The sequence below is a fragment of the Rosettibacter primus genome (assembly GCF_036860675.1).
Lineage (GTDB): Bacteria > Bacteroidota > Ignavibacteria > Ignavibacteriales > Melioribacteraceae > Rosettibacter > Rosettibacter primus.
On record NZ_JAYKGK010000011.1, the window covers coordinates 57,672 to 107,671 of the forward strand.

Below are 50,000 nucleotides of genomic sequence, written 5' to 3' on the forward strand. Positions count from 1 at the left end.
TTCCCATTTAATAATTCATTTTCAATTTCTTTAGTAAACAAACCTTTATCACCAATTTTAGACAAAGCCACATCGAGAATTTTATCACCTTTTGTTTTAATGATTTTTATTTCTACGGATAAATTTTTGTTTTTTCTTTCGAGTTCTTTTTTAACAAAATTTGCCTGCCAGAGAGCAAGTTCGCTGCCGCGGCTGCCAATTATTAATTTTTCTTTTTTCAAGTTTTATCCTTGTCTTTGTTTTCACTTCCATTAGAACGATTTTTATCAAGTGCAAATAATTCTTTAACTAAAATTGTATTTGCCATCATTTCATCGATATTTATTCCTGATTCAGCCATCTCGCGCAACTTAACAGTCGGATTGTGAAGCAATCTTCCAATCAACCTTCTTGTCATATCTTCTATTTTTAAATAATCTTCTGAAGTAACTTTGTTTTTTATTTTCTCAAGTTCATCATTTCGAATTTGTTCAAAAAAGTCACGCAAAGATTTTATAACAGGAACAACTTCAAGAGTATTATACCAGCTAAAAAATTCTATCATCTCTTCCATAATTATTTTTTCAACTTTTGGAATCTCGCTTTTTCTTCTTGCAATGTTCTGGTCGACAATAACCTTCAAAGAATCCATGTCGTGATAAAAAACATTTTCAATATTTTTTACTTCTGGGTCAATATCACGCGGAACAGCTATATCCATTAATACAATTGGAACACCTTTTCTTTTTTTTATTGCATCCTGAATATCATCTTTAGTTAAAATAAAACCTGGTGAACTTGTTGCACTGATTATTACATCATAATTAAAAATATTTTCTTTTAATGATTCAAATGGCAATATATTTCCATCTATCTTTTTAGCTAAAGATTCTGCTCGTTCATATGTTCGATTGCTTATTGTAATTTTTCCTATGCCTTTATCTTTTAAGTGAATTGCTGCCAATTCACCAGTTTCACCTGCACCAATTATTAGAGCAGATTTTTTATCGAGTCCTGCAAATATTTTTTCCAGAACTTGAACCGCAGCGTAACTTACAGTAACTGCACCTTCACCAATTGTTGTTTCTTTGATTGCACGTTTACCAACTTTTAATGCAGCATTTAATATTCTTTTAATAATTGTTCCGGCAAAACCAAGGTCTTCTGATAATTCAAAAGATTCTTTAACCTGACCAAGTATCTGGCTATCACCAATAACTAATGAATCAATGCCCGAAGCAACAGAAAAAATATGTTTGATTGCACCACAAGAAAAATATTTTGTAAAATTTTCTTCTTTAACATTTTGAACAGGTTTAAACTCGAGCAATTTTTTCAGAATTAAATCAGAATTTAATTTTTGATTTTTTGATATGCAGAAAATTTCTGTTCTATTACAGGTTGAAATCACAACTCCTTCACTGAAATCATCTTTAAGTCGGGGAATAAAATTAATTATTTCATCTTTTGCTAAATGAAGAGATTCTAAAATATCAATTGGTGCAGTTCTATGATTTATCGAAATTCCTATTAAATTCATTTTCAATCATGCATTTGTTAAAAATTAAGTATCTTCATCAATCTCAAGTTATAATTTCATCAATCAATAAAATGAATGAAATGTGTTTGAATATGTACTTGTAATAATTAAAGAAATTATTGTTAGAATAAATCCGCAAAGAGAAAAAATAATAACTTTCTTTCCATACCAGTTTGCTAAATATTTGCTTATGATGCCTGTGCCATAAGCAATCCAGATAAAAGCAGTGCCAACAAGTTTTGGGTCATAAAATCTAAAATTCGGGAATGCACTTGGCAGCCATATTGTTCCAATAATTATTGCAATTGTTAAAAGAATAAATCCTATAACCAGAGAATAAAAACTCAGCTTCTCAAGAATTTCAAGACTTGGCAAACGATTAAATATTAATCCGAACTTATTATTTCTTAAATTTTTGTAAAGAATCAAAAACAATAATCCATAGACTGCAGAAATTGTAAATCCCGAATATCCAAGAATAGCACTTACGACATGAAGTCCAAGCATACGATTTCTTAAAACTTCTGGAACAACATAATTATGCTCAATTGATAATGAAGATATTATCTGAAATACCAAAGAAAATAAAATTATAAATGAACCTGTTCTGTGAATATCAGTTAATAATTCAAGAATGAAATATGAAAATGAAACTGAAAAAGCTAACAAAGAAAATATTTCAAACTTTGTAGTAATTGGGGGATGATTGAATTCAACTGAACGAACCATTAAATAAAAAGCATGAACAAAAAGAGTGATAAAAAGAAAAATTCGTTTTGAATTACTGAACAAATTTTTCTCGGCAAAAAAATCATAAGTGTAAATTGAAAAAACAATTAAATATGAAAAAGGAAGCAAAGCATTTAAGCTGCTAATAGTGGAAATCATCTGTTTTTACTCTTCTAATTCTTAATTATAAACCAAAAATAGATTACAATAATTCAAAAAGAAATACAAAAAAAGCCGTCCCTTTTTATTTACGAGACGGCTCGAAGCTAAAATTACACAATTAAAATAAATCAACCTTTCCATTAATGTGTTTTGTTTTATCAATAATCTTTCCATACTTATCAACAATACCTACGTGACAAACTCCGCAAGAATTTTTATCAACTTCTATGTGTCCTTTAGGTGGCAATCCATGACATGTGCCACATGCAGCTTGTGTTCCATCTACTTTATTCCACACTGGCTGAAAATTATTGCCAGTAATTTTATCCTCAATATAAGCAAATTGGTATTGAGCATTTTCTTTTTTGAATTCAAAATTACCATGGCAATAAGTATTGCTGCACTTATTATCGTTGAAATTATATGATGGAATTCCTGCACCAGAAAAACTATGAGCTGCAAATATAACTTCTGCTTCTGGTGTATTGTCAATGTGTCCGGGTGAATTAAATTTTTCTGGTATTATATGGCATTCATTACATTTAATTGCTTTAGCAATTTCAGAATCTGATAAATGTTTTTCATGAGCGCCGACACCTGGGTCTGATGTTTCTTTAGCTCCATTTAATGCTTTTGGCGGTGATATTTTTGCAGAATTGGAAAAGTCACCATGACAGGTATTGCAAGCCTCTGGTCCGCCAGATTGTTTATGACATGAATTGCAAGTTGGACTTACAATGCCCCCAGCATAATTAACTCCATGGCATTGCGAGCACTTTGATAAGTCCCAATTTAATCCTGCAATAAATTTTCCATGAAATTTTTCTGATACTGGATTATTAATTTCTGCGGTATGAACATTAATTGCAGCATGGCAATTTAAACAACTCACTTTAGCTGTACCGCCAGAAAAGTTCGATGCATGACATAATTTGCAGCTTTCCATTTTGCCATCTACTAATTGTCTTCCATGAAAATTAGAAGATGATTTTGTCATTACTTCTTTGCCATGAACACTCAATTTTTCAGGCGGTGTTATTTCATCTTGAATATCACTGCACGAAATTATTGTTAAACTTAGTGCTGCAATTAAAATGAAATAAAATTTTATGTATTTCATATTCTACCTAAAAGATTTTTGTTAATTATGACAATAACCGCAAAAGCCTACACCTTTCATTCCATTTGGTCTTGCATTTGCATCACGATGACATGAATAACAAACTGAATTTGCATCACTATGCCAATCACCATTTTCATCTCTCATGAATTTATTTATATGAGTTTTAGGATTAGTTCCTTTTATACCATCGTTATCAACATGACACAAAATGCAGCTTGGGTCGGCTCCCTGAACATCATGACATGCCGTGCAGGATTCAATATCACGTTTAGCCATTTCAGCATGTCTCCCTCCTCCACTGCCGACTCCAATTGTAACAAAATTTGGTTTTTTATGCGAAGCCGGCATTGCACCTTCTAATGCAAAATCCCCGCCATTTGAATTATGACATTCTGCACAAAATGTTTCTACCTGATGACATGTCTGGCATTCACTCGATTTATTATTTGCATCAATTCCATGAGTAAATCTGTAATTCAAATCATGAACCCTGCTGAGCTGCTGCTGTTTTGCATTATCTGTAAATTTATGTGGTGAATAAGGTGTATAAAAATCTCTTGCACTGTTTGATTCTGTTATCATTGTTGTAGATGCATGGCATGTCTCACAGAAACTATTATCATGACACATTTCACATTCTGCATTGACAGCATTAACTTTGAACTTATGACTTTTTATAAACCCGACTTCCTGATGGTCTTCAGGAATTAAATTAGCAGTTGATATGTGACAAATTTCACAATCATTTGTTGCAACTGTTTGATTATTATGACATTTATAACAGCTACTCATTGATGGAATCGATGCTGCAGATTGAAATGCATAATCAACTTCATCCAATCCTTTATGGCAGGCAATACATTCCATTTTCTGTTCAATCACATGCTTTTTGTGATTAAATATTAAATCTGATTCTCTCTGAATTAATTTCTCATTAACATTTTCATAATGACATGTATTGCATTTATCCGTATCTTCAACATCATGGCAAGTTGCACATGATTCTTTTTCTGGCAGCAATCTGTCTTTTAATGACGTGCTCTCAGCAACTTTTGTATGGCATGTTGTACATTCAGCAATTTCTTTATGTAAAGAGTGAGAGAATTTAATTATATCCTTATTTGTTTTTTGAGGTTCTACTCTTTCGTTAACAGCTGCAATACTGAGAAAAATTATTATCGAAAGAGTTAAGAACGCATATAAAATTTTTATTTTCATATTCTTCTATAAATTTGTATTGAACAAATAATTTATTTTGAACAGGATTCGAAAATCATTTTTGTAAATCTTATTATTAAAATATTGTGCTTGAACATCAAAGGATAAAATTCTCCATGGGCGTAAATTAAATCCACCTAAAAAAGCAGTAATTGTATTAACATGGTCATCTTTAGATAATTTATAATTTGTGTATGTGATTCCAAATGATGGTGTAATTAGACCATCATAGAATGAACGAGCAGCATAAACAGAAATTGCATCCAGCTCACCTGCATCACCAAAAGTTTTTCTGTAACTTAAACTCCCAAATTTTGTATTTGCCCCCATAGTAATTCGAGAAGAATGTTCGCTGCCGAACTTAACATCACCATACTTAAATATAAATGTGTAAAGATTCGACACATTGTAATCAATTCCGCCTTCTATTTCCTGTGAATTGCCATAATCAAAAACAGAAAAGATAGAATTGTATCTTATCTTTGGTTCACGTTGATTGTAATAAAGATTAATTCCCATTTCTTTTGTTGCTTTTACTCGTCCATCAAATTCAATTTTTGATGTTTCTTTATAGTTCATATCATATTCATACCGTGCATTTAAATCGAAAATATTATTGTCATTGTAAGAAACATCACCTGATAAAAATCTATACTGATTTGATTTCGATTGAATGAGAATAGTAACAAGGTCTAAATTTTCATTCAATCTTTCAGTGTAGTAATCAACTGGTTTAAAGTTTTTATCGATATAAGAAATTCCGAATCTGAAATTTTTCAAAGCATAAGTTTCGAATCTGCCACCAAGGATATAATTATTCCCAATGTCGTCCGTTAATTCTAATTTTTGATATGCTGGAACATTACCGCCATAAAATCCCATTAAAGAAAATCCTGCATATTTAATTTTCATATTAATACCATCAAATAGACCACCGGCTACGGGCATAATAACAGGCTGTCTCCCAATCTTTAATGTAACGAGATTTAATAAATCCCTGGCTTCGAAGTATAGATTATAAAATCTCATTCGTGGATCTTTATCGAGCACATTCCCAATATTGCTTTCAAAATTAAATCTTGTACGCAAAGAAAATTTGTTGTAATTAAGATTGAGATTTAATGTTTGATATGTTCTGAAAAATTTTTCGGAATTATTAACATCATTAAATCTTTCAAAAGAATAAATAGAAGAAGTAAATCTGCCGTTAATATTTTGAGCATTTAATATCAACGGCAGAAAGATTAATAATGAAATTATTCTTTTCATTTTTTAGCCTGCTAAGATTTTAATTTTTTGGTACTTTATGAGCAATCTTGGGCCACATTTCTTCAAAATTAAATTCTTTATAAGTTGGACTTTCTGGATTGTGACATGTTTTACAATATTTTTCAATTTCTTCATTGTCTTTCCAAACAACTAATCCATTCTTAACAGCTTCATTTCTATCTTTCATTATTTTTAGAGTTTTGTAAGCTGAACCTGGACCATGGCAGGTTTCACATTGAACACCATCTTCAATTTTAAATTTTGGTCCAAGCAATTTTTTATCTGCAACATCATAACCGCTTGCGTGACACTTCAAACATTTTGGATTTTCAACTGCTTTTACATCGCCAGATAGTTTATTTGCTTCGTCCGTTAAAAGTGTTTTGTATGCGTTAGCATGCTTGCTTTCCTGCCAGATTTTTAGCTGTTGTCCTTGTTTTTCTGTTTTATGGCAAGTACCGCAAACCTGAGTTCCTTCGTAACCGTATGGTTGCGAAAATATCTGTGTGGGAACTATTAAATAAGATACAATTGAAAATAGCACGAAGGTTATTAACTTCTTCAGCATTGTAAATTCCTCCTGAAATTAAATGAACATTTTATTTATTTGGAAAATAAGTCAATCTAAATTCATAGGCAATTAATTCTTTTTATTATCATTACTTTCTTCTTTTTTATTTTCTTCTGTTTTTGGATTTAGCTTTTCTTCAAGCCAAGATTTTAATTCTGGGTCATTATCAAGTTCGGAATCTATTATCACATCAGGGTTCAATCCATTCTTTTTTAATGTTGATGTAAAAAGAATAGTTGAGTTACTCAACTTTTTATAATCTCTTTTTCCCAATTGATATTCTTTCCATTCAAGCACAACTTTTCTAAAATGTTTTTCATGATGATGACGATAATTATGCAAAGTCATTTTTCCATCTATCCATGTTAAACTCATTGGATATTCATGCGGATGAAATATTACAAAGAACCAGTGCCAGACAAGAATTGCAAGTGTTGCTAAAATTGCTTCATAAAAATGAATTAATTCACTTACTTTAATTAACCACACTGGAGCCCAATTACCAACTACCGTAGGGAACCACAATATAAATCCGGTTAAGCCCATCACTACAGTTCCCCAAATCAATGCCCAATATTCTGCTTTTTCTGTGTAGTCATATTTATCATAAATTGGTTTCTGCTTTTTAATTCTGAGATAATAAAGAATAGTATCTCTTGCATCAATAATGTCATTGTATGTAGGAATTAAATTTTTAAGAACCTCTCTTCCTCTGGGAGTTGATATCAAATAAATAATATGATACAATCCAGTTCCAACTAAAATTATTGCGGCACCTCGATGAATATATTGTCGTGCTGTTTCTGTCATTCCAAATGTTCTTAAAAGTTCTGCCCACCAGCTTTGATTATATTTAAGAGCAAAACCAGTAATTGCAAGAGCAATAAAGGAAATTAATAACAGAAAATGCTGAACAACCTCGCTCTTTGTAAATCTTGGTATTGTAATCTCTCCTTCGATTCTTTTTTTCTTTTTTCTGATTTCATATATAAAAATCAGAAGATTATGTAATACCATTCCCCCTATAACTGAAATAATTAACCAGAAATAAATATTAGCTACAATATTTTCAATCTTTGCTGCTGTTTCATTTTCAGTTTTATGTGAATAACTCTGTGAAAAAACAGGGGTTGCATTCGTATGACACTTACTGCATGTATTTGTTACATTGGAAATATTAACTTTTGATTCCGGATGTTCTTTTGGCAATATCTTATGAACACCATGGCAATCTATACACATTGCTGCATCTTTATCGCCGCGCATTACTGCAAGACCATGATAACTATCCTGATATGATTTTGCCTGTCCTCCATTAATACCAAACCTCTCTGCAATCATTGGATTTTCATGACAAATCATACATGTCTTTTCTTGAATCTTTCTTGCTTCTTCTCTTTTATCCACAGTTGATAACGATTGAATACTATGCTCGCTATGACAATCATTGCAAACAGGTGATTCTCTAAATCCTTTCTTTGCTCTTATCCAGTGAATTGACTGTTGATAATCTTTTGTTTCTTCTGGATGACAACGACCGCATGTTTGAGGAATATTAAAAGCAGAAATTTTTGAACTTGGTTGTACTTTATTTTTTATATCATGTACACCATGACACATTGTACAGGTTGCTGCATCCATTCTCCCTTTTTGAACAAGAAATCCATGCACTGAATTTTTATAAGTTTTACCTGGTGAAGTAATTCCAATATCATATTTTTTTACAAGCTCGGGATTATCGTGACATTTAGCACATGTTGTAGCAAGATTTGTAGGATATACAGAACTTGATGGATGATTAACTTTCTTAATATCATGTGAGCCATGACAATCCCAACATTTTGCTGCATCATCAATACCTTCACTTAAAGCAATTCCATGGATGCTTTCACTGTGTTCTTTTGCAATTTCACTGTGACAAATATAACAGTCTGCTTTTTTTGTGGATTTAAGATTCTTAGGATGATCTTTCAAATTATTTGCAATAAAACTATGACAATCAGAACAATCTAAATTTTTATGTACAGATACTGGAAGCGTAAGTTTAACATCTACTTTTTTGTGACACCCTAAACAATTGCTTTTATCAGCTGAAATTGAATGATAAGCTATGGCAATTGGTTTGGCTTCGTGACATTTGGTGCAATATAACTTTGACTTAAGTGAATTTTCTTTAGGTGGTTTTTGAACTTCATGATTACCATGACATGTAACACAATTAGGTGCATTCTTTACTTTTAACCTATGATGAATATCCGAATTAACCGACTGAACTTTATCATCATGGCAATTTGCACAGTTTACTTTTTTTGCACCCTTCTCAATATGGTCTTCATTAACTACATCTTCATGGCAACCCTGACAATCAATTGCATCTTTATGAACTGATTTTGCAATTGAAACTTCATGACAATCTGAACAATTGAAATCCTGTGCATTATTTTTATTTAATCCAATAAATAAAATTGCAATAATTAGATAAATTAAATTTTCCCGAAAAAGAACCACTTAAATCTCCATATTTTCTTTATAAGAAAGCTTTTTAGTACAGCAAAAATTATGCGCAAACTAAATTTGTCAAAATACAATTAACTGATAATATTTTGACCTCACATTTTTATTTTTAAGAAAATATTACCAATAATAAGATAATGGACTTAGATATCCTTTCTAAATTTATTTAAATTCGTTCATTTTATCAAATTAATCTTTATTTCCTGAAAAATTCTCCAGTTATTATATACCAGTCCTTTTCTTCCAGATTTTCAAGTTGTCCCCAGTACATTTCTTCTTCCATTGGTGCTTCTTTCTTAACAATTTCTTTCATTTTGTTAATATATTTTTCAATTTCTTCCTGATAGAAAGTAACTGCGCTTTTCCCAATTTTTAACTGCTGAAGTTCCAAATCAAGTTTGTCTGCATCAATTATGCAAATCCAGTTTTTGCCATATGGTGTAAATTCAAGAGCTTCAAGATTTTCAGAAAGTTCATGATTAATTGATTTAACCAATCCACTAACAGGAGACAAAAATTGAATTGTTCTTTTGTTTTGCCTGATACTAAAAAGTGGTTGGCCCTTAGTTATAGTCATACCAAGATTTGGAAATTCAATGCTGTCAACTTTACCAATTAGTTTTTTTGCAAAGTCATCAATTCCTACTTTAACAGTTCCATCCTGACTTACCGAAGCCCAGCAGTGCCCTTCCGAAATAAATACTCCCCCAGGAATTGCAAATTCTCCTCGTCCAACTTTTTCTATTTCGGGAATATGAGCTATGTGAACTCTTGGTTTTAATTGTTTTTGAATTCTATCCTGTCGTTTGATTAAACATTTTTTAGTAAACTCAAGTAATTCATCTTCTGTAAATGGTTTTTGAACATAATCCATTGCACCAAGCTTCATACATTCAACTGCTGTTTCTACAGTTGCATATCCAGTAATTATAATTACATCAATATCGGGACGCAAATATTTTACAGATTTAGTTACTTCAACCCCATCCATTTCTGGCATTTTCAAATCTGTAAATACAAAATCATAATGATGAGATTTTATAAGATTAAGTGCTTCGGCACCTGAATTTACAGTATCAACAGAATATCCATCGAGAACAAGAATTTTTCTGAAGCTGTCGAGAATTACATCTTCGTCATCAACACAAAGAATTCTTGCTTTTGGATTTGGCACTTCTGCGCGTTTGAGAGATTTAACTTCTTTGCTAAAATCAATTTTAACAACTTCTTTAAGAATTGCTTCTCTTTCTTTGCGAATCTTCTTTTCATTTGCTTTTCTAATTGCATATCTGATTATTACATCTGCAATTATTACTATTATTAATAATAAAATGAAGAGCAGCATAAATTTTCTCCTTAATTAAAATTATCTATCTGAACTACATGGAATTAAAAATTTCATTTCATATTCATATTCAGTTGGAATTATTCTATAAATCCAACCTTCGAAATATGGGTCTTTTTCGAGTATTGAAATATTTGATAAAAGTTTTTCATTCTTTTCAATTATTCTTCCACTCAAAGCTGAATACAATTGATGCACAAATCCTTCGTTGTCTATAAATTTTGCAAGTTGTCCTGCTTGATTAATCTTTTCGTTCAAATCTAATAATTCTATTTCTTTTATGTTATCAATTGTTTTCAAAAATAAATTTGTAGCTCCCAGAAGAACAGTTCCATTAAAATCTTCTTTTACCCAGCATGAATAACCTAATCTAAAATATTTTGATGGACATGATACATAAACAACTTCAGAATTAGATTTATCATTTTTTCTATTTATCAACTCACTGTATTTAATTCCTCTTTTGATTGTGCCAGTCATTTCATCAAAAGTAAAAGGTTTTGGGATAAAATCAATTGCACCTTTATAAAGTGATTGAACTGCATTTTCTATTGTTGAGTATCCTGTGGTCATAATTACAGGTGTATTAATTCCTGATTTCTGGAGTTCATCAAGAAATTGGAACCCGCTCATTTCAGGCAGCATGATATCACAAATTATTAATTTATAATCATTCTCTTTAATTTTTTTTATTGCATTAGCTGCATTATCTGTTGAATCAACTTTATAATTATTTAGAATTCCAATTTTTACTACTGAATCAATAACTACCTGTTCGTCATCAATTATCATTATGTCAAATTTATTTTTCATCTTACTCTTCCGGAAGTTTAATTGAAAATGTTGTCCCTTTCCCAATTTCACTTTGCACAGTAATAGTTCCATTATGATTGTCAATAATACCCCATACAACCGAAAGACCAAGACCAGTTCCTTTCTGACCCTTTGTAGTAAAGAAAGGTTCAAAAATTTTGTTTATATGTTCTTGAGGAATACCACAACCTGTATCTGAAACCTGAATTTCTACAAACTTTTTATTCCCCTTTTCATCAATAAAATTCCATCTTTGCCATTCATCTTTGAACGATGCACAACCTTCGAGAAAACCTTGAGATGGAACTTCAATTTTGTAAACTGGTCCGCCGCACAAAGGGCATTTTTCAAATTTATCAATTAAAGATAAATCACATACAGGACAGGTAAGTTTAATTATATCATTTTTTTCTACCGGAATTCCAAAATAATGTTTTGCTCTTCCATAAACAGGGTCAAGGAATAAGAAACCTTCATTTCCATTTGTTTTCATTTTAACTTTGATTGAAGGCAAGCCACCAATTTTATGGTCATTATCAATTAAATTATGATTTTTGGGACACAAAGCTGCCTTAACATGTACTACTCCTTTTGGCGACAAAGTTGTTTGAGATGTTTTAATTGTTATGGTCCCACCATTAGGACCAATAGCATCAATTGCATTTAAAAGCAAGTTCAAAATTACCTGCTGAATTTGATTTGCATCCGCAGTAATTCTAGGAAGTTTTTCATCAAATTCTTTGATTAGTTTAATTTTATTTATGTTCAATTGATTATGAACTACTAAATCAGCTTTATTGATTACCTCATTAATATCAATTAAACTTTTCTTTGGGGTTGACTGCCTTGAAAAATCAAGAAGGCTTTTTACAATTTCACGACTTCGTAAAGTCTCTCTTACAATTACATTTAAGTCTTCCTGCAATTCTGGATTATCTTTTGTTCGCTTTAATAAATAACTGCTATAAGTAAGAACACCAGTCAAAGGATTATTAATTTCATGAGCAACTCCAGCGGCTAACTTGCCAAGCAAAGCCATTTTATCGGATTGAAGTAGTTGTTGCTGAGTTTCATATAATTTTTTTGTCATATTATTAAATGATTTTGCTAGATAACCAAGTTCATCGTTCCCCAAATCTTTAATTTCATAATGAAGATTACCGGCAGCTATTTGATTTGTTGCTTTTACTAATTCTTTTACAGGTTTATCAACCCACTTTCTGACAAATATTCCAATAATAAAACCAATTGCAGTAACAGAAATTATTGCGAACAGCAACTCCTGAATTTCATTCTTTTTTATTTGTGAATCTACTTCTGTAAGTGTAATTGTAACATCAAGAACACCAAGCACTGTAGAACTTTGAGGATGAGCATGGCAATCGGCTTTCCAGCATGATTCTTCATTATAAATTGGATTAACTATTCCCATCACTCTCGGAGAATTTTCACTCAATCTAAATATTCTTGTTCTTTCTTTATTCGATAATTTTTCAAGTGGCTTATTTTCAGTATGACATGCATAACAGCTTTCGGCTTTTTTATCGAGCATCTTCCCAACATCTTCAGGATTTGTGGAATAAATTATCTCTCCTTCTTTATTATAAATTCTGATATTATCAATTGCCGGGTCTTTTCCGATAGTTTTAATTATTTCATCAACATATTCTCTTTGGTTAAGAAGCATTCCATATCTTGTACTATTTTTTACAGTTTCACTAAGTTGATTGGCATGACGTTCAACTTCTGCCAAAAGCACATCACTTTGAGATTTTATTTTAATGTATGAATTTATTCCAATGATTATAACAACTGTTAAACTAACTACTAAAATTAGTTTTAATCCAATTTTTCTAAAGAATCCTATTTCACTTAAACCATTCATAATTTTCTCAATCTTCCCGGTTTATCTTTTGGATATGATTTATCATCATGACAATCTTCGCAAGTTGGCTTTGAATAAGTTGGTTCTTTATGACAATTACTGCATTCTAATTCACTATGAGTTTCATCTAGTATTAAACCTGTAACATTATGCTTGAAATTATCCCAGCTCCAAGTTCCATGACAAGAACTGCATTCATTTTTAAGTCCAGTAAATTTACCTTTTGCAGTATGACATCTGTTGCAGGTTAACTTTGAATGATATTTTGAAATATCAAATCCTGTTACAGCAAAATGATTAAATGGACCTTTTTCTTTATCTGAGTGACATGATGAACATTTTGATTTCGAATCTGTATCATGACAATTAGAACACTTTTTATGAACTTCTTTTAATGATTTCTTAACTGCAGTTACAACTTTATTTTTGTTATGACACTTCACACAATTATCATTTTTATGGCAGTCGCCACATTCATAATTAAATAAATTAATATGTTCATCGTGATAAAAGGTGACCAATTTACCTGAAGTACTTGCCGTTGTAAAATTAATTTTAGATGGTGCTTTTACTTCAGGATGTATTCTCTTTGCAGTTAATTTTTTTACATCACTTTTTAACGCAGGTTCTTTTCCTTTTAATTGATGACAAACAACACAATCTATACTTCCGCTCCATGCACGATGACAATTCATACATTGACGATGAAATGCCCCTTTCAAATCAGGTTTGCTTACATCAATTCTTTTTCTTTGTGTTTCATGACATTCTGAGCATGCAATAACATTGCCTGGCGGATTATAATGATGGCATGTCCTGCATCCCCCTGATATATCTGCCATTTCAGCATGAGCTAAATGAGAAAAAACAACAGGATCATAAACATCAGTTTCTTTTATTTTATTAATTATAAGAACTTTTGGACCTTCTTCTGGTTTCTGGTCAATTCGAATCATACTTTCACGGGGACAAGCTTTAAGACAGGGATTTTCTTTAGTCGGAATATCACATGAATGACATGTCGAGCAATTCAAAGATTGCTGTGAATGGCTTTTGCTAATTTTTGTCTGTGCATTGATTGATATTGAACCAATCAATAAAATTATTAATAACCTTTTCATTATGCACCTCTAACAGAAAATTTAGTTTGAGGTGAAACATACTGGGGAGTGCTTACAATTGGGAAAATCATAACAAAAGCTCTGAACAATAACACTTCGAGTGCAATGAACCCGAGTGTTACAGCAATTTCGCCAATTGATGGGAAATATGATTGAAATTGATATGGAGGAGTATAAGCCACAATAAAATTATTTATTCGATTTAGTAAAACACCAAAGATGACCAATAAAGAACCAATAAATAATCCAAGTGGAGTTTTAGTCAACTTAGGTGATAAGAAAATACGCAATGGCACAATTATTCCGATAACGACTTCAATAGCAAAAAGTACACTTACTGTATTTATTTCGTTCAAGTAAACAAATGTTTTTCTTATAACCATATCACCAATCTTAAATGAAAGATAAATTCCGAGCATTGGAGCAATCATACTTCCAAGATTAGAAAGAATTTTCATTTCAGGTTTTAAGCCAAAGGCTTTAGATGTTATCAATGATTCAAAAATTACCATTGGAAATCCAACAGAAATTGCGGAAAGTAAAAACAGTAATGGAAGGATTGGTGTTTGCCATAATGGATGCATTTTAGGACCAGCAATTACCATTAATGTTCCTAATGATGATTGATGTAAACAGGAAAGAACTACGCCGGCAATTATAAAAATAAACATTACTTTGTTTAATGTTCTATCAAGCAATCTTAATAATTTATCTAATGGTTTATTAAGAGCACTTAAAAACCCCGGCAAATTTACTCTGCCAATAAATCTTTCTGTTACAATTGGATGAAATTCAATATAAAGAACAAATAAGTAAATCATAACACACATACCTACTTCAAAAAGAACAGAATTACCATTCCACATAATTAAAGGATGCCAGATGTAATAATATCTTCCAAGGTCAAGAGCTACACTAAGAGCCACAAAAGTATATCCTAGCATTGCAGTTAAAAGAGCCGGTCTGACTACCACATGATATTCTTCTCGATGCATGATATGACCCAATGCAGCTGTGGTAAAACCCCCAGCGGCTAATGCAACACCAGCAGCCACATCAATTCCAATCCATATCCCCCAGGGATATTGATTACTTAAATTGGTTACTGCTCCTAATCCTAAAATTAATCTTATAAAAACTACTATCAATCCTATAGCAGCAATAATTGTCAACCCTATAACAGTGGGAGTAAAAAATTTTCTTCCTAATGGTGTCGGTTTCAGAAAATTTTCCATTATTCTTCCTCCGATTCTTTCTTTCTATTTTTATTAATCCACATTACTGCTCCAAGCAAAGCATAAAGAGCAACTGGTGGAACAAAGTAAGCAAAAATTCCATGTTGAATAGCTTCGGTTACCCCAGGGGCAGGATTCCTACCTAATTTAGGAAATTGGAGTTCATAAAAATCTTTGCTTGCTAAATAAAGCCAGCTTGTTCCACCGACTTCATATTCACCATAAACATGATTAACATATCTATCCGGGTATAAATTAATTTTTTCGTGGGCAATTTTTACTAATTCTTCTCTTTTACCATAAGTCAAAGCTTCCATTGGACAAATTTCCACACATGCAGGAAGTTTTCCTTCCTTTGTTCGATTGAAACAGAAATCACATTTACGAATCTCAGGCTGTATTGCTTTACCAAATTCGAAAGCAGGAATTTGAAATGGACATGCAACCATACAATATCTACATCCAATGCATTTTTTCGTATCCCAGATTACAGAACCATTTTCTTCTTTTGAAAAAGCACCAACAATACATGCTGAAACACATGCTGGGTGGTCACAATGCATACATTGAACTTTTACATTAATTGGAAATCCATCTGAACTTGAAGGAGGATATTCATTAACCACAGTTAAAGCTCTATCATCGGGTCTTCTCATTTTCTTAAATACACTTCTATCATCATAAGCTTCGAGTGGTGGTGTAGGAAGATTATGCGCTACTTTACATGCCCATTCACATTTTCTGCAACCAATACATACTGTAGTATCAACCAGAACTCCCATTCTATTTTCATCAAGAATATTTTTGGGTGCAGCTTTTAATTTGCTTGTACTTAATCCAGTAATTCCAGCTCCAACTATTGTTGTGGTTTTTAAGAATTCCCGACGGGTTTGTTTTGCCATATTTTTAACCTCCAGTATCGGTGTGTCAATAAATTAGATTATAAGACTATTTCCTAAATGGACTTATTTATCCATTTCTAAATTAGTTGATTGAATTTATTATGTCAACCAATTTTAAAATTATTGTGAGATTTCCACTGGAATTCTTATGTAATATGTCAAATGGTCTTTTTTTAAGTTAATAATTTTTATAGATTCGCAATTAAATTAAAAATAAAAGTAAAATTTAAGATGGCAAAGAAAAATGTAAAGAATCTCGAATCATTAAGAGAGAAAATAAACGATATTGATGAAAAGATTATTAAACTTCTTTCTGAAAGACGCGCGTTAAGTAAAGAAGTCGCATTAGCAAAAGAAAAAAGTAACTCTCCAATAAGAGACCAGATAAGAGAAGAAGAATTATTAAGAAGATTAATTAAATTAGGAAAAAAATTTAATCTTGATTCGAATTTTCTTTCTAAGGTTTATTATGAAATTATAGAAGACTCTATAAGACTTCAACAAAATTATGTTCAATCTATATTAAATAAAAAAGATGAAAGAAAGAAAGTCATAACAATTGCTATTCAAGGAATAGAAGGTTCTTACAGTTATTTGGCAAGTCAAAAATTTTTTGCTCACTCAGGTTTCAAACTTAATTTTTTATTTAAGAGAAGATTTGACGAGGTTGTCAACGCAGTAGAAAAGGGTGAGGCAGATTTTGCAGTTCTTCCAATTGAAAATACAACTTCTGGAGGAATAAACGAAGTTTATGATTTACTGCTTCATACAACATTATCCATAATTGGTGAAGAAAAATTTCAAGTCAAACATTGTTTTGTTGCTCTTGATGAAGTTCCATTTCAAAAAATCAAAAAAGTTTATGCTCACTATCAAGCGGCAGCACAATGCAGCAAATTTTTAGAATCACTCCCTCATGTTGCAATTGAATATTTTGATGATACTGCTATGTCTGTTCAAAAAATTAAAGAAGAAGGGAATATTGCACATGCTGCAATTGCCAGCGAAGAAGCTGCTAAATTATTCCATGTCAAAATTTTGAAAAAAAATATAGCTAATCAGCCTGAAAATTATACAAGATTTTTAATTGCATCGAGAAAGCCACAAACTATTGATGAAAGAATACCATGCAAAACATCAATTGTAATGGCTACTTCTCATACACCCGGTTCTCTTGTAGAAGCTTTGAATGTTTTTAGAAAATACAATGTGAATTTAACCAAACTTGAATCACGACCAATTATTGGGAATCCATGGGAAGAAATGTTCTATCTCGATTTTGAAGGAAATATTGCAAGTGAAACCATCCAAAAAGTTCTTGATGAATTAGGACAATACACAAGATTCATGAAAGTCTTAGGAAGTTATCCTTCACAGGAACTCGAAAGAACCAAATTAGAATTTTCAAGGCTTTTAATTGGAGAAGAAATTAAAAAAGAAACAAAATCAAAGCCGGAGGCTCCTGCAATTATTAAATCCAAATCTAAGAGTTATAGACTTGCAAGTCGAGAATACAAAAGTGAAGATACTATAATAAAAGTAAAAGATGTGTTAATTGGTGGTAATAATTTTGTTGTAATTGCTGGTCCATGTTCAGTCGAAAATGAAGAAATGATAATGAAATGTGCACTCGAAGCAAAAGAAAATGGAGCTCAAATTCTCCGTGGGGGATGCTTTAAGCCCAGAACTTCGCCTTATAGTTTTCAAGGACTTGGATATGAAGGACTTAAATTACTTGCCGATGCAGGCAAATATTACGATTTGCCTATTATCACTGAAGTAATGGATACAGACCAGGTTGAAGAAGTAGCTAAAAGTGCAGACATACTTCAGATTGGTGCAAGAAACATGCAAAACTTTGCCCTGCTAAAAGAAGTTGGTAAAACACATCGACCTGTTATGCTTAAAAGAGGTTTAAGTGCTTCGATTGATGAGTGGTTGAATGCAGCAGAGTATATTTTATCTCAAGGTAATCGTCAGGTAATTTTGTGTGAACGAGGAATCAGAACATTTGAAACTGCCACACGAAACACATTAGATTTAAGTGCAATACCTGTTCTGAAAGAATTAACTCACTTGCCTGTTATAGTAGATCCTTCCCATGCTATTGGTGAAAGAAACAAAGTAATACCACTAGCAAAAGCAGCAAAAGTTGTAGGTGCTCATGGAATAATGGTTGAATTTCATCCCGACCCTCCTAATGCATTAAGCGACCCTGAGCAAGCACTTTATTTCAGTCAATTTGAGGAATTAATGAAGGAGTTGTATAGATTATAAATACCATAATTTTAGATATATAATCTCTTAAAAATATTTTTCAAGAAAAAGTGGTTTCCAAAATTTTAATCTAATCGCACTATGATAATTCATAAAATGATTTGAGCTTGAATATAGATAATGTAATAACTTGCATTTGTTTTTGTTATTCCCATGCCGTAATCAATGCCCAGTCCTAAACTCATCTTAGAAAATTTTATACCTGAAGTAAAATTAAAGCTAATGCCTGGCTGCCAGTTATTTGTATCACTCAAAGTTCTATCATTCAAATAAATTATGCCAAGTCCTTCTTCAATGAAGAAGTAATTATATATACTTTGTTGTATTTGTGATTTTAACAAAAATGATTTAATAAATGGGTAATATCTGCCCTCTCTACTTTCTGGAATAAAATATTCTACTTTTCTTGCATAAAAAAAACCTGTTCTAAAATTTACTTCATCCGAGAACCATAACTTAAAATCAAAAAATAAAGTACCGCCAAAACTTGTTACTGACGTTGTATTCCCTTTTATTTCTCCCAATCCAAAATTAAATCCAGCATTAAAATTTTTAATTTGTGCATTCAGGCCAACTGTATTGAAAAACAGTATTATGGCAATAAGATATTTCTTTTTCATCATAATCAACATTGAAAGAATTTGCAAAGAAAATTACAAAATAATTTTTGAATCTTTTTGAAAATCATTTCATCTAACCGAATAAAAATAAGGTTAATTATGGCAGTAACTTCTCAACCAAAGGTAATAATTTTTTCTACTCCAACATGCAGTTTTTGTAATGCAGCAAAAAGATATTTCAGAGAAAAAAATATTCGATTTACTGATGTTGATGTTTCTAAAGACGAAGCAGCAGCAAGAGATATGATGCGAAGAACAGGTCAAACCGGTGTTCCTGTAATTTTAATAAATAATAGACCAATAATTGGATTTGATAAACAGAAAATTAATCAGATGTTAAACATAAAAGATTAGGAGACCACTATGAAAATTAAACCACTTGACGACAGGGTTCTCGTTGAACCAATTGAAGAAGAATCAAAAACTACTTCGGGAATTATTATTCCTGATACAGCAAAAGAAAAACCAAGAATGGGAAAAGTTATTGCTGTAGGAACTGATGAAGACTTGCGTGAAAAAATTAAAGAAGGCGACCGAATTTTATTTGCAAAATATGGCGGTGAAGAAGTAAGTGCTAATGGCAAGGAATTAAAAATTATCTCCCGCTCAGATATATTAGCAGTAGTAGAAAATTAGTCAATTGGTGCCCCCTATAAAAAGCGGTATGAGTCATGTATTCATGCCGCTTTTAATAATAAAGTGTTAACCAGTAAGTTAGTTTCTCGCTGTCTGTTTTTTCGACTCTATGTTTTACATGTGCGGGTATGATAAGATAATCACCGGGTTTTAATTTTATTGAATAATTATCTTCAAATAATATCTCGGCACTTCCACTCAAGAGTAAAACAAATTCATTTTGTGTCTGGTTATACCAGAATCCTTCCGGTGAAAAATGTGCTTTTGATATAATTCTCTCCAAACGAAAATTTTCATTTAGAATAATATCTTCAAAAAATTCTTTTGATAAATCTTCCGGAACATTTTCAAAAATATTTCTTACTTCTATTTTCATTCTTAATAATCCACAATTATGATTTTCATTTCATTTGAAGATAATGCTTCGTGCAGAACAGCATCAATTTCGAATGGGTCATCTGGATTTGAAATACTGAGTAAATATTTTTCATAACCTGCAAGAATATGTCTTAACAATTTTCTATGAATTGGTTGATTGCCTGTTGCTGCAGCTTTTTTGTTATAAAATATAACAACCTTCAAAGGTATCTCTCTATTAAATGCTCCGAGAAGACCAAGATTTCCTGCAGATATAAAACTGAAATCACCTGTTAATGCCCATACATTTTTTTTGCCTGCTAAGTATGCACCAATTGCAAGTGGAATACTTCCTCCCATATATGTTACAATATCTATACTGTTATAAGGAGGAAATGCAAAAGAACTTGATGAGCCTGTATCTCCTGTTGCAATATCTCTCTTAATATTTTTAAAAACATTAAAGAAAGGAATGTACTGAAGAGCTCCTTCTTTAGCTTTTTCTGTTAAACTATCAGGAACAAAAGGCAATTCCGGCCGAACTACTGTCTCAAGATTTCCATTTAGCTTTTTGGCAATAAATAATTTATACTGATAATCAGCAAGAAGTGGGCTTACAACATGTGAATAAATATTTCTTTCGTATGAAAAATTTCTTTTAAGATTCTGTTTTGGAGTAAATTCTATTTCTAATTTCGTATTTAATGCATCAACAATAACAGCAACAGGCATCTTTTTTCTTTCAGACTCAAAAAATGCATTGACTATATCATCATAAACTGTTTCGTTTCTTGAAGTAATAAATGGCATACTCATGCCTTCAAGAATTGGGGCTATTTCAAGTATATTGTCAGAATGTTTGCCTGATTTATCATCAAAAATTATTGTAACAAATCCTGCTGTTAGTTCTGTATACAGTGAGTCACTCACACTGTTTGCGGCTTTCATTAATCCATGAGCTTTCATCAGAACAGCTGCACGTTTTCCAAGAATGCTTGCACCATGAGAAATTGTGTATGCAACTTCTTCATGAAATGACATTTTAAGACTTCGCATTGTTAACTCATTATAAAATTGAAATGTTTCACTTGCTCCGTAGCCGGGAACAAATGTAACTATTTCAACTCCCAAATCATTCAGGGCATGAGCTATAGCTTGATAAATTGTTGCTTTCATCTAATAAATAATAAAATTAGTTTTATACTAAGATAAAATAAATTCTGTATTTTTATTGCTGAAAATAATATTTAATCTACTATAATTTTAACTGACTTCCATTTTTATCACTTTTATTTTTTGTAATCTTTAGATATTATTAATGATTGATAAATATTTTTAAAGTAATATGCTCAATAAAACTTTTTCATATGCTATAATTCTTCTTCCTTTATTTCTAATTTCAAAATTATTCAGCCAAACAGAAAATGAGATAATTGCAAAAGCAGGAAATATTAAAATTACTAAGAAGGAATTCATTGAACGTTATGAATTTTCTCCCCACGCGCAAACAGAAGATGCTTTTGACACAGCAACAATAAAAAGAGATTTCTTATATACTCTTTTAGCCGAAAAATTACTCGCTCAGGATGCAATAAAACAAAATTTAGATAAATCCGAAGACTTCATTTATTTAATGAATTACATTAAAAATATTTTCCTTCGTGATGCACTCTATAAAAAAGAAATTAAAGACAAAATTGTAATAACTGATTCAGCTATTACTGATGGCAAAAATAAGATGTTCAAAACTCTCAAAGTAAAATTTATTTTTTCAGTTGATGAAAATGAAATTAAAGAAATTTATTCATCACTTCAGAATGGAGCATCTTTTGACTCAATTTTATCACTGCGACCGGAAAATTCAGAACAATTAAATTATGCCGAGGTAACTTTTGGAAACATGGCTCCAGAAATCGAAGAACAAATATTTAAGTTAACACCTGAAGAATTTACAATCCCAATAAAATTAAAAGAAGGTTGGTACATTTGTAAAGTTTATGATGTAATTAAAAAAAGTGACCTTAATTCTTCAGATATTTCAAAAATCAAAAGAATAATTGAATCAAGAATAGAAGACAAACTTTATGAGGAATTTTATAATAAATTTTTCAAAGGAATAACAATAAATGTTGACCGTCAATTATTTGATAAATTATCAAGTAAGATTTTTAATTTTATAAAACAAAATCAAAATTATTTCTTAGATAAAAAAAATAATAAACTAAGATTTTCAGAATTAGAGTTTTCTCAAATACAAAAATCTTTTTCAGATAAAGAAGTTAATCTTCCATTTGTAAAATTCGAAGATTCGCCAGTCACTTTAAAATATTTTCTTAAAAACATTGGGTTTACAGGAATAGAGTTCGATTCAATTAGCATTGAAGAGATCAAAAGCAAATTGAATAATTTTGTAAGCAGCTTTATCAGAAATGAACTTTATGCAAGAGAAGCACAAAAACGAGGTTATGATAAATTGCCAGAAGTTTATGAAGACTTAAATATGTGGAAAGATTATTATTTATCGCGCATAAGGATGAAAGAAATCTTCAAAGAACAAAATGTAAGTGATAACGAAGCAAAAGAATTTTATTTGAAAATGGACAGAACTATAGAAGAACCAGATAGTGTTAATATATTAGAAATAAATTCAGAAAATCTTGAAACAATAGAACAAATATTAAATGAATTAAATGATGGCATCAGCTTCGATGAGATTCAGAAAAAATATTCAACAACAAAAATCACAGGTTTGCAACCAGTAAATAAACTTGGTGAAATTGGAAAGATTGCAGTCAATATGAATAAAGGTGATGTTTTTGGTCCAATTAAAGCTGATTATGGATATTCAATTATAAAACTAATTGACAAAAAGAAAGGTGAAAAAAAGAAAATCGAAACTTTTGAAGAAGCTAAAGACGATATAAAAAATATTATTCAAACAAAAAAAATGTATAATGAACTTGATAAATTAACTGCAAAACTTGCAGTTGAAAATGGAATAGAGATAAATGAAAATATTTTAAAATCAATTAAAGTATCAAACATAAATATGATTGTATTCAGAAGATTTGGATTTGGCGGACAGCTTATTGCAGTTCCTTATGCACCACTTTTTTATAGATGGCATAAAATTTATCAACAGATGAAAAAAGAATTATCTTTTTAACATGGATACTATAAAACCTTACATGAAAACTTTCTATTTTTCAATTACAGCAATTACTTTTCTGGTTTTATCAGTTTTTATATTCATGTACATATTTGGAAATCTTGCAGATAACAGAGATGCAGGACCAAAAAAAATTTATTTTGCTGATAACATATCCATCAGTCATAAATATGCAATTGAAAAATTTAATCAGCTGCACAAAGGAAAAATTGAAGTTGTTCCAATTGATTTATCTTTTGAAAAATTTCAGACCAATGAAAGAAAAGAATTATTAATGAGATATTTGAGAAGCAGAAGTGACAGATTAGACATTTTTTCAATAGACCAAATATGGGTCCCACGTTTTGCAAAATTTGTTGAGCCATTGAGTAATTATTTTTCTACTAATGAAAGAGAAAATATAATTCCATATGCACTTGAATCCTGCTTTTACAAAAATCAGCTTGTAACAATTCCACTATATATTGATGTAAGTGTAATGTATTACAGAAAAGATTTATTAAAAAATATCAGTGATTATAAAGAAATTAAAAGTCAGCTTGACAGCTCAATTACATGGGAAGAATTTATTAAACTTGGTCAACGCTTGAAAAGCTTTGGTTATCCATTTTATTTATATCAGGCAGAAGCATTCGAAGGATTGATGTGCAGCTTTGTTGAACTTATTGAATCACAGAATTCTAAAATACTCGAAGGCGATTCTCTAAAATTAAACACACCTCAAGCTAATAAAGCACTTCAGTTGCTTGTTGACCTTGTCAATAAATATAAACTTTCACCAAAAGAAATAACCAACTTTAAAGAGTACGATACTTATTATTACTTTATCGACAACAGCGGAATATTTTTGCGCGGATGGCCTGGTTTCTTAAAATGGTATGAAACCAAATTCAACGATAAAAGTTTTGCAGATAAAATTGAGACTGTTCCTTTGCCCCATTTCAAAGAAGGTTCCAAAAAAAGTATGATTGGCGGCTGGAATTTGATGATATCAAAATATTCTTCAAAAAAGAGTGAAGCAATTGAATTTATTAAATTCTTGATTCAGGAAGATATTCAAAAAAAATTTTATGAACTTGGTGGTTATTTACCTATCAATGCAAAAATTTATGAAGACAAAAATTATTTGAAACTAAATCCAGAACTAAATTTTTATAAATCAGTTTTTAAAACAAGCACGCGCAGACCATTTCTCGAAAAATATACTCGATATTCTGATATAATTACTTATTACCTTAATAGAGCTATTAAAAATGAAATTTCTGTAAGCGAAGCCTTAAGTAAAGCAGAAAAAATCATTAACTCAGAAGCAAGTTATATTAAATAATGTGTTATGGATAATTTTTTTGAAAATCTTAAAAAATATCACTTTGAATTCAAGCATCTTACAGTTTTGTTTATTGGATTAATATTCTTTCAATTGATTCTTTCGTTTGTGCACAAAACTTCTTTGCGCAATTTTGTTGAAAATGCTCAGGAATGGTATCAGAAAAATTCTGCAGAAAGATTAGCTAATCTTACTACAACTTCTCTCGAATTATTTTATGAAACTGTAAAAATGAGAAAAACAATTGACCCAAACGAAAAACGCCGTATTATTCAATTCTTTGACATAATTCTTAATCAACAAATCCTGCAGCAGAACATAGAAGAAATTTGTCTGCTTGTAGGCGAGGGTGATAAAATAAAAGCTATTGATAATGGCAATGATTTATTTGCTGTTATGTTTGAACACAAAGAAAATATTAATTCTTCAAGACATCGTTCTGCAATTGAATTGTACAAAAAGGTAAAAAAAGAATTAATAGGCAGTGAACAGATTGTAAATATTTTATTAAACAAAAATACTTATCATATATTTGTTCCTTTTGTGCCAAACGGGGAATTTGCAGGTGCGCTTTACATTCGCAACACACCAGATTTTTCTTTTATTCAACAAGAAATGATTTCGAGTTACGAAGAAACATCGATAATTTATTCCGCACTTTTCCTTCTTGGACTTTTGGCAATGTACTATATTTCTACATACACAGTTAAAGAACGAGATGAAGCACAAAAATTATTAATGGAAGAACATGAAAGAAATATTAAGCAGCAAATTGAACATGAAAAAGAATCAATGTTTACAAAAAGAATTTATCACACTCATCACAAAGCAGAAAAAGTAATGGGCTTTATCAAAGAAGATTTAAGAACACTTTCAACAGAAAACATTGATGAAGTTAAATACCGGGCAACAAAATATTCGAATTTTATCTCTCGCGTTATATATGACATGAAATGGTATGAACCTCCAATTCAGACAATTCGTAATCCATCTTTTTCAACAGATTTAAATGAAGTAATAAAATTCATGGTTGAAAATATATTCAATAGAACTTCAAGAAAATCAAAATCTTTCGAAATAAAATTGAATCTTGATGAAAAAGTTCCTAAAGTAAATATCAATGAATTTGTAGTCTGGGAAATTTTAGAACCATTAATTCAAAATAGTATAGACCACGGTGGCGATGATGATTTATTAATAACAATTACAACCAGATATGACCCTGAAACAAAAATTTCCAATATCATTATTGAAGATAATGGACAAGGCATAAAACCTGAATTGTTAGAGAAAAACGAAAAAGGAATTAAAAAAATTTTTCTTGAAAATATATCTACAAAAAACACATCACATTCCAACAGTGGTTATGGATGTTACATAGCTTATGAAATTTCAAAACAAAGATGTGGATGGGATATTGATGCAGAAAATCTTCCAGAAAAAGGCTGCAGATTTACAATTACAATTCGAAATTAATCTGGAGTAAAAATGAATAAATACGAACAAATAAAAGTATTGCTTATTGAAGATGAAGATTTTGATGTAAGACGAGTTGAAAACACTATTAAACCTTTTGCCGATAGAATAAAGATATGTGAAGTTGTGTCTGATGGAAAATCTGCTCTTGAACTTCTTGAAGCTAACAAAATTAACTTTGATGTAGTAATTATGGATTATCAAATTGCAGGTGGACTGCACGGTGAATATCTTATCAAAAAAATAAAAGATTTTGATCCCTCGCTTCAAATTATTGTGATTACAAAAATGACTGTCAATGTTACAGATTATGAATTTGCTCATAGTCTTATTGAAGCTGGTGCTTTCTGGTACTGCACAAAATATCCCGGTGACATTGAAGAACATATTTATCAGCCTACTGATTTTATAATGTCAATTTTCAATGCTTTTGAAAAAAGAAAATTACTAAAGGAAAAACAGAGGTCCACTCAAAAACTAAGAAAGAATGTTGATGATATTCTGTCATCAAAAAAAATTATAGGGGTTTCTCAAACAACTGAACAATTAAGAGAACAAATAAAAAAATATTCTAACAGCAATGTGCCTGTATTAATAACAGGATTATCCGGAACAGGAAAAGAACTAGTTGCTTACAATATTCATTACAAAAGTCCTAGAAAATACGAAAATTTTGTTCCTATAAATTGCGGGGGAATACCGGACCAATTAATCGAAAGCGAACTATTTGGTTATGAAAAAGGAGCATTTACAGGTGCAGAAAAAAGTAAACCGGGATTATTTGAAATAGCCAATAATGGCACAATCTTCCTAGATGAAATTTCTGAATTACCACTTTCATCTCAAGTAAAACTTCTTCGTGTTCTTCAGGATGGTGAAGTTGAAAAACTTGGCAGAACAGATAAAATAAAAGTTGATGTTAGAATAATTTCCGCAACAAACAAAAATTTAGAAGAAGAGGTTAAAGCAAAAAGATTCCGCGAGGATTTATATTATCGACTGAATGTAATCAACATTCACATTCCACCTTTAAGAGAAAGAAAAGAAGATATAATTTGCCTAATCGACTATTACATGAATCAATTTGCAATAGAAATAGGAAGAGAAGCCCCCATAATTTCAGAAGATGCTATGAAATTACTAATTGACTACGACTGGCCAGGAAATATTCGTGAACTCAAAAATCTTGTTCAACGGCTATTATTTTTTGACGATAAAATAATTACACCAAAACTTATTGAAACCGCACTTGGTAAAAAAATAAACGAGCTGGAAGATTATTTTGGAAACGAGGGAATAAGTTTTAAATCTCCAAATGGTCCTTTACCATTAAAGCAAATGGAAAGAATTTTCCGTGAAAAATATTTTAGATATATAAGAAGCAAAGTAAATTCTGATCAAGAAGCTGCATCAATTCTTGGATTAGCTCCCCCTAATTATCACAGAATGTGTAAAGAATTGGGATTAAAATAAAGCTTGATTACAGAGTTAAGTGTTTCATACTCTGAAAACTGTAATAAAATTCCCGCAGCACATTTCAACCGGAAGTGTATTGCATTAACAATTTTCTCTTTTCATTTCGTTTAATAATTATCCTTTATGATTCAATCAATTTCAAAAAAGTTTAGTAATTTATAGGTTACAATTTCATAACTTCGCCAAAAAATGAAAGAAGATAAAGAAATACAAAGTCAAAAAATTATTATTAAAGGGGCACGGCAGCACAACCTTAAAAATATATCTCTTGAAATTCCTAAAAATAAATTAGTTGTTTTTACAGGTGTGAGCGGAAGCGGTAAATCTTCGCTTGTGTTTGATACAATTTATGCAGAAGGTCAACGAAGATATGTTGAAAGTTTGTCTTCCTATGCAAGACAATTCTTAGAAAGAATAAGCAAGCCTGAAGTTGATTTTATTTATGGAATTTCTCCTGCTGTTGCAATTGAACAGAAAACTGGTGCACGTAATCCAAGGTCTACTGTTGGAACAAGCACAGAAATTTATGACTACTTAAGATTACTGTTTTCTCGAATTGGCAAAACTATTTGTTTTAATTGCGGCAATGAAGTAAAAAAAGACACAGTTGCAACTGTATCTCAATGGCTCGAAACCCAAAACGAAGAAGATAAATTCTATATTGGATTTCCCATTCACTATCATGAAGGCAGAACAATCGAAGAAGAAATTGATTTATTAAAGAAGAAAGGATTTTTCAGAATTTTTTATAAAGATGAATTAATTGATATTAATTCACAAACAATCGAAGAAATTATTTCAAAGATTAATCACAATTCTAAAAAAGAAATTATTATAGTACTCGACCGTTTCAAAATAAAAAAAGGGAAAGTAAGAGAAGCACTTGCCGAGTCAATTGAAATTAGTTTTAAAGAAGGGGAAGGAAGATTAACAATTATAAATGCAGACAAAAATGAATTAAAACATTTTACAAAATTCTATGAATGTTGCGGCATAAAATACGAAGAACCTGAACCTCGTTTCTTTTCATTTAATAATCCTTTTGGAGCTTGTCCAGTTTGTCAGGGTTTTGGCAAAACAATGGATTACGACATGAACCTTGTTGTTCCAGACCCCAATTTAAGTATTAGTGAAGGAGCTATTGCTCCATGGAGAACAGTTAAGTATAGTTCATACTTAAGAGACCTAATCAAACATAATAATAACAGAATTCCTCTTAATGTGCCATTTAAAAACTTAACTCAGGAACAAATAAATTTATTAAAAGAAGGGTTTGGAGGATTTGCTGGAATAAATGGCTTCTTCAAACATCTTGAAGAAAAAACATATAAGATGCACATAAGAGTACTTTTAAGTAAATACAGAGGTTACACCACATGTTCTGCATGCCGAGGTTCTCGCTTAAGACGCGAAGCACTTCAGGTAAAAATTGCCAATAAATCAATTCACGATATAGTTCAAATGTCTATTGAACAGGCTTATAACTTTTTTAAAAATCTTGAACTTAATGAAAATGAAAAATCAATTGCAAAAAGAATTCACGACGAAATCTTAAAACGACTTACGTTTTTAAATGATGTCGGACTTGGATATCTCACGCTTGATAGATTAAGCAGTACTCTATCTGGCGGCGAAACTCAAAGAATAAATTTAGCTACTTCACTTGGTTCGGCTTTAATGGGAACTCTCTATGTGCTTGATGAACCTTCAATAGGACTTCATCCCAGAGATAATTCAAGATTAATAAAAATATTGAAATCATTGAGAGATTTGGGGAACACAGTTCTTGTTGTTGAACATGACCCTGAGATGATGCGTGCAGCAGATTTAATTTTCGATATGGGTCCTCGTGCAGGAGTTCATGGCGGAGAGATAATTGCTAAAGGTACTTATGAGGAAATAATTAAAAATGAAAAATCTTTGACAGGAAAATATTTATCGGGTAAATTAAAAATTCCTGTTCCTTCTATAAGAAATACAAAAAAAACAGAATCCATAAAAATTATTGGTGCAAGAGAAAATAATCTTAAGAATGTTACTGTAGAAATTCCATTAAGAAAATTTGTAGTTATAACAGGAGTTAGCGGTTCAGGTAAAAGCACATTGGTTCACGATATTTTATATGGCGGATTGGTAAAACATTTTGGCGGCAACCCTCCAAAGTTAGGCAAATTTGATTCTATTGAAGGAACAAGATATATCGACGATGTTGTAATAGTTGACCAATCTCCTATTGGAAAATCACCTCGCTCAAATCCAATCAGTTATGTAAAAGGTTTTGAATTAATCCGCGAACTTTATGCTTCAACTCCTCAAGCTCGAGCAAGAGGTTATAAACCTGGATTTTTCTCTTTTAATATTCCAGGCGGAAGATGTGAAACTTGTGAAGGAGAAGGATTTGTAAAAATTGAAATGCAATTTATGGCAGACCTTTATCTCGAATGCGATGACTGCAAAGGAACAAGATTTAAAAAAGAAGTAAGAGAAATAACTTACAAAGGTAAAAATATTGTTGATGTTCTTAATATGACTGTTGATGAAGCTATTGAATTTTTTGTAAGTCATGACAAAATAGTTTCAATATTGAGAATGCTTTCCAATGTTGGATTGGGATATATAAAACTTGGTCAACCATCAACTACATTATCGGGAGGAGAAGCTCAAAGAGTTAAGTTAGCATATTACCTATCGCAGCAGAAAAAAAATCAACACACACTCTTTATCTTTGATGAGCCGACAACAGGATTACATTTTGATGACATAAATAAACTTTTAAAGTGCTTTCATGTTTTAATTGCAAATAACAATTCAGTGGTAATAATTGAACACAATCTAGATGTGATTAAATGTGCTGATTACATAATTGACCTCGGTCCAGAAGCAGGTGATAAAGGTGGTGAAATTGTTGCCACAGGGACTCCCGAAGAAATTGCTAATAATCCCAATTCATACACAGGACAATTTCTTAAAAAAGTCTTAGAAAATTAATAATTTGTTAAAAGCCCTGTTCTTTCTTTTACCATTATTTCTTATCATATTATTAAAAAAATTTTTTATGCATATGAAAACATCACTTTTAATAACAACACTTATAATATCATTCTTTATCAACCGTACAAATTTATATTCAGAAGATGGTTATAGATTGTGGCTAAGGTATGATAAAGTAACAAATAAAAGCTTACTAAAATCATACACAACTCAAATAAAGTATCTTTTAGTTGATAACAACTCACCCACTTTAAGTGCTGTTAAAGAAGAACTTCAAAATGGTTTAACTGGTTTATTGGGTAAAAATATTCCTGTTATTTCAGCAACAAAAAATAGAACTGTAATTGCATCTAATTATAAAAAATCAAAAATATTAAAAGAACTGAGTTTGTCCCCGGAAATTTCCAATATTCCTGATGATGGATATTTAATTCAAACATTAAAACACAAGGGAAATGATATAATTGTAATAACATCAAATAGTGATGTTGGTGTTATGTATGGTACTTTTGAATTCTTAAGATTACTTCAAACACAAAAACCAATAACAAATTTAAAAATCATTTCTTACCCTAAAATTAAATTAAGAATCTTAAATCACTGGGATAATCTCAATAGAACTGTAGAACGAGGTTATGCTGGTTTTTCAATATGGGATTGGCACAAATTACCTGATTATATTGATACTCGTTATAAAGATTATGCTCGTGCTAATGCATCAATTGGAATTAATGGAACGGTTCTAACAAATGTAAATGCAAATGCATGGGTTTTAACTCATGATTATCTTTTAAAAGTTGCTGCTCTTGCAAATGTATTTCGTACTTATGGAATTAAAGTTTATTTAACTGCAAGATTCAGTGCACCTATTGAAATTGGGAATTTAAAAACTGCAGACCCTTTAAATGAAGATGTAAGACAATGGTGGAAAGAAAAAGTAAAAGAGATTTACAGTTTAATTCCCGATTTCGGTGGATTTCTTGTCAAAGCAAATTCAGAAGGTCAACCCGGTCCACAGAACTATGGGCGAAGTCATGCCGATGGTGCAAATATGCTTGCCGAAGCTCTCGAACCTTATGGCGGTGTTGTTATGTGGCGAGCTTTTGTTTATGATAACAATATACCTGAGGATAGAGCCAAACAAGCTTATAACGAATTCAAACCTCTCGATGGAAAATTTAAAAAGAATGTTTTGATTCAGGTAAAAAATGGTCCAATTGATTTTCAACCTCGAGAACCTTTTCATCCACTTTTTGGGGCTATGCCAAATACTCCATTGATGATGGAATTTCAAATCACTCAGGAATATCTTGGTCAAGGGACTCATCTTGTTTACTTAGCTACTTTATTCAAAGAATGCCTTGAATCAGATACTTACTGCAAAGGCAAAGGTTCAACAGTTGCAAAAGTAATTGATGGAAGTCTTGATAATCATTCAATTTCTGGAATTGCCGGGGTGTCAAATATCGGCACTGATAGAAATTGGACTGGGCATTTATTTGGTCAGGCAAACTGGTATGCATTCGGAAGATTAGCCTGGAATCATGAATTAACTTCTGAAGAAGTTGCAGAGGAATGGATTAGACAAACTTTTTCTAATGACAATGAAGTGGTTTCAAAAATAAAAACAATTATGTTGAAATCCCGTGAAGATTGTGTCAATTATATGACTCCTCTTGGACTGCATCACATAATGGGATGGAATCACCATTATGGACCTGCTCCATGGATTAAAGATAAACATCGTGATGACTGGACTTCGGTTTACTATCATCGAGCTGATTCAAATGGAATTGGTTTTGACAGAACTGAAAAAGGAAGTAATGCAGTATCACAATATTATCCTGAAGTTGCAGAAATATTTTCTTCACTAGAAAAATGTCCCGATGAATATCTTCTCTGGTTTCATCATCTCCCATGGAACTACAAAATGAAATCAGGAAATACTTTATGGGAAGAACTTTGTTATCATTACTACAAAGGAGTAGAAGGAGTTAAAGAAACAATTAATATATGGAAGTCTCTCGAATCAAAAATTGATAAAGATGAATTTGAACATGTTAAAATGCTTCTAAACATTCAATTAAAAGAAGCAATATGGTGGAGAAATGCCTGCGTTTTATATTTTCAAACATTTTCAAAAATGCCAATACCAAATGAACTTGAAAAGCCAGATAAGAGTTTAGAGTATTACATGAATCTTAACTTCCCTTATGCACCAGGAATTTAATCACCAAATAAGGAAGTAGATTATGAAATACTGGTTAATGAAATCTGAACCCGAAGTATTTTCAATAGATGACTTAGCAAAATCAAAAAATCAAACAACATTCTGGGATGGTGTTCGAAATTATCAAGCAAGAAATTTCATGCGCGATGAAATGAAAATTGGCGACAAAGTAATTTTTTATCACAGCAACACAGAACCTCCTGCAGCAGTTGGAATTTGTGAAGTAGTAAAGGAAGCTTATCCAGATTTTACTGCATTCGACCCTAAAAGCAAATATTATGACCCAAAAAGCAAAAAAGAAAATCCAACCTGGTTTATGGTCGACATAAAACTTCTAAAAAAATTTGATAGGCCCGTTCATCTCGAAGAAATCAAAAAAAATCCTAAACTAAAAAACATGAAACTTGTTCAAAAAGGAAATAGATTATCTGTAATGCCAATAACAAAAGAAGAATTTAATGAAATAGTTTATATGAGCAATAAAAAATCATAAATAAATTTTCCATAGCAATTCATAAATTATTTTGATTTCGAGTTTAACGATGAATTTAAAAAGAGTAAGAATTCTTAAAGAAGGGAAAAATAAAAATGGTCCAATAGCTTATTGGATGCAAAGAGACCAGAGAGTTAATGACAACTGGGCATTAATTTATGCATACGAAATGGCTATCGAAAAAGATTCTCCATTAATTGTAATATTTAATATTGTCCCTTCTTTTCTTAATGCCACAATTCGACAATATTCTTTTATGATTGAGGGCTTAAAAAAAGTTAAAAAAAATCTTGATGAACTTAATATTGGTTTCTATTTACTAATTGGCAATCCCGAAGATACCATCCCGGAACTTTTAAGAAATGTTGAAGCATCACTTTTAATTGTGGATTTTAATCCATTAAAAATTGCAAGAAGATGGAAAAAATATGTTGCAGAAAAAATTGATATTCCATTTCAAGAAGTTGATGCACATAATATTGTTCCATGTTTAATTGCATCAAGCAAGCAGGAATTTGCTGCTTATACATTTCGTCCTAAAATTCATAAACTTCTTCCTGAATTTCTTGATGAATTTCCTGTGATAAAAAAATTAAGAAAAAATACTTTCATCAATAAAATTGACTGGAATTCTATTTATTCAAAACTAAATGTTGATAATACTGTAACAGAAGTAAACTGGATTTTACCTGGTGAAGATGAAGCTATTAAAATGCTCGATTTATTTATTGAAGAAAAACTTCACTTGTATTCAGAAAAAAGGAATGACCCTAATGAAAATGTTTTATCAAATCTTTCTCCATATCTGCATTTTGGACAAATTTCTGCTCAACGAATTACACTTGAACTTCTTAAAAGAACATCTTATTGCAAATCAAGAGAAGAATTTCTTGAGGAGCTAATTGTTAGAAGAGAACTGGCTGATAACTTTTGTTATTACAATAAAAAATATGATTCGTTCGAAGGATTTCCAGATTGGGCAAAACAAACTCTTAATGAACATCGCAAAGATAAGCGGGAATACATTTACTCACTTAAAGAACTTGAAAATGGAACCACTCATGATGATTTATGGAATGCAGCTCAACTCGAAATGGTTAAGAAAGGAAAAATGCATAGTTATTTAAGAATGTACTGGGCAAAAAAAATTTTACAATGGTCTGAATCTCCCGAAGCTGCTCTCAAAATAGCAATTTACTTAAATGATAAATATGAATTGGATGGAAGAGATCCAAACGGTTACACAGGCATTGCATGGTCAATTGGTGGAGTTCATGATAGAGCATGGAACGAAAGACCAATATTCGGTAAAATTCGTTATATGAATTATTCCGGATGCAAAAGAAAATTTGATATTCTAAAATACACTAACAACATATTTAAAGGTGAACAATGAAAAATCTAATTCGAATTTTTTTAATGCTAATTTTTCTGTTTATAAATAAAAATTATGCACAGAAAGATCTTCCGGAAAGAATAATCTTAAATCTAACCGAAACTCCTTACAACAGTATTGCAATTACCTGGCAATCACATCACAAATATAAAAATCCACAGGTGCAATATTCTGTTTCAACTAACTGGATAGAATTCAAAGAGAAAATAATTTCTACAAATGCATCAATCGATTCACTCACATTTGATAGCGGGAAAAAAGTTTATTACTATTCATCAATATTAAAAGACCTAATTGAAAATACAGTATATATATATCGCGTTGGCTCCGATTCGCTGTGGAGCGAATGGAATCAATTTAAAACTGCAAGTAAAAACATAAAGCCTTTTAAGTTTGTTTATCTTGGCGACCCGCAAAACAATTTATATGAAGATGTTTCAAGAATTTTCAGAGAAACATTTCGCAAAGCACCTGATGCTGCTTTCTGGTTATTTGTTGGTGATTTGACAGACGAACCTAACGATGAACAATGGCAGGAATGGTTCGAAGCATCTGGATTTATTCATAGAATGATACCTTCGATTATGGCTGTTGGCAATCATGACCTTACAATTGAATTCGTAGATGGAAAGAAAAAAAGAATCAATGATTATATACTTTGGAAAAAAATGTTTACACTTCCCGAAAATGGACTCGATAACATGAAAGAATCAGTTTATTATGTTGATTATCAAGGTGTAAGATTTATTTTTCTAAACACAAATTATAATTTGGAAGAACAGGTTAACTGGCTGAATAAAATTTTATCTTCTAATAAAAATAAGTGGACAATTGTAGTTTATCATCATCCTGTTTATTCAACTGGAGAAGGAAGAGACAACAAAAAAATTCGTGATGCATTTATGCCAATTTTCGATAAGTATAAAGTTGATTTGGTTTTACAGGGACACGACCATACTTATGCAAGAACTTATCGAATTAAAGGCGGAGAAATCAATCCTGAAGGAACTATTTATATTACTTCTGTATCTGGTCCAAAACAGTATAAAGCAAATCCAATGTATTCCAATTTAATTGAGAAACTTGGTTCTTTCACTCAATTATTTCAGGTAATATCAATTGATGAAAATAAATTAGTTTATGATTCTTTTACTGCTACAGGTGAGTTATTTGACCATTTTGAATTAACAAAATAATTTTCAATAAAGAGCAAGACTATTTGCGTCTTGCTCTTTTTATATTTTTCTCAAATTCTTCGTAAGATTTTTTCCCCTCGATAAATGAAATTAGTTTACCTGATTTATCAAAGATAAATGTTGCGGGTATTGCTCCATTCCAATCTTTATTTAACATATTAATTAGTTCTTCGTCATTTGAAAATGAATTTACATAAACTGGAAAATTCACTTTATTATTTTTTATAAACGGTTTTATCTTTGATTCAATTTCTTCTGGGAAATCTACACTGATGCCTACAAAGTCAACATCCTTAAATTCATTTGATAACTTTACTATTGCAGGAAATTCTTCTCTGCATGGTTCGCACCATGTAGCCCATATATTCAGAAATAATAATTTCCCTTTTCTATCCTTAATTAGTTTTTGAAGTTTATATTTATCAATTTTTTCTACTATTACATCATTGTTATGAGTTAACTTGAATCCTGTAAAAATGAAAACAAAAAATAGAAGGACAAAAAATTTTTTCATTTTAATTCACCCTTTTAATAGTGCAGCCAAATGCTTTTGTCTCTGTTTTAGATACTTTTTTCCCTTGAAGAATTTCATTTAATGCATTACGCAAATCTTCGCTTTTTACTTCTTCTTCTTTTCGTGAATCATCTATTCTTCCATGATAAAGAATTTCAAATTCAGAATTCAGCACATAAACTTCTGGTGTAACAGATGCTTTGAATTTATCTGCAATAACATTATTTACATCTTTTAGAATAATAAAGTTAAGATTATTCTTTTTTGCGTGCTCTTTAATTTCTTCTATACTTTCTTGTTTGTTGGAATTAATTCCTATAAAAGCAATTCCTTTATCTTTATATTCTTCGTAGATTTTTTCCATTCTTGAATTATATGCATTAGAAACAGGGCACTGAGTTGCGATAAAAAAAATTACAATTGCTTTTGAATTTTTGAAATCACTCAGTTGATATTCTTTTCCATTATAATCTTTCAGCATGAAATTTTCTACTTTCTTGACGGAATCATAATCAGCTTTTACTGTTGATAAGAAAAAAGCAGTTATAAAAATTATTGACAAAAATTTATTTAATGACCTCATTATTCTACCCTTTCGTTTAATTATTGTAATACTTTGCAAAGATATGAATGAAAACTTTTATATGCTAAAAATTCGTAAAAAAATATTTTTGTAATAGAACTTTTTTGTTTCAAATTTGTTTTTAGAAAAAATGCGCAGGAGGATTAATGAAAAAAATATTAATTCTATCAGTAATTTTAATTTTTGGATGCAATCCATCACCTGCTCAATTAAAAATTTCACCTGCATTTCCAAATCTTACATTTGAACAGCCTGTCGATATTCAAAATGCAAATGATGGAACAAACAGATTATTTATTGTTTCTCAACCCGGCAAAATTTATGTGATTAAAAATGATTCTAATGCAACTTCAGCAAAAGTCTTTTTGGACATTTCGGAAAAAGTATTATCTGGCGGCGAACAGGGATTACTCGGTTTAGCTTTCCATCCAGATTATAAAAATAATGGCTATTTTTTTGTTGATTACACAACAAATAACCCGAGAAGAACTATCATTTCAAGATTTAAGGTAAGCAAAAACAATCCAGATGTTGCAGATAAAAGCAGTGAACTAATTTTACTCGAAGTTGAACAGCCTTATTCAAATCATAATGGTGGACAATTAGCATTTGGACCAGATGGTTATCTTTATATTTCTCTTGGAGATGGAGGTTCAGCAGGAGACCCTCAAAACTATGCACAGAATTTAAAATCTCATCTTGGAAAAATTTTGAGAATTGATGTTAATAAGAGCGAAAACAATAAAAACTACTCAATTCCTAATGATAATCCATTCAAAGGAAACACTAATGGATTAAAAGAAGAAATTTATGCATGGGGCTTGAGAAATGTATGGCGTTTTAGTTTCGATAATTTAACTGGCAAACTCTGGGCTGCTGATGTAGGTCAAAATCTCTGGGAAGAAATTAATATTATAGAAAAAGCAAAAAATTATGGATGGAGAATAATGGAAGGATTTCATTGCTACAATCCATCAAGAAATTGTAATACAACAAATCTTACTATGCCAATCTGGGAATATGGTCATAATCAAGAAGGCGGTTATTCGATTACTGGCGGATTTGTATATCGTGGAAACAGAGTTAAAGAAATTTATGGAAAATATATTTATGCAGATTTTGTTACAGGAAATATCTGGGCACTCGAATATGACGGAAAGAATGTGAACAATAAATTACTTTTTAAGACAAACCACAGCATATCAACATTTGGGATTGATGAAAATAATGAACTTTATTTTGCAGATTATGCTGCTGGGAAAATCTATAAATTTGTTGCTATAACTGGCACCAAAGTACAGGGCTCCAATCTTTTGAACAGATTTGAATTATATCAGAATTATCCCAATCCTTTTAATCCTAAGACAGTCATTAGTTTTAATCTTCCAAACACAGGTTTTGTTACATTAAAAGTTTACGATATACTCGGAAAAGAAATTACAACATTAGTAGACGAGCATAAACTTCCCGGCATTTATGAAATTAATTTCGATGGAACTAATATTTCAAGTGGAGTTTATTTCTATAAGCTTATAACATCATCTGGATTTATAACAAAAAAAATGGTTATAGCAAGATAGAATTTCACAAAAATTATATTTTATAATAACACTCTTGCTTTGATTGTCTCCGGTATAGCTTTTAATTCTTTCAAAATTTCTTTTGGATGTTCTTTGCTGTCAATATCAATAATTACATATCCAATGTAAGGATCTGTTTGCAAATATTGAGCTCCAATGTTCAATTTACGTGCTGTAAAAACTTTGGCAATTTTATTCATTACACCGGGTTTGTTATGATGTATATGAAGATATCTTTGTTTATCAACATTTGGAGCTAAAGAAATTTCAACAAAGTTTGTTGCTCCAATAGTAGAACCAATATCGCAGTATTTAACTAATTTTTCAGAAACTTCGAGCGCAATATTTTCTTGAGCTTCTACTGTGCTGCCGCCAATATGTGGTGTCAATATAACATTAGGAAATTTTTGAAGAACACATATAAAATCATCACCATTAGAAACGGGTTCTTCTGGAAAAACATCAATTGCAGCTCCATTTAAATGTTTGTTTTCGATTGCTTCTGCTAAATCATTAAGATTAACAACACTACCTCTCGATGTATTAATTAAGTATGAACCTTTCTTCATCAAATTTAATTCTCGTTTTGTAATCATATTTTTTGTTAACTCTGTTTCCGGAACGTGAAGTGTAACGATGTCAGAAACCTGAAGTAATTCATCAAGTGAGCTGCAGGCTTTTGCATTTCCTAAACTTAATTTTTTCTCTATATCATAATAAAAAACATTCATACCTAGACTTTCAGCAAGAATAGAAACCTGAGAACCAATATGACCATATCCAACAATACCAATATTTTTCCCACGAACTTCAAAAGAATTTTTTGCTTCTTTAAGCCATCTGCCCTGATGAGCATAGAAATTTTTTTCTGGTATCCCTCTTATTAAAAAAATGCATTCACTTATAACCAACTCAGCTACAGAGCGAGTATTTGAAAATGGAGCATTAAAAACTGGAATCCCTTTCAATTTAGCAGCAAGCAAATCTACCTGATTTGTTCCTATGCTAAAGCAACCAATTGCAATTAACTTCTTAGCATACTTTAAAACTTCCTTTGTTAAATTAGTTCTTGACCTTATTCCAATAATATGAACATCTTTTATTTTATCAATTAGATGTTCATCATGTAAAGCATGCTTTAAGCATTCAACATTTGTATAACCGTATTTCCGGAAATAATTAATCGCATTTTCATGGATTCCTTCGAGAAGAAGTACCTTAATTTTCTCTTTTGGAAATGATAATTGTTTAGTTTGTTGGTTCATAACTATGAATAAATATACAGATTTAATTGTGCAAATATAAAGATGAGCAACTTAAAATGTGAATAGTATTTGAGAAGATGTTCAAAATAAGTTTTTAAATAATTAAAGAGGTCATTTGAGAAATAATGAACCAACCAACAAGATACTTGTTGATTTTAGTTAATAGTTCATCAATCTTGAATGGTTTTGCAATATAATCATCACAACCTGCAGCTAAACATCTTTCTTTATCCTGATGAAATGCATGCCCTGTCATTGCAATTACTGGAATAAGTTTAAATTTCTCTTTAGACTTTATTTCTTTTGTTAATTGTAGTCCATCCATCATTCCTTTTAATGAAATATCCATTAAAATTATGTCAAAATTATTTTTATTTATTTTATCTAAAGCATCTTCTGCTCTTTCAGCAATTACTACTTCGCAGATGCCGCTTAATTTTTTTGTTAAATACAATTGATTTATTTCTTCATCTTCAACTACAAGAACTTTAGGAACCGATGATTTTTTCGTAGCAGCCTGACTGTCAGATTTTTCTTTCAAATTGTTCCCATTATCTACTTTAATTTCATTATTAGCTAATTGCATATCACTTAATACAACTGTAAAAGTAGAACCTTTACCTTTAATACTTTTAACAGAAATTTGGGAATTAATTTTATCAACTAGACTTTTTACTAAAGACAAGCCAAGTCCAACACCTTCATATGGTCTGTTATAACCAATTCTCTCTTGTGTATATGGTTTAAATATATCTCCCATATATTCTTTTGATATTCCAATACCAGTATCTGTAACATCTACTGTCAAATTACCTTCCTGATTTCTATAAAGTGTAATTTCTACAGAACCTTCATTGGTATATTTAATTGCATTATCAATTAGATTTGAAAATATATGGTTAAGGCAATAAGTATCTGAATAAATTTGAGCATCTACCACTCTCTTGTCGAATTTAAGTGTTAGACCTTTTTGCTTTGCAGCTACAGAAAAACTTAAATATAAGTCGTTCAATATCTCATCTAATTTTACAAATTGAGGATTTGTTTTGAACTCGCCAACCTGCACACGTGAATAATTAAGTATTAAATCGATGTTCCTGATTATTCTACTACTTGCTTTATCTATAGCATCAAAATATTTTTTTTCATTGTCTGTTATATAAGGATTAAAAATATCTTTGAGTACTGATATCATCCCAAGCAGACCATTAAGAGGTGTTCTTATCTCATGAGAAATATTGGCAATAAAAGCATCTTTCAATCTATTTGCGGATTCAGCTCTCTCCTTGGCTTCAATCAAACTAAATTCAAGATTTTTTCTATCCGTTATATCACGTGATATAATATGGAACCCTTTAATATTGTCGCCATCATGTAATAGATTAATGTTGCTTCCCAACCAAATTCTTTGTCCATCTTTTTTAGTAATTGGTACTTCGAGATAAGTGGTTTGTTCTTTTTTAATATATTGGTGTACAAAATGATTTTTAACTAACTCATAATATTCTTTAGAAATAAAATCATGATATTTTATTTTCTTTATTTCATCTGTTGAATAACCTAATAATTTTGAACCCGCAGCATTTATTTGCAAAATATTACCTTCTAAATCTATCGTGTAAATTATATCGCTGGCATTTTCTACAACATTACGATACAATTTTTCTGATTGACGTAATAACTCACGATTTTTATATGCTTCTGTTACATCAGAAAATACTAACACTACTCCCTCTATTTCACCGGTATCCCCTTTAATCGGAGAAGCACTGTCTGATATATGTCGTTCAGTTCCATCGCGGGATATTAATACTGTATGATTAGATAATTCTACAATTTCGCCTGTCCTTAATACTTCCTCTACAGGATTAATAATTTTTTCTCTATCTATTGCACTTATTATGTTGAAAACTTTAGTTATAGGTAACCCTTTTGCTTCTTCAAAAGACCAGCCGCACATTTTTTCCGCTGTGGGATTCATTATCGTTATATTTCCATTAACATCAGTTGCTATTACACCATCCCCTATTGACTGTAATGTTATTGATAATTTTCTCTCACTCTCTCTAAGTTTTTTCTCTATTTCAAAATTTGCTAAACTAACTTCAATTGATATATATAATTCTCTGTCTTCTATTGGCTTTACAAGATAGCCATGTGGTGATGTAATCTTTGCTCTGTTTACTGTTTCATCGTCAGAATATGCTGTTAAATAAACAATTGGAACACGATATTTTGATAATATTTGTTGTGCAGTTTGAATACCATCAATACCACCTTTAAGGTGGATATCCATCAAAATCAAATCCGGTTTTGTTTCCAAAACTTTATCAATTGCTTCTTTTCCATTATCTGATACTCCTGCAACGCTGTGTCCAATATCTACTATTCTTTGCTGAAGTTCTAATGCAACAATTGATTCGTCTTCCACAATAAATATTCTTGCCATAAAAACCCCATTAAATATTACTAAAAATGATTCTAAATTCTGTATTATTTTTGGGATTAATAATTAACTCTCCATCTATTTGAGATACTAAATTAGATACTATTTTTAAGCCTAATGAATCACTGTTTTCAATATTAAAAGAATCAGGCAATCCTACTCCATTATCGCTTATAAGTAATTCAAGTTTAGAATTATCCTTATTTTTAAAAACTATTTCCACGCACTTTTTATGGGATTTTGGAATTTTATCTTTTGGGAAGGCATACTTAATAACATTAGTCAAAAGTTCATTGAGCAACAAACCTATCGGTACAGCTCTATCCACTGTTAATTTTATATCATCTATATCAAATTTAATTTCAGTATTATTAATATCGAATCTGTAAGTATCAAATATATTCGTAACAAGATTTTTTATGTACTCCGAAGAATTTATTTGACTAATATTTTTTGAGCGATAAAGTTTTTCATGAACGAGAGCTAATGAACGTATTCTTAATTGTGTTTCAGTAAAAATTGAAATTGATTCTTTATCGTGAAGTAATTTTGACTGCAAAAACAATAAACTTGATATTATTTGTAAATTGTTCTTCACACGATGATGAATTTCCTTTAACAATGTGTCCTTTTCTTTCAAAGAAGATCTTAATTCTTCAGCACTTAGTCTTAATTTTTCTGCCAAATATAATTGTACTATAGCAACAGAAATATGATGAGAAATTTCATACAGAATGCTATACTTTTCATCTTCTAATTCTAAAGGTTTATCAAATCCAAAGTTTAATTCACCAATCAATTCATTTTGAAAGTAAAGTGGGATAGAGATATATGAAATTATTCCTTTTTGATAAAGTTCTCTTTCCTGTGGATTTTTATATTCTGCATTTCTCATATCAGCCTGTAAATAGTATGGTAAATCAAGACTTTTATTTAGACCATAATAATTATCGAAATCATACTCTTCTGTATTTACTTCAAAAGTTTCTTCTGCTCTTAAACATGTAATAACAAGTACTTTTTTTCTTTCATTATCAAAAAATGAAAGTTCTGCCATCGTAAACTGAATAATCTTTCTATAAATTAAATCCGTTGTATTACGAAATACTTCATAAGGAGAATTAGCATTAATAATTCCCTTATAAATTTCTTCTAATGTCTCAAGTTTAATTGTATATTTTTTCAACATATCTTCAGTTTTTCTTCTTTCATTTATTTCAGCAATAAGCATTTGGTTCGATTGTTCCAACTCATAAGTTCTTTCTTTAATTTTTGATTCCAGAAGCTCTGTACTTCTTCTAAGAGAATCAATCATTAAGTTAAATGATTTTGCCAAAAATCCTATTTCGTCATCTCGTTCAACTTTAACCTGAACATTTAGATTACCTCTTTCCACCTCATATGTTGTACTTACTAATTCTCCAATCGGCTTTGTAATCATTTGAGAAAATCGAAATGCAACTAAAGAACCCAGTATAATGAAGATAGTTGAGAAAAGCATCATTCTCGAGAATAAATTTTCCATTGCTTTATTATATGAATCAAGAGAGATACCTATATGAATATAACCCCAATTAATACCTGTATATATAAATGGCTTACTGAACAAATAATTTTCTTTATTAAATAATTTTATGAATGCTATTTGTTCTGATTCTTTTTCCGTAGGTCTTATTGACTGTTCTTTTAATTCTTCAAAACGCCACCCATTTCTATCAAATATCAATGATAACCCTGAACTTTTGGAAAGAATAATAAAATCTAATGATTGTGAACTTGAAATAAGTTGAGTACAAAAATCAATAATGCCGCCATAATCTTCTGTAAATAATGTTGATCCTTCTGCTTGAATGATTGATTCAGCAATATCTTTTGCTTCAAAGCGCATCCTTTGTTGAATTACATTTTTTTGATTGATGTAATAGAAAAAAGCATAAATTATTGTAGAAATTAATAATATTGACCATGAGAGCAATGTAATTCTTGCTGTAATACTATTAAACCACCTTTTTATTAGCGTCCAGACGTAGGAAATATAAGCCTTTGATATTTTTAATTTTTTATTCATTTCATTAATAATTATTAAAAATAATATTGTACTTATTAAATAATTCCTTTGATTCTCTTAAATCTTCCTCAGAAATAGGAAATATCCTAGCCCCTCTCATTAAATTTAATATTTGTTTCCCTGCAACTGAAGTATGAAGGTTCATACCAACCTTTTTTATTTCATTACATAATTCTTCATCAAAATTTCTCCTTGCCGCAGCAAAATAATATATATATCCTGACGACTTAGCAAGAATAGATATTTGCTTTCTTAGTTGTGGATTTAATTCCGCGGCTGTTAGATAGGAACTTTCTCTTATTACTGCATAGTCAATTCTTTTGAAGAAAACAGAGTATAACTCATAATTGTCATTATTTCTTGATTCGACAATTTTAATTGTTCTATATTTTTTCTTCCCTAATTTATCATATAATTCAACTTGCAGCCAGCTTTTAGCTAATTGAACGGAATTAAATTTGGGCAAAACTATTTTTTGATTTATCAGCTGTTCAACATTTTCAACAGGATTACTAATATGTTTGATAAGGTAAAATCTTTCCTTCTTTTCTTTTTCATTGGAACTTGCTACTAAGATAGGTTTTAGTCTATTTGTAAATTTTAGTTTATAATAGTCCCATGAACTTATATTAATAATATCAAGAGAATTATTATAAACATCTTTATAAAGTTCATCTGGAGTGTTATAAAAATGAGGTTCTACAATTAGTGTCTTGAAAGGTTTATAAGTTGACAACTTTCTAATTTCTTCTACCCACTGGCTGAAGGATTCCTTAACAATACTGCCTGATGAATTAATATCAGGTGAATAAAATCCGAGTATTGCTTTTGATTGCTTGTTTTGTGCTAAACATAAATTAATTATTAAAATAAATGATGTTATAATTATCAACAATATTTTAAAATCTTTCTTCAACTTTATCAAAACTAACTTTTTATGGTAATCTTTTTTTTACTGATTTTAAAAGTTTTATTGTTTCCGATAAATCAGAATTATTAATAGCGACAAAACGTGCAGCCTGTGCAAGATTTAGTATCTGTCTACCTTCAGTAGAATTATGAAAGTTCAGGCTTATATCTAAAATTATGTTTTCAAAATCTTTATTATATCCCTTTCTTAAAGCAATGATAAGATTTATTAAACCCGTTGATGTATCAATTACTTTAATTTTGTTTTTTATCTGGGGATTTAATTCTTTAGCCACCGAAAAAGATGCTTCAGTTACTACTGCATATTTTATAGAACCAAAGAAAATGGCATTAATTAATTGAATTTCATTTTTGGGCGATTTAACAAAAACAATTCCATTAGCAGACTTATCTACACCAAATCTTGATTTAACCCAAATATCCATAAGGTCACTTTCACTTGATTTTGGTATATGCAGTTCTGCGTTATTAATATTACTTAATTGGTTTTCTACATTGCAGATTATAATATATCTTTGAAATTTTTCTTCTAATGACTTTGAAGAGGTAAAAACAGGATAGAAAAATTTATCAAAGCCCTCATTTACATAATGAATTGAAAATAATGCTATAGCATCAATTTTATTATTCTTAATATCTTCTAATAATTGAGTTTTAGAATAATATTGTTGAACAGAAAATTTTCCGCCTTCAAGACCTTGGTTATTTAATTTTTTTATAAACAACTTTGACCAGTAGTCCCATGATTCATTAATTTGTTTCATGTAATTTTGTTCTATAGTAGGGAAATATAGTGCCCATCTCAGTATGGTTTTATCTGATTGTGCATATTGCATATTACTGCTTATTAAGCAAACAAAAAGTAATATTGTTAATTTTTCTTTAAAGGTCCTCATTTTAAAAAGTCGTTTGTTTATAAAAATTTCATTTTACTTGTTTTACTAATTTTTCAGTTTCTTGTAAATCGAGGGGAACAATTGGTACAAATCGAGCTGCTTGAGCTAAATTTAATATTTGTTTGCCTTCTACAGATTTATGAAGATTTGAACAAACATCAATTATTGTATTAGTATTCCCTTTATCATATTCTTTTCTAACTACAATAAGAAAATTTATTAAGTCAGGTGATATATCAATAATCTTAACTTTACTTTTTATTTGTGGATTTAATTCCATAGCAACATAAAGTGAAGCATCAGAAACAACAGCATAATTTATTGTATTAAAAAAGACTGAGTATATTAACTGACTTTCTGTTTTTGACAACTTGGTAATTTTAACATTTTTCCATCGAGAAAATTTTTTATTACCAATCTTTGATTTTACCCAGATAGACATTAAATTACTATTATCTGATTCGGGCAAGTTAAATTCAATATTATCGACAGAATTTAAATCACCGCTTTTCTGTGTATTACAAATTATTACATATCTCAGAAGTTTATTTTCTAATGATTTTGAAGTTGTAAGAATCGGGTAAAAATATTTATCCAATCCATAATTAAAATAATCTGTTGTAAATAATGTAAGTACATCAATTTTGTTATTCATTATGTCGGTCATTAATTTTTCAAATGAATTATACTGAACTGCTATAAATTTACCTCCCTTTACATTTTTATTTGTAGACTTACTCTTAAATAAATCCATCCATGCATTCCAGGACTTATAAATTTTTTCAACATAGTTTCTATTTACTTCTGGAAAATAAAGACCCCAATAAAGTGTATCCTGTCTATTTTGCGCAATTGTGATATTCGAAATTAAACCAAAAACTAATAAAGTAAGAGCCAATATGTTATAATAACATTTCATCTTTAATCGCAGCTCTAATTAATTTTGGTTTGATTAAACTTTACTAATTTTTTTGTTTCATCTAAATCCGATTCATTAATTGAAAAAAATCTTTCTGCCTGTATCAGATTTAATATTTGTCTGCCTTCTACTGACTTATGGATATTTAAGCACAGCTCCATAATTTTTTCAGCAACATATTCTTTAATCTTTTTATTAAATGAAATTATTATATAAAGAAAGTCTGGGGAAACACTTAACACCTTTACTTTATTCTTTATCTGCGGATTTAATTCTTTAGCCAATTGAAATGAGGCTTCTGAAACAACAGCATAGTTAATTGTATTAAAGAAGACTGAGATGATTAGTTGAATTTCTGTTTTTGTTGTTTTTATTATTTTAATCTTGTTTTTCTTTGAAGAATTATTAATGTTAAATTTTGATTTTATCCAGGTAACAAGCAGCTCGTCTGTATATAACTTAGGAGTATAAAGTTCTGCATTTTTTAATTTTTCAATATTGTTTTCTGCTTTTTCACTACTAATTATTAAATACTTTTCATACTTACTTTCTTGTGATTTTGAAATTGTAAGTGCTGGATAAAAATAATCATTTATGCCACTTTTAAAATAAGTTAACGAAGGAAAGCTTATTACTTCGATTTTGTTTTTACGCACATCTTGTAAAAAATCTGCTATGGAAGTATAACGTCTACTTATAAAAACTGCTTCCTGAACTCTTTTATCATTAGATTTATTTTTAATAAATTCCACCCAGTATCTTAATGACTCGCCTATTTTTCTTGCTACAACCTCATCTACAGAAGTAAAATAAAATCCCCATCTAACGGTGTCGGGCTGTGTCAGTGCAGTAATTTCATAATAACCAAGAATTATTAAAAATAAAAATATGATCACTCTTTTATTAATTGATTGCATATATATTTTTATTCGTTTAAAGAGAATATCACATTTGTTTATTTAATATCTCCAAAAATTTTTTCCAATTCCAAAATTGTACAAATTCGATTGAATTGTGTGTATTCATATTGCGCACTCAGGAATGATTCATACAATTGAGCTTGAATAAAATCGGACACCGAACCCATATCATTCATATATGCTTTTAACTGCAATTCTCTGTATTCAGTTGCTGTTTCCATTGCTGCTTTTGCCGATTCAACTTGATTATTTACGGCTCTTAATTCATTTAATAATTTTTCTTTTTGAAACTTCAATGCTTCGTTCAAATATAATTTTTGTGTTTGGTACTTTGATAATTCTGCTTTCATTTCCTCAACTTTGCCTTCAGTTCTAAAACCATTAAATAATGACCATTTAATTCCTATTCCTACTGATAAAATATTTCTATTCTCTTCTGTAAAGAATCCATATTGATAATGATTGTCCAATCTTCTATAACTACTTATCAATGCAAAAGATGGATAGTAATCGCTTTTAGCTTCTTTTACTTTATATTCAAATGCCTTTATAGCATTATTAATCTTCTGCATATTTATATTTAATTCAGTTAGTAATTCTGATTCTAAATATTTCTCTATTACATCATTATCATAGTCGTTCAATGGTGGTATTATGGTTAATTCTTCATTTGAATCAATACTAATAAAAAACTTCAGTGCAGATAATGCAGTTTTCAAATTTGATGAAATAGTTTCATTCAAGCCTTTAAATGTTTCATATGCCATTTTGATTTTTAGGTAATCAAGTTTGTTCACATTTTCTGAGCCGGCATTATATAAACTTTCTGTAAGTTTATAAGTGGTTTCGAATCTAATTAGTGCATCATTAAAAATATTACTTACTTTCTGTGCCATCACAACTGAATAAAATGCTTTTTTAACATTATACTTTATTTCACTTTCTGTTAATTCTAAGTCGCTCTTAGCTATAGACAATCCTAATTTTGCTTGTTCAATAACAGAATTAATTTTCCCACCTGTATATAATGGATAAATTAGAGAAGCTTCTGAAAGTATACTTTTATTTTCCGCAACTGAAAATTTTTGAGGTGGAATTTCGATTGAAGAAAATGGTAAAGAAAATGTACCCATATTTATTGGTGGCATCTGAATTTTGAGAGGAGGCTGAGTAAATGTAAAATCTTCATCACTTACAAAAGCAAACGAAGAAATTTCAAATTGTGGATACTTTATAGATTTTGCTTGCTTTATCTGTGCTTCACTTCTCTTAATTGCCAATTTAGAAATTTCCTTTTGCTTGTTTTTTTCTAAAGCTAACTTTATACAATCTTCTAATGTCAATTCTTTATAATTATTTGATTGCGCTTGAATTGTATAAGTGATAGCTAGAATTAGTAGTAATTTATACATTTAAAGAAGTCTCCTAACTTAATAAATATTAATTTTGAGCATAGCTCACCACTATATAGTATTATCTACTATATAATTATCGAATTAATTTTAACAATCTTTAAAGCAAATTAAAAAAGAAGAAAAGCTTTTTGCTTTGCAATTGAATAAAGAGAAATATGATAAAAAATAAAAATTAATAATATTCATTCTCTTTTTTAAAACAACCTGAAGTTTTTATTTAATACGAAAGATTTTTCAGTAATTATCCTATAAAGGTTTGGAAAATTTATTAGTAAAAATTATATTTGTGCCTCGAAATTTAAGATATGGGCGCGTAGCTCAGGGGTAGAGCATTTGCCTTTTAAGCAAAGGGTCGGTGGTTCGAGCCCACCCGCGCTCACCAACTAATAAGAATCCTGCATATCAAGCAGGATT

40 protein-coding genes and 1 tRNA gene (1 of these 41 only partly in view) are annotated in these 50,000 nt (G+C 30.3%); 14 read left to right on the forward strand and 27 right to left on the reverse strand.

The window, feature by feature from the left end; genetic code table 11:
* From hemC to VJY32_RS12470, 14 genes are all read right to left on the reverse strand, one after another.
* Positions 1-221 carry the 5' portion of a hydroxymethylbilane synthase gene (gene hemC, locus VJY32_RS12405; protein WP_353678242.1) on the reverse strand. Its footprint begins 706 nt before the window's first position, so only the first 221 of its 927 coding nucleotides appear in the window; its start codon is at positions 219-221; its stop codon lies off the left edge, out of view.
* Positions 218-1,519: a glutamyl-tRNA reductase gene (gene hemA, locus VJY32_RS12410; RefSeq protein ID WP_353678243.1), complete on the reverse strand. Its 1,302-nt coding sequence runs from the start codon at positions 1,517-1,519 to the stop codon at positions 218-220. The genes hemC and hemA overlap by 4 nt, the downstream gene beginning before the upstream one ends.
* Positions 1,520-1,582: 63 nt before the next feature.
* Entirely contained in the window at positions 1,583-2,407 is an 825-nt protein-coding gene (locus VJY32_RS12415; protein ID WP_353678244.1) for a cytochrome C assembly family protein, read from the reverse strand.
* Positions 2,408-2,528: 121 nt separating this feature from the next.
* A complete protein-coding gene (locus tag VJY32_RS12420) occupies positions 2,529-3,530 on the reverse strand; it encodes a CxxxxCH/CxxCH domain c-type cytochrome (protein ID WP_353678245.1) in 1,002 nt (333 codons plus the stop codon).
* Between the two features lie 21 nt (positions 3,531-3,551).
* A complete protein-coding gene (locus VJY32_RS12425; protein ID WP_353678246.1) occupies positions 3,552-4,751 on the reverse strand; it encodes a cytochrome c3 family protein in 1,200 nt (399 codons plus the stop codon).
* A 6-nt stretch (positions 4,752-4,757) separates the two neighbouring features.
* Entirely contained in the window at positions 4,758-6,020 is a 1,263-nt protein-coding gene (locus VJY32_RS12430; protein ID WP_353678247.1) for a hypothetical protein, read from the reverse strand.
* A gap of 19 nt (positions 6,021-6,039) precedes the next feature.
* A complete protein-coding gene (locus VJY32_RS12435; protein WP_353678248.1) occupies positions 6,040-6,588 on the reverse strand; it encodes a cytochrome c family protein in 549 nt (182 codons plus the stop codon).
* A gap of 72 nt (positions 6,589-6,660) precedes the next feature.
* Positions 6,661-9,099, reverse strand: coding sequence for a cytochrome b/b6 domain-containing protein (locus tag VJY32_RS12440; RefSeq protein WP_353678249.1), 2,439 nt, complete (start codon positions 9,097-9,099; stop codon positions 6,661-6,663).
* A gap of 202 nt (positions 9,100-9,301) precedes the next feature.
* A complete protein-coding gene (locus tag VJY32_RS12445) occupies positions 9,302-10,450 on the reverse strand; it encodes a response regulator (protein ID WP_353678250.1) in 1,149 nt (382 codons plus the stop codon).
* Between the two features lie 21 nt (positions 10,451-10,471).
* The gene (locus VJY32_RS12450) at positions 10,472-11,263 is read right to left on the reverse strand and encodes a response regulator (protein ID WP_353678251.1); all 792 of its coding nucleotides are present in this window, start codon (positions 11,261-11,263) and stop codon (positions 10,472-10,474) included.
* A gap of 1 nt (position 11,264) precedes the next feature.
* Positions 11,265-13,148: an ATP-binding protein gene (locus VJY32_RS12455; RefSeq protein ID WP_353678252.1), complete on the reverse strand. Its 1,884-nt coding sequence runs from the start codon at positions 13,146-13,148 to the stop codon at positions 11,265-11,267.
* Positions 13,145-14,269, reverse strand: a complete 1,125-nt coding sequence (locus VJY32_RS12460; protein ID WP_353678253.1) for a cytochrome c3 family protein — start codon at positions 14,267-14,269, stop codon at positions 13,145-13,147. The genes VJY32_RS12455 and VJY32_RS12460 overlap by 4 nt, the downstream gene beginning before the upstream one ends.
* Positions 14,269-15,504 carry an NrfD/PsrC family molybdoenzyme membrane anchor subunit gene (gene nrfD / locus VJY32_RS12465; RefSeq protein ID WP_353678254.1) on the reverse strand — a complete coding sequence of 412 codons (1,236 nt, stop codon included), beginning with the start codon at positions 15,502-15,504 and terminating at the stop codon, positions 14,269-14,271. The genes VJY32_RS12460 and nrfD overlap by 1 nt, the downstream gene beginning before the upstream one ends.
* The gene (locus VJY32_RS12470) at positions 15,504-16,406 is read right to left on the reverse strand and encodes a 4Fe-4S dicluster domain-containing protein (RefSeq protein WP_353678255.1); all 903 of its coding nucleotides are present in this window, start codon (positions 16,404-16,406) and stop codon (positions 15,504-15,506) included. Before VJY32_RS12470 ends, nrfD begins: the two co-directional genes overlap by 1 nt.
* 231 nt (positions 16,407-16,637) lie before the next feature.
* On the opposite strand from VJY32_RS12470, the gene VJY32_RS12475 reads away from it, so the two are divergent.
* Entirely contained in the window at positions 16,638-18,683 is a 2,046-nt protein-coding gene (locus tag VJY32_RS12475) for a bifunctional 3-deoxy-7-phosphoheptulonate synthase/chorismate mutase (RefSeq protein ID WP_353678256.1), read from the forward strand.
* A gap of 89 nt (positions 18,684-18,772) precedes the next feature.
* Here the strand turns inward: VJY32_RS12475 and VJY32_RS12480 are convergent, their stop codons facing one another.
* On the reverse strand, positions 18,773-19,303 hold the full coding sequence (locus tag VJY32_RS12480) for a hypothetical protein (protein ID WP_353678257.1): 531 nt from the start codon (positions 19,301-19,303) through the stop codon (positions 18,773-18,775).
* Positions 19,304-19,402: 99 nt separating this feature from the next.
* On the opposite strand from VJY32_RS12480, the gene VJY32_RS12485 reads away from it, so the two are divergent.
* Positions 19,403-19,657, forward strand: a complete 255-nt coding sequence (locus tag VJY32_RS12485) for a glutaredoxin family protein (RefSeq protein ID WP_353678258.1) — start codon at positions 19,403-19,405, stop codon at positions 19,655-19,657.
* A 9-nt stretch (positions 19,658-19,666) separates the two neighbouring features.
* Positions 19,667-19,939: a co-chaperone GroES gene (locus tag VJY32_RS12490; protein ID WP_353678259.1), complete on the forward strand. Its 273-nt coding sequence runs from the start codon at positions 19,667-19,669 to the stop codon at positions 19,937-19,939.
* 52 nt (positions 19,940-19,991) lie between these two features.
* Here the strand turns inward: VJY32_RS12490 and VJY32_RS12495 are convergent, their stop codons facing one another.
* Both VJY32_RS12495 and VJY32_RS12500 read right to left on the reverse strand, forming a co-directional pair.
* Positions 19,992-20,315 (reverse strand): cupin domain-containing protein, encoded by a 324-nt coding sequence (locus VJY32_RS12495; RefSeq protein WP_353678260.1) that lies wholly within the window; start codon positions 20,313-20,315, stop codon positions 19,992-19,994.
* A 2-nt stretch (positions 20,316-20,317) separates the two neighbouring features.
* Complete coding sequence (locus tag VJY32_RS12500) at positions 20,318-21,472, reverse strand: thiamine pyrophosphate-dependent enzyme (protein WP_353678261.1); 1,155 nt, start codon at positions 21,470-21,472, stop codon at positions 20,318-20,320.
* A gap of 169 nt (positions 21,473-21,641) precedes the next feature.
* Between VJY32_RS12500 and VJY32_RS12505 the strand changes: the two genes are divergently transcribed.
* From VJY32_RS12505 to VJY32_RS12545, 9 genes are all read left to right on the forward strand, one after another.
* Positions 21,642-23,462 (forward strand): peptidylprolyl isomerase, encoded by a 1,821-nt coding sequence (locus tag VJY32_RS12505; RefSeq protein WP_353678262.1) that lies wholly within the window; start codon positions 21,642-21,644, stop codon positions 23,460-23,462.
* Between the two features lies 1 nt (position 23,463).
* The gene (locus VJY32_RS12510) at positions 23,464-24,792 is read left to right on the forward strand and encodes an extracellular solute-binding protein (RefSeq protein ID WP_353678263.1); all 1,329 of its coding nucleotides are present in this window, start codon (positions 23,464-23,466) and stop codon (positions 24,790-24,792) included.
* A gap of 6 nt (positions 24,793-24,798) precedes the next feature.
* Entirely contained in the window at positions 24,799-26,268 is a 1,470-nt protein-coding gene (locus VJY32_RS12515; protein WP_353678264.1) for a sensor histidine kinase, read from the forward strand.
* A 12-nt stretch (positions 26,269-26,280) separates the two neighbouring features.
* Positions 26,281-27,741 (forward strand): sigma-54-dependent transcriptional regulator, encoded by a 1,461-nt coding sequence (locus VJY32_RS12520; RefSeq protein ID WP_353678265.1) that lies wholly within the window; start codon positions 26,281-26,283, stop codon positions 27,739-27,741.
* A gap of 192 nt (positions 27,742-27,933) precedes the next feature.
* Positions 27,934-30,732: an excinuclease ABC subunit UvrA gene (gene uvrA, locus VJY32_RS12525; protein ID WP_353678266.1), complete on the forward strand. Its 2,799-nt coding sequence runs from the start codon at positions 27,934-27,936 to the stop codon at positions 30,730-30,732.
* Between the two features lie 73 nt (positions 30,733-30,805).
* Positions 30,806-32,965 carry an alpha-glucuronidase family glycosyl hydrolase gene (locus VJY32_RS12530; RefSeq protein WP_353678267.1) on the forward strand — a complete coding sequence of 720 codons (2,160 nt, stop codon included), beginning with the start codon at positions 30,806-30,808 and terminating at the stop codon, positions 32,963-32,965.
* A gap of 22 nt (positions 32,966-32,987) precedes the next feature.
* Entirely contained in the window at positions 32,988-33,458 is a 471-nt protein-coding gene (locus tag VJY32_RS12535; protein ID WP_353678268.1) for an EVE domain-containing protein, read from the forward strand.
* Between the two features lie 49 nt (positions 33,459-33,507).
* Complete coding sequence (locus tag VJY32_RS12540) at positions 33,508-34,854, forward strand: deoxyribodipyrimidine photo-lyase (RefSeq protein WP_353678269.1); 1,347 nt, start codon at positions 33,508-33,510, stop codon at positions 34,852-34,854.
* On the forward strand, positions 34,851-36,050 hold the full coding sequence (locus tag VJY32_RS12545) for a purple acid phosphatase family protein (RefSeq protein ID WP_353678270.1): 1,200 nt from the start codon (positions 34,851-34,853) through the stop codon (positions 36,048-36,050). Before VJY32_RS12540 ends, VJY32_RS12545 begins: the two co-directional genes overlap by 4 nt.
* Before the next feature lie 19 nt (positions 36,051-36,069).
* On the opposite strand, the gene VJY32_RS12550 is transcribed toward VJY32_RS12545, so the two are convergent.
* Both VJY32_RS12550 and VJY32_RS12555 read right to left on the reverse strand, forming a co-directional pair.
* On the reverse strand, positions 36,070-36,564 hold the full coding sequence (locus tag VJY32_RS12550) for a TlpA family protein disulfide reductase (protein ID WP_353678271.1): 495 nt from the start codon (positions 36,562-36,564) through the stop codon (positions 36,070-36,072).
* A 1-nt stretch (position 36,565) separates the two neighbouring features.
* On the reverse strand, positions 36,566-37,147 hold the full coding sequence (locus VJY32_RS12555) for a thioredoxin family protein (protein ID WP_353678272.1): 582 nt from the start codon (positions 37,145-37,147) through the stop codon (positions 36,566-36,568).
* A gap of 146 nt (positions 37,148-37,293) precedes the next feature.
* Here VJY32_RS12555 and VJY32_RS12560 point away from each other — a divergent pair, with 146 nt between their 5' ends.
* Positions 37,294-38,727 (forward strand): PQQ-dependent sugar dehydrogenase, encoded by a 1,434-nt coding sequence (locus VJY32_RS12560; RefSeq protein WP_353678273.1) that lies wholly within the window; start codon positions 37,294-37,296, stop codon positions 38,725-38,727.
* A gap of 20 nt (positions 38,728-38,747) precedes the next feature.
* Here VJY32_RS12560 and serA read toward each other — a convergent pair whose 3' ends face one another.
* The 8 genes from serA to VJY32_RS12600 all read right to left on the reverse strand — a co-directional run bounded on the left by serA (position 38,748) and on the right by VJY32_RS12600 (position 49,583).
* Positions 38,748-39,992, reverse strand: a complete 1,245-nt coding sequence (gene serA, locus VJY32_RS12565; RefSeq protein WP_353678274.1) for a phosphoglycerate dehydrogenase — start codon at positions 39,990-39,992, stop codon at positions 38,748-38,750.
* A gap of 94 nt (positions 39,993-40,086) precedes the next feature.
* Entirely contained in the window at positions 40,087-42,441 is a 2,355-nt protein-coding gene (locus VJY32_RS12570) for a response regulator (RefSeq protein WP_353678275.1), read from the reverse strand.
* 10 nt (positions 42,442-42,451) lie between these two features.
* Positions 42,452-44,506, reverse strand: a complete 2,055-nt coding sequence (locus VJY32_RS12575) for a histidine kinase dimerization/phosphoacceptor domain -containing protein (RefSeq protein ID WP_353678276.1) — start codon at positions 44,504-44,506, stop codon at positions 42,452-42,454.
* A gap of 4 nt (positions 44,507-44,510) precedes the next feature.
* Positions 44,511-45,431, reverse strand: coding sequence for a PhnD/SsuA/transferrin family substrate-binding protein (locus VJY32_RS12580; protein ID WP_353678277.1), 921 nt, complete (start codon positions 45,429-45,431; stop codon positions 44,511-44,513).
* Between the two features lie 10 nt (positions 45,432-45,441).
* The gene (locus tag VJY32_RS12585; RefSeq protein WP_353678278.1) at positions 45,442-46,272 is read right to left on the reverse strand and encodes a PhnD/SsuA/transferrin family substrate-binding protein; all 831 of its coding nucleotides are present in this window, start codon (positions 46,270-46,272) and stop codon (positions 45,442-45,444) included.
* An 88-nt stretch (positions 46,273-46,360) separates the two neighbouring features.
* Positions 46,361-47,251, reverse strand: coding sequence for a PhnD/SsuA/transferrin family substrate-binding protein (locus VJY32_RS12590; protein WP_353678279.1), 891 nt, complete (start codon positions 47,249-47,251; stop codon positions 46,361-46,363).
* A gap of 14 nt (positions 47,252-47,265) precedes the next feature.
* A complete protein-coding gene (locus VJY32_RS12595) occupies positions 47,266-48,168 on the reverse strand; it encodes a PhnD/SsuA/transferrin family substrate-binding protein (protein ID WP_353678280.1) in 903 nt (300 codons plus the stop codon).
* Positions 48,169-48,206: 38 nt separating this feature from the next.
* Entirely contained in the window at positions 48,207-49,583 is a 1,377-nt protein-coding gene (locus tag VJY32_RS12600; RefSeq protein WP_353678281.1) for a TolC family protein, read from the reverse strand.
* 310 nt (positions 49,584-49,893) lie between these two features.
* On the opposite strand from VJY32_RS12600, the gene VJY32_RS12605 reads away from it, so the two are divergent.
* Positions 49,894-49,968, forward strand: a tRNA-Lys gene (locus VJY32_RS12605).
* Positions 49,969-50,000: the final 32 nt, after the last annotated feature.

Bases quoted from the DNA above. Each gene is read 5' to 3' on its own strand.
- hemA (WP_353678243.1), bottom strand. From the start codon at position 1,519: ATGAATTTAATAGGAATTTCGATAAATCATAGAACTGCACCAATTGAT.
- VJY32_RS12415 (WP_353678244.1), bottom strand. From the start codon at position 2,407: ATGATTTCCACTATTAGCAGCTTAAATGCTTTGCTTCCTTTTTCATAT.
- VJY32_RS12420 (WP_353678245.1), bottom strand. From the start codon at position 3,530: ATGAAATACATAAAATTTTATTTCATTTTAATTGCAGCACTAAGTTTA.
- VJY32_RS12425 (WP_353678246.1), bottom strand. From the start codon at position 4,751: ATGAAAATAAAAATTTTATATGCGTTCTTAACTCTTTCGATAATAATT.
- VJY32_RS12430 (WP_353678247.1), bottom strand. From the start codon at position 6,020: ATGAAAAGAATAATTTCATTATTAATCTTTCTGCCGTTGATATTAAAT.
- VJY32_RS12435 (WP_353678248.1), bottom strand. From the start codon at position 6,588: ATGCTGAAGAAGTTAATAACCTTCGTGCTATTTTCAATTGTATCTTAT.
- VJY32_RS12445 (WP_353678250.1), bottom strand. From the start codon at position 10,450: ATGCTGCTCTTCATTTTATTATTAATAATAGTAATAATTGCAGATGTA.
- VJY32_RS12450 (WP_353678251.1), bottom strand. From the start codon at position 11,263: ATGAAAAATAAATTTGACATAATGATAATTGATGACGAACAGGTAGTT.
- VJY32_RS12455 (WP_353678252.1), bottom strand. From the start codon at position 13,148: ATGAATGGTTTAAGTGAAATAGGATTCTTTAGAAAAATTGGATTAAAA.
- VJY32_RS12460 (WP_353678253.1), bottom strand. From the start codon at position 14,269: ATGAAAAGGTTATTAATAATTTTATTGATTGGTTCAATATCAATCAAT.
- nrfD (WP_353678254.1), bottom strand. From the start codon at position 15,504: ATGGAAAATTTTCTGAAACCGACACCATTAGGAAGAAAATTTTTTACT.
- VJY32_RS12470 (WP_353678255.1), bottom strand. From the start codon at position 16,406: ATGGCAAAACAAACCCGTCGGGAATTCTTAAAAACCACAACAATAGTT.
- VJY32_RS12475 (WP_353678256.1), top strand. From the start codon at position 16,638: ATGGCAAAGAAAAATGTAAAGAATCTCGAATCATTAAGAGAGAAAATA.
- VJY32_RS12480 (WP_353678257.1), bottom strand. From the start codon at position 19,303: ATGAAAAAGAAATATCTTATTGCCATAATACTGTTTTTCAATACAGTT.
- VJY32_RS12485 (WP_353678258.1), top strand. From the start codon at position 19,403: ATGGCAGTAACTTCTCAACCAAAGGTAATAATTTTTTCTACTCCAACA.
- VJY32_RS12490 (WP_353678259.1), top strand. From the start codon at position 19,667: ATGAAAATTAAACCACTTGACGACAGGGTTCTCGTTGAACCAATTGAA.
- VJY32_RS12495 (WP_353678260.1), bottom strand. From the start codon at position 20,315: ATGAAAATAGAAGTAAGAAATATTTTTGAAAATGTTCCGGAAGATTTA.
- VJY32_RS12500 (WP_353678261.1), bottom strand. From the start codon at position 21,472: ATGAAAGCAACAATTTATCAAGCTATAGCTCATGCCCTGAATGATTTG.
- VJY32_RS12505 (WP_353678262.1), top strand. From the start codon at position 21,642: ATGCTCAATAAAACTTTTTCATATGCTATAATTCTTCTTCCTTTATTT.
- VJY32_RS12510 (WP_353678263.1), top strand. From the start codon at position 23,464: ATGGATACTATAAAACCTTACATGAAAACTTTCTATTTTTCAATTACA.
- VJY32_RS12515 (WP_353678264.1), top strand. From the start codon at position 24,799: ATGGATAATTTTTTTGAAAATCTTAAAAAATATCACTTTGAATTCAAG.
- VJY32_RS12520 (WP_353678265.1), top strand. From the start codon at position 26,281: ATGAATAAATACGAACAAATAAAAGTATTGCTTATTGAAGATGAAGAT.
- uvrA (WP_353678266.1), top strand. From the start codon at position 27,934: ATGAAAGAAGATAAAGAAATACAAAGTCAAAAAATTATTATTAAAGGG.
- VJY32_RS12530 (WP_353678267.1), top strand. From the start codon at position 30,806: ATGAAAACATCACTTTTAATAACAACACTTATAATATCATTCTTTATC.
- VJY32_RS12535 (WP_353678268.1), top strand. From the start codon at position 32,988: ATGAAATACTGGTTAATGAAATCTGAACCCGAAGTATTTTCAATAGAT.
- VJY32_RS12540 (WP_353678269.1), top strand. From the start codon at position 33,508: ATGAATTTAAAAAGAGTAAGAATTCTTAAAGAAGGGAAAAATAAAAAT.
- VJY32_RS12545 (WP_353678270.1), top strand. From the start codon at position 34,851: ATGAAAAATCTAATTCGAATTTTTTTAATGCTAATTTTTCTGTTTATA.
- VJY32_RS12550 (WP_353678271.1), bottom strand. From the start codon at position 36,564: ATGAAAAAATTTTTTGTCCTTCTATTTTTTGTTTTCATTTTTACAGGA.
- VJY32_RS12555 (WP_353678272.1), bottom strand. From the start codon at position 37,147: ATGAGGTCATTAAATAAATTTTTGTCAATAATTTTTATAACTGCTTTT.
- VJY32_RS12560 (WP_353678273.1), top strand. From the start codon at position 37,294: ATGAAAAAAATATTAATTCTATCAGTAATTTTAATTTTTGGATGCAAT.
- serA (WP_353678274.1), bottom strand. From the start codon at position 39,992: ATGAACCAACAAACTAAACAATTATCATTTCCAAAAGAGAAAATTAAG.
- VJY32_RS12570 (WP_353678275.1), bottom strand. From the start codon at position 42,441: ATGGCAAGAATATTTATTGTGGAAGACGAATCAATTGTTGCATTAGAA.
- VJY32_RS12575 (WP_353678276.1), bottom strand. From the start codon at position 44,506: ATGAATAAAAAATTAAAAATATCAAAGGCTTATATTTCCTACGTCTGG.
- VJY32_RS12585 (WP_353678278.1), bottom strand. From the start codon at position 46,272: ATGCAATATGCACAATCAGATAAAACCATACTGAGATGGGCACTATAT.
- VJY32_RS12590 (WP_353678279.1), bottom strand. From the start codon at position 47,251: ATGAAATGTTATTATAACATATTGGCTCTTACTTTATTAGTTTTTGGT.
- VJY32_RS12595 (WP_353678280.1), bottom strand. From the start codon at position 48,168: ATGCAATCAATTAATAAAAGAGTGATCATATTTTTATTTTTAATAATT.
- VJY32_RS12600 (WP_353678281.1), bottom strand. From the start codon at position 49,583: ATGTATAAATTACTACTAATTCTAGCTATCACTTATACAATTCAAGCG.